This is a genomic window from Paenibacillus sp. J22P165, assembly GCF_059692015.1.
The window spans coordinates 57,672-115,342 of sequence record NZ_JCAUAP010000006.1; the positions used below are offsets into that span (position 1 = coordinate 57,672).

The 57,671-nt window shown below is 45.8% G+C and carries 48 protein-coding genes (2 of these 48 cut by a window edge); 38 read left to right on the forward strand and 10 right to left on the reverse strand.

Features of this window, described 5'->3' with window-relative positions; genetic code table 11:
* The 12 genes from AC58QM_RS15450 to AC58QM_RS15505 form a co-directional block, all read left to right on the forward strand.
* Positions 1-2,386: the 3' portion of a WIAG-tail domain gene (locus AC58QM_RS15450; RefSeq protein ID WP_497285400.1), read on the forward strand. The gene continues 977 nt to the left of window position 1, outside the view; the window shows 2,386 of its 3,363 coding nt (coding positions 978-3,363); its start codon lies beyond the left edge, outside the window; the stop codon is at positions 2,384-2,386.
* A gap of 214 nt (positions 2,387-2,600) precedes the next feature.
* On the forward strand, positions 2,601-3,320 hold the full coding sequence (locus tag AC58QM_RS15455; protein WP_497285402.1) for a sugar phosphate nucleotidyltransferase: 720 nt from the start codon (positions 2,601-2,603) through the stop codon (positions 3,318-3,320).
* The gene (gene rfbB, locus AC58QM_RS15460) at positions 3,320-4,321 is read left to right on the forward strand and encodes a dTDP-glucose 4,6-dehydratase (RefSeq protein ID WP_497285403.1); all 1,002 of its coding nucleotides are present in this window, start codon (positions 3,320-3,322) and stop codon (positions 4,319-4,321) included. The genes AC58QM_RS15455 and rfbB overlap by 1 nt, the downstream gene beginning before the upstream one ends.
* Entirely contained in the window at positions 4,318-5,205 is an 888-nt protein-coding gene (gene rfbD, locus AC58QM_RS15465) for a dTDP-4-dehydrorhamnose reductase (protein ID WP_497285405.1), read from the forward strand. The genes rfbB and rfbD overlap by 4 nt, the downstream gene beginning before the upstream one ends.
* Positions 5,199-6,290, forward strand: a complete 1,092-nt coding sequence (locus tag AC58QM_RS15470) for a CgeB family protein (protein WP_497285407.1) — start codon at positions 5,199-5,201, stop codon at positions 6,288-6,290. The genes rfbD and AC58QM_RS15470 overlap by 7 nt, the downstream gene beginning before the upstream one ends.
* 15 nt (positions 6,291-6,305) lie before the next feature.
* Positions 6,306-7,451 carry a CgeB family protein gene (locus AC58QM_RS15475; RefSeq protein ID WP_497285409.1) on the forward strand — a complete coding sequence of 382 codons (1,146 nt, stop codon included), beginning with the start codon at positions 6,306-6,308 and terminating at the stop codon, positions 7,449-7,451.
* 42 nt (positions 7,452-7,493) lie between these two features.
* Positions 7,494-7,874, forward strand: coding sequence for a hypothetical protein (locus AC58QM_RS15480; RefSeq protein ID WP_497285410.1), 381 nt, complete (start codon positions 7,494-7,496; stop codon positions 7,872-7,874).
* A 32-nt stretch (positions 7,875-7,906) separates the two neighbouring features.
* The gene (locus tag AC58QM_RS15485) at positions 7,907-8,425 is read left to right on the forward strand and encodes a glycosyltransferase (protein ID WP_497285412.1); all 519 of its coding nucleotides are present in this window, start codon (positions 7,907-7,909) and stop codon (positions 8,423-8,425) included.
* The gene (locus AC58QM_RS15490; protein WP_497285413.1) at positions 8,385-9,119 is read left to right on the forward strand and encodes a glycosyltransferase family 2 protein; all 735 of its coding nucleotides are present in this window, start codon (positions 8,385-8,387) and stop codon (positions 9,117-9,119) included. The genes AC58QM_RS15485 and AC58QM_RS15490 overlap by 41 nt, the downstream gene beginning before the upstream one ends.
* Before the next feature lie 60 nt (positions 9,120-9,179).
* The gene (locus AC58QM_RS15495) at positions 9,180-9,467 is read left to right on the forward strand and encodes a nucleoside-diphosphate sugar epimerase (RefSeq protein WP_497285415.1); all 288 of its coding nucleotides are present in this window, start codon (positions 9,180-9,182) and stop codon (positions 9,465-9,467) included.
* Between the two features lie 5 nt (positions 9,468-9,472).
* On the forward strand, positions 9,473-9,841 hold the full coding sequence (locus AC58QM_RS15500) for an alpha-helical endospore appendage domain-containing protein (protein WP_497285416.1): 369 nt from the start codon (positions 9,473-9,475) through the stop codon (positions 9,839-9,841).
* Entirely contained in the window at positions 9,838-10,095 is a 258-nt protein-coding gene (locus tag AC58QM_RS15505; RefSeq protein ID WP_497285418.1) for a hypothetical protein, read from the forward strand. Before AC58QM_RS15500 ends, AC58QM_RS15505 begins: the two co-directional genes overlap by 4 nt.
* 2 nt (positions 10,096-10,097) lie before the next feature.
* On the opposite strand, the gene AC58QM_RS15510 is transcribed toward AC58QM_RS15505, so the two are convergent.
* The gene (locus tag AC58QM_RS15510; protein WP_497285419.1) at positions 10,098-11,087 is read right to left on the reverse strand and encodes a ketoacyl-ACP synthase III; all 990 of its coding nucleotides are present in this window, start codon (positions 11,085-11,087) and stop codon (positions 10,098-10,100) included.
* A 304-nt stretch (positions 11,088-11,391) separates the two neighbouring features.
* Between AC58QM_RS15510 and AC58QM_RS15515 the strand changes: the two genes are divergently transcribed.
* The 9 genes from AC58QM_RS15515 (at position 11,392) to AC58QM_RS15555 (ending at position 21,239) form a co-directional block, all read left to right on the forward strand.
* Entirely contained in the window at positions 11,392-12,714 is a 1,323-nt protein-coding gene (locus tag AC58QM_RS15515; RefSeq protein ID WP_497285421.1) for a spore germination protein, read from the forward strand.
* On the forward strand, positions 12,660-13,790 hold the full coding sequence (locus AC58QM_RS15520; protein WP_497285423.1) for a GerAB/ArcD/ProY family transporter: 1,131 nt from the start codon (positions 12,660-12,662) through the stop codon (positions 13,788-13,790). The genes AC58QM_RS15515 and AC58QM_RS15520 overlap by 55 nt, the downstream gene beginning before the upstream one ends.
* Positions 13,777-14,832, forward strand: a complete 1,056-nt coding sequence (locus tag AC58QM_RS15525; RefSeq protein ID WP_497285424.1) for a Ger(x)C family spore germination protein — start codon at positions 13,777-13,779, stop codon at positions 14,830-14,832. The genes AC58QM_RS15520 and AC58QM_RS15525 overlap by 14 nt, the downstream gene beginning before the upstream one ends.
* 111 nt (positions 14,833-14,943) lie before the next feature.
* Positions 14,944-15,531 (forward strand): glycerol-3-phosphate responsive antiterminator, encoded by a 588-nt coding sequence (locus tag AC58QM_RS15530; protein WP_497285426.1) that lies wholly within the window; start codon positions 14,944-14,946, stop codon positions 15,529-15,531.
* A gap of 207 nt (positions 15,532-15,738) precedes the next feature.
* Positions 15,739-17,061: a sugar ABC transporter substrate-binding protein gene (locus tag AC58QM_RS15535; RefSeq protein ID WP_497285428.1), complete on the forward strand. Its 1,323-nt coding sequence runs from the start codon at positions 15,739-15,741 to the stop codon at positions 17,059-17,061.
* A 28-nt stretch (positions 17,062-17,089) separates the two neighbouring features.
* Positions 17,090-18,019, forward strand: coding sequence for a carbohydrate ABC transporter permease (locus AC58QM_RS15540; RefSeq protein ID WP_497285430.1), 930 nt, complete (start codon positions 17,090-17,092; stop codon positions 18,017-18,019).
* Positions 18,016-18,987, forward strand: a complete 972-nt coding sequence (locus AC58QM_RS15545; protein ID WP_497285432.1) for a carbohydrate ABC transporter permease — start codon at positions 18,016-18,018, stop codon at positions 18,985-18,987. Before AC58QM_RS15540 ends, AC58QM_RS15545 begins: the two co-directional genes overlap by 4 nt.
* Before the next feature lie 19 nt (positions 18,988-19,006).
* A complete protein-coding gene (locus AC58QM_RS15550) occupies positions 19,007-20,380 on the forward strand; it encodes an alkaline phosphatase family protein (RefSeq protein WP_497285434.1) in 1,374 nt (457 codons plus the stop codon).
* Positions 20,358-21,239: an HAD-IIA family hydrolase gene (locus tag AC58QM_RS15555; RefSeq protein ID WP_497285436.1), complete on the forward strand. Its 882-nt coding sequence runs from the start codon at positions 20,358-20,360 to the stop codon at positions 21,237-21,239. Before AC58QM_RS15550 ends, AC58QM_RS15555 begins: the two co-directional genes overlap by 23 nt.
* 62 nt (positions 21,240-21,301) lie before the next feature.
* On the opposite strand, the gene AC58QM_RS15560 is transcribed toward AC58QM_RS15555, so the two are convergent.
* Positions 21,302-22,198, reverse strand: coding sequence for a LysR substrate-binding domain-containing protein (locus AC58QM_RS15560; RefSeq protein ID WP_497285438.1), 897 nt, complete (start codon positions 22,196-22,198; stop codon positions 21,302-21,304).
* Positions 22,199-22,326: 128 nt separating this feature from the next.
* Here AC58QM_RS15560 and AC58QM_RS15565 point away from each other — a divergent pair, with 128 nt between their 5' ends.
* Positions 22,327-22,998 carry an O-methyltransferase gene (locus AC58QM_RS15565; protein ID WP_497285440.1) on the forward strand — a complete coding sequence of 224 codons (672 nt, stop codon included), beginning with the start codon at positions 22,327-22,329 and terminating at the stop codon, positions 22,996-22,998.
* 411 nt (positions 22,999-23,409) lie between these two features.
* Here the strand turns inward: AC58QM_RS15565 and AC58QM_RS15570 are convergent, their stop codons facing one another.
* A complete protein-coding gene (locus AC58QM_RS15570) occupies positions 23,410-25,044 on the reverse strand; it encodes a hypothetical protein (protein WP_497285442.1) in 1,635 nt (544 codons plus the stop codon).
* Positions 25,045-25,240: 196 nt separating this feature from the next.
* Between AC58QM_RS15570 and AC58QM_RS15575 the strand changes: the two genes are divergently transcribed.
* Together AC58QM_RS15575 and AC58QM_RS15580 are read left to right on the forward strand one after the other, a co-directional pair.
* The gene (locus AC58QM_RS15575; protein ID WP_497285443.1) at positions 25,241-27,010 is read left to right on the forward strand and encodes a sensor histidine kinase; all 1,770 of its coding nucleotides are present in this window, start codon (positions 25,241-25,243) and stop codon (positions 27,008-27,010) included.
* A complete protein-coding gene (locus AC58QM_RS15580) occupies positions 26,988-28,592 on the forward strand; it encodes a response regulator transcription factor (RefSeq protein ID WP_497285445.1) in 1,605 nt (534 codons plus the stop codon). Before AC58QM_RS15575 ends, AC58QM_RS15580 begins: the two co-directional genes overlap by 23 nt.
* A 62-nt stretch (positions 28,593-28,654) precedes the next feature.
* On the opposite strand, the gene AC58QM_RS15585 is transcribed toward AC58QM_RS15580, so the two are convergent.
* Positions 28,655-31,651, reverse strand: coding sequence for an efflux RND transporter permease subunit (locus AC58QM_RS15585; RefSeq protein ID WP_497285447.1), 2,997 nt, complete (start codon positions 31,649-31,651; stop codon positions 28,655-28,657).
* A 190-nt stretch (positions 31,652-31,841) separates the two neighbouring features.
* On the opposite strand from AC58QM_RS15585, the gene AC58QM_RS15590 reads away from it, so the two are divergent.
* From AC58QM_RS15590 to AC58QM_RS15620, 7 genes are all read left to right on the forward strand, one after another.
* Entirely contained in the window at positions 31,842-32,618 is a 777-nt protein-coding gene (locus AC58QM_RS15590; RefSeq protein WP_497285449.1) for a peptidoglycan-binding protein, read from the forward strand.
* 311 nt (positions 32,619-32,929) lie between these two features.
* Positions 32,930-35,245 (forward strand): helix-turn-helix domain-containing protein, encoded by a 2,316-nt coding sequence (locus tag AC58QM_RS15595; RefSeq protein WP_497285451.1) that lies wholly within the window; start codon positions 32,930-32,932, stop codon positions 35,243-35,245.
* A gap of 200 nt (positions 35,246-35,445) precedes the next feature.
* Positions 35,446-36,411: an ABC transporter permease gene (locus AC58QM_RS15600; RefSeq protein WP_497286027.1), complete on the forward strand. Its 966-nt coding sequence runs from the start codon at positions 35,446-35,448 to the stop codon at positions 36,409-36,411.
* A 15-nt stretch (positions 36,412-36,426) separates the two neighbouring features.
* Entirely contained in the window at positions 36,427-37,305 is an 879-nt protein-coding gene (locus tag AC58QM_RS15605; protein ID WP_497285453.1) for a carbohydrate ABC transporter permease, read from the forward strand.
* 71 nt (positions 37,306-37,376) lie between these two features.
* Positions 37,377-39,407: a hypothetical protein gene (locus AC58QM_RS15610; protein ID WP_497285455.1), complete on the forward strand. Its 2,031-nt coding sequence runs from the start codon at positions 37,377-37,379 to the stop codon at positions 39,405-39,407.
* Between the two features lie 78 nt (positions 39,408-39,485).
* Positions 39,486-41,015, forward strand: a complete 1,530-nt coding sequence (locus AC58QM_RS15615) for a type 2 periplasmic-binding domain-containing protein (protein ID WP_497285457.1) — start codon at positions 39,486-39,488, stop codon at positions 41,013-41,015.
* A 71-nt stretch (positions 41,016-41,086) separates the two neighbouring features.
* Positions 41,087-43,096 carry a family 10 glycosylhydrolase gene (locus AC58QM_RS15620; protein WP_497285459.1) on the forward strand — a complete coding sequence of 670 codons (2,010 nt, stop codon included), beginning with the start codon at positions 41,087-41,089 and terminating at the stop codon, positions 43,094-43,096.
* A gap of 122 nt (positions 43,097-43,218) precedes the next feature.
* Here AC58QM_RS15620 and AC58QM_RS15625 read toward each other — a convergent pair whose 3' ends face one another.
* Genes AC58QM_RS15625 through AC58QM_RS15635 form a run of 3 tightly spaced genes read right to left on the reverse strand, consistent with a single transcriptional unit; the run spans position 43,219 to position 45,512 of the window.
* Positions 43,219-43,488 carry a YciI family protein gene (locus AC58QM_RS15625; protein WP_497285461.1) on the reverse strand — a complete coding sequence of 90 codons (270 nt, stop codon included), beginning with the start codon at positions 43,486-43,488 and terminating at the stop codon, positions 43,219-43,221.
* Positions 43,485-44,375 carry an NAD(P)-dependent oxidoreductase gene (locus AC58QM_RS15630; RefSeq protein WP_497285463.1) on the reverse strand — a complete coding sequence of 297 codons (891 nt, stop codon included), beginning with the start codon at positions 44,373-44,375 and terminating at the stop codon, positions 43,485-43,487. The genes AC58QM_RS15625 and AC58QM_RS15630 overlap by 4 nt, the downstream gene beginning before the upstream one ends.
* Before the next feature lie 18 nt (positions 44,376-44,393).
* Entirely contained in the window at positions 44,394-45,512 is a 1,119-nt protein-coding gene (locus tag AC58QM_RS15635) for a glycerate kinase family protein (RefSeq protein WP_497285464.1), read from the reverse strand.
* Between the two features lie 143 nt (positions 45,513-45,655).
* On the opposite strand from AC58QM_RS15635, the gene AC58QM_RS15640 reads away from it, so the two are divergent.
* Entirely contained in the window at positions 45,656-46,741 is a 1,086-nt protein-coding gene (locus AC58QM_RS15640) for a CdaR family transcriptional regulator (protein ID WP_497285466.1), read from the forward strand.
* Between the two features lie 81 nt (positions 46,742-46,822).
* Here the strand turns inward: AC58QM_RS15640 and AC58QM_RS15645 are convergent, their stop codons facing one another.
* Both AC58QM_RS15645 and AC58QM_RS15650 read right to left on the reverse strand, forming a co-directional pair.
* Positions 46,823-47,854: an anthranilate phosphoribosyltransferase gene (locus tag AC58QM_RS15645; RefSeq protein WP_497285468.1), complete on the reverse strand. Its 1,032-nt coding sequence runs from the start codon at positions 47,852-47,854 to the stop codon at positions 46,823-46,825.
* The gene (locus tag AC58QM_RS15650; RefSeq protein ID WP_497285470.1) at positions 47,851-48,501 is read right to left on the reverse strand and encodes an ANTAR domain-containing response regulator; all 651 of its coding nucleotides are present in this window, start codon (positions 48,499-48,501) and stop codon (positions 47,851-47,853) included. Before AC58QM_RS15650 ends, AC58QM_RS15645 begins: the two co-directional genes overlap by 4 nt.
* Positions 48,502-48,971: 470 nt before the next feature.
* Between AC58QM_RS15650 and AC58QM_RS15655 the strand changes: the two genes are divergently transcribed.
* The 4 genes from AC58QM_RS15655 to AC58QM_RS15670 all read left to right on the forward strand — a co-directional run bounded on the left by AC58QM_RS15655 (position 48,972) and on the right by AC58QM_RS15670 (position 55,431).
* Positions 48,972-50,213: a nitrate/nitrite transporter gene (locus AC58QM_RS15655; RefSeq protein ID WP_497285472.1), complete on the forward strand. Its 1,242-nt coding sequence runs from the start codon at positions 48,972-48,974 to the stop codon at positions 50,211-50,213.
* Between the two features lie 245 nt (positions 50,214-50,458).
* The gene (nirB, locus tag AC58QM_RS15660; RefSeq protein ID WP_497285474.1) at positions 50,459-52,885 is read left to right on the forward strand and encodes a nitrite reductase large subunit NirB; all 2,427 of its coding nucleotides are present in this window, start codon (positions 50,459-50,461) and stop codon (positions 52,883-52,885) included.
* Between the two features lie 33 nt (positions 52,886-52,918).
* Positions 52,919-53,269, forward strand: a complete 351-nt coding sequence (nirD, locus tag AC58QM_RS15665) for a nitrite reductase small subunit NirD (RefSeq protein WP_497285476.1) — start codon at positions 52,919-52,921, stop codon at positions 53,267-53,269.
* Between the two features lie 53 nt (positions 53,270-53,322).
* Positions 53,323-55,431: a molybdopterin oxidoreductase family protein gene (locus AC58QM_RS15670; RefSeq protein ID WP_497285478.1), complete on the forward strand. Its 2,109-nt coding sequence runs from the start codon at positions 53,323-53,325 to the stop codon at positions 55,429-55,431.
* Between the two features lie 586 nt (positions 55,432-56,017).
* On the opposite strand, the gene AC58QM_RS15675 is transcribed toward AC58QM_RS15670, so the two are convergent.
* Positions 56,018-56,239 carry a helix-turn-helix domain-containing protein gene (locus tag AC58QM_RS15675; RefSeq protein WP_028556998.1) on the reverse strand — a complete coding sequence of 74 codons (222 nt, stop codon included), beginning with the start codon at positions 56,237-56,239 and terminating at the stop codon, positions 56,018-56,020.
* Between the two features lie 195 nt (positions 56,240-56,434).
* Here AC58QM_RS15675 and AC58QM_RS15680 point away from each other — a divergent pair, with 195 nt between their 5' ends.
* Positions 56,435-57,109 (forward strand): DUF6483 family protein, encoded by a 675-nt coding sequence (locus tag AC58QM_RS15680; protein ID WP_497285480.1) that lies wholly within the window; start codon positions 56,435-56,437, stop codon positions 57,107-57,109.
* Between the two features lie 35 nt (positions 57,110-57,144).
* Positions 57,145-57,671, forward strand: the 5' portion of a protein-coding gene (locus AC58QM_RS15685) for a class I SAM-dependent methyltransferase (RefSeq protein ID WP_497285482.1). Its footprint extends 205 nt past the window's final position; 527 of the gene's 732 nt are visible here — the first part of the coding sequence; it begins with the start codon at positions 57,145-57,147; its stop codon lies off the right edge, out of view.

Sequence of the window (57,671 nt, forward strand, 5' to 3'; positions counted from 1 at the left end):
ATCCGCTGTGAGAGGTATTCATATTGAGGGTGCGGAGGTAACCAGTTACCACATCGCTGATCAAGCAATTCGGACTAAACATATTGGAGAAGGCGCTATAGACGCGAAGCTCATTCAAGATGGAGCGATTACCGTTGCCAAATTAGGTGAGAAGATTGTAGCGAGCAGACATATCATACCGCAAGCTATTGAGTCTGGCCACTTGAATGATCTGATTATTTCCAGCAGTAAATTGCAAGACGGGGCGGTTACTGCGGATAAACTTGCCCAAGGTGCCATCATCGCCAAACATATTGGTTCCCACATGATACGGACTGAGCATCTGGATGAAAATGTGGTATCCAGCTCCAAGATTGCTGCAGGATCCATCATTACAGATAAATTGGCAGAGGGAAGTGTAGTCAATTCCAAGCTAAAGGACGAGAGCATCACCTCTAACAAAATTGCTTACCGTACCATTCTCGCCGCTCATTTGCAGGAAGAGATCATATCTGCGGGTCACATTGCGAAAGGAGCAATTGGTGAGAAACAAATCGACTTGCACGCGATTCATCGCAATCATATTGCAGACGAAGCCATCACAACGAGACATATACAAGAAGAAAGCATTACGACAAGTAAGCTGGCTGAGGAAGCTGTAACAACGGCGAAAATCGCGCCGCTGTCCATTGAATCCCGCCATTTGCAAGATGAAATTATCGAAGGTACGCATATTAAGCCAGGGTCGATAACTTCCGATCACTTGGCACAAGGCTCCATCACCCTGGATGTATTCGAAGATCGAAGTCTTGTGGGGAGTAAACTGCAGGAAAACGCAATCACCACAGAAATCTTAGCCGACGCTGCAGTCACGGGAGAGAAGATTGCGCGAGGTGCAGTAGGCTCATCACAGCTACAGTCGGAATCGGTGACTACGAGGGTCATTGAAGATGGCGCGATAACGAACACAAAGCTAGAAGATGAAGTAGTGACTTCAGAGAAGCTGGCGGATGGCAGTGTAATTAGTACCAAGATTTCGAACAAAGCGGTCAATTCCGAGCACATTATTGATGGGTCAATCACGGCTTCGAAATTAGCCAATGAAAGTGTGCATGGCAGCAAGCTGGCTGTTGGGTCGGTTGTTGCACGGCATTTGGCTGATGGTTCAGTCATCAGTTCGAAGGTGGCATTCCGCGCGATCAATAGTGATCACTTGGCAGAAGGAGCAGTCGTTGGTACCAAGCTGGCGAATGGAAGTGTTGACGGCTCGAAAATCTTGCCTGGTACAATAACAGACGAACATCTGTCGCTAGGCGTGGTGAACGGAACGAAGCTAGCGCATGGTTCTGTGAGTAACCAGCATCTCCTGGCCGGCGTTATTGACAATGAAAAGTTAGCTGTAAACTCGGTAGACAGCAGCAAATTGATCTCCGGTTCTGTACACAACTATCATATTGCAGATCACGCCGTGTACGGTGCCAAATTGGCGCCAGGCAGCATTGATGGAACGAAGTTGGCAGAAGGAGCTGTAAACAGTGAACATTTAGCTGATCAAGCGATAGATACCTCTAAGCTGGCATCTGGCAGCGTTGATAGCTCTAAAATTATTTATGGTGCGATTCAACGAGAGCATTTATCAGACTTTATCATTGATGGATTAAAACTTTCCTTAGGTTCTGTGACAAACAGCCATCTTGCTCCGGGTTCGATTGATGGGTTGAAGCTGCAAAATAGCAGTGTAGACAGTTCCAAGATTACCGATAAAGCGATTGGAAGTGTGCACCTGCAAGACGAAGCTGTCACTGGTGATAAGCTAGCTTTGCAAAGTGTGGATGGAAGTAAACTCGTCTGGGGTACGGTGAGTATGGAGCACCTGACGGATGAGGCTGTGACAGGATCGAAGCTAGCCGCTAACAGTGTGGATAGCGACAAAATTAGTGATGGTGCAATCCTTACAGCTAAGCTGGCTGATGGCAGTGTAGACAGCTATAAGCTGGCACAAGGAGCGGTAACCGATTTTCATCTCGCAACGGGCAGCGTTGATGGAACTAAGCTGCAAGCGGGGGCAATCACGAATCAACATGTAGCAGATGCGTCTATTAGCGTGAAGAAGTTGGCAGATAGTGTTGTGCGGACCTCTTCTGGGCAAAGAAATGTGTTGCAACAATTTGGCCTAGAGCCCTTCGTTATGAAGATTCAGGATGAAACCATCGAGCTGGTTCTCCAATTTGATGAGGAATATGCGAATACGAATTATGTGTTAACAGCCATCACGAATCATCCAGCATGTTATGTCATCGTTAGTCAAAAGTCTACAGGCAGCGCGGTACTGTCCATTATCCGAGCCAAGTTTTCACCTGATCAACAAGGTACTGTGAATTGGATTGCCATCGGTAAGACCAATTAATCATCGATTAAGTATTGAAGAAAACGGAGTTTCGCACCCAATGCGAGACTACCGTTTTTTTTTTTTTTTCTTGGTACCTGATAGATAGATGACCAATTTTCGTTTTAGTGATGTTCGTCCAATTTCCGTCTATCACCATAGCATATGATAGTAGAAATGGATGTGACTATGCACCATATCTAACTGATGAACAGACCGTGAAGGGGGATGACTTGTGAAAGGCGTTGTACTTGCAGGAGGAACAGGAAGTCGGTTACGCCCTTTGACGCACTTTATTAATAAACATTTGCTTCCAGTTGGAGATCTGCCCATGATTCAGTATGCGATTGATAAGCTATGTCAGGCAGGTGTTCGAGATATTCTAATTATCACGGGGAAACAATCTGCCGGCTTATATGTAGATTATCTGGGCAGCGGAGACAGTTTCGGTGCTAATTTGACTTACAAGATTCAAGATCGAGCAGGTGGTATTGCGCAAGCCTTGGCTTTGGCAGAGGATTTTGTGGAGAAGGGTGAGAAGTTCGTGGTTATTCTAGGAGATAACTTATTCCAAGACCCGCTGCAACCCATCATTCATTCCTATAACCAACAACGTGAGGGAGCCATGGTGTTACTGAAAGAAGTTGAAGATCCTCGTAGATACGGTGTAGCGATGATGGAAAACGAGCATATAGCGTACATTGAGGAGAAGCCGAAGCAACCAAACTCTCCTTTCGCCGTGACGGGGATTTATTTATATGACTCTACTGTCTTTGACATTGTAAAATCACAGTCACCTTCAGCCAGAGGCGAGATGGAAATCACAGATGTTAACAATGTGTATGCAGCTTCAGGCGCACTTTCTCATATGTTTCTGAAGGGATGGTGGATTGACGCGGGGACACATGAATCGCTCTTTCAAGCCACTCTTTTAGTTAGGAAGGAGTTCAACTAATGCAATCGTTGCTAGTAACTGGTGGCATGGGATTTATAGGAAGTAATTTTATTCATTATTGGAAGAAGCATCATCCCGAGGATTATGTGATCAATGTCGATTTACTCACATATGCAGGAAATAGGGACAATACCAGGATGTTAGAAGGGCAAGGCGGCTATGAGTTTGTTCATGGTGATATTGGTGATGCGACGCTCATGAAGAAATGGATGCGTGGAGTCGATGTGGTTGTTCATTTTGCAGCGGAATCGCATGTAGATCGGAGTATTCATGACCCCGGTAGTTTTGTAAAGACAAATGTAGTTGGCACTCAAATTTTGCTTGAAGCCGCTCGTCAAGCTCAAGTTAAGAAGTTTATTCATATTTCCACAGACGAAGTGTATGGATCACTTGGAGCTGAAGGAGCCTTCAGTGAAGAAACACCAATTGCACCAAATTCTCCGTATTCAGCTAGTAAAGCGGGCTCTGATTTGCTAGTAAGAGCTTACTACGAAACGTATGGATTTCCAGCCGTGATAACACGCTGCTCCAACAATTATGGTCCCCGTCAATTTCCCGAAAAACTAATCCCACTCTTAATTACCCGTGCACTACGAAATGAAACTATTCCCCTCTATGGGGATGGCTTGAATGTTCGAGACTGGTTGTATGTAGACGATCATTGTTCTGCCATTGCATGTGTGATTGCAGCTGGCGTGCCTGGTGAGGTGTACAACGTTGGCGGTCAGAACGAGCGGACGAATTTGGAGGTCGTTCAGCGAATTTTGAAGTTGTTGGGCAAGCCAGAATCCTTGATTCACTATGTAACGGATCGGCTTGGACATGATCGGCGATACGCTATCAACAGCTCGAAGATACGTCGCGAATTAGGGTGGACGCCGGCTTATTCGTTTGAAAGCGGCCTTCAAAAGACGTTGAACTGGTATTTGGAAGAAAGCGAGTGGTACGCCCGAATTGCAGATGGTTCGTACCGTGAAGATAAAGAAGCTGATCCCACTTGAAAATCGTAATTACGGGTGCCGGCGGGCAGCTTGGGTATGACCTTAAACGTGTGCTGAGCCCTTTGCATGAGGTAATCGCATGGGATAAGGCGAAGTTGGATGTGAGTCAAGAACACGAAGTTATGCAGCAAATATTAATCGAACGGCCAGACGTTGTCGTGCATGCTGCTGCGTATACCAACGTAGATAAAGCTGAATTCGAGAAGGAAGCTGCCTATCAAGTGAATGCCTTAGGCGCCCTTCATTTAGCGAATGCTTGCTTAATCGTTGGAGCTAAGCTCGTCTATGTCAGCACGGATTATGTGTTCGATGGCACGAAGCAAAGTCCCTATGAAGAGACGGATATGCCTAATCCGCTCAATAGCTATGGGCAATCCAAGCTACTTGGAGAGAAATTCGTTGCTATGACATGCAGAAGGCACTTTATTGTACGAACCTCTTGGTTATATGGCCAGAAGGGAACGAACTTTGTAACTAAAGTGTTGGAAAAAGCACGCACAAATTCAACACTCTCCATTGTGGATGACCAGTTTGGTTCCCCTACCTATTGCTTGGATCTGGCCATTTTTATTCGATCACTGATTGAAACAGATCACTATGGACTTTATCATGCTTCGAATCAAGGCGTATGTTCCAGATACGAATTCGCCACGCATATCCTCCAAGCGGCTGGCATGGCACATATTTCTCTCCAAGCTGTGCCCACCCACGCTTTTCCGCCAGCGCCGGCTGAAAGACCGATGTATACGGCATTTGTGCACAAAGCCATGCAGTCCAGTGGGTTTGCGCCTATGCGAGATTGGAAATCCGCACTTGATTTCTTTCTACAAGTTGAGTACTACGAGACAGCTGTTAAGGCAAAGAAGGTGAAAGATACATGGTAATTCGTAATCGCATCGCGGAAGGACGCAGTCAAGGTTTTCAGGCTGGCCGAGAAAGTGGCTATCGTATGGGCAGATGCCAATTCGCCCTAGACACCTGCTATCCGGCGCCCATACCGCTGAGAGAAGCTAGCGTTTTATTTATTGTTCAAGGTATCTTCGATGCCATTGACAATGGCATTATTCATGGTTTGCAACAAACAGTCCGCGTTTTATACACAGCCACGGCTGCGGATATGCTCCGATTAGCGAATGAGCTTAAACCAAATCTGGTGCTTGTCATGAATGGGCTTCATGTTTTCCCTGGTGATCATGCTAATCATGTGGATCAAGTAAGACAGATGGGGATTCGAACCGCCATTTGGTTTGCGGATGATCCCTATTTTACTGATCAGACACCCGCAATAGCCCCTCACTATGATTATGTATTCACGCATGAAATGTCATGTGTACCGTTCTATCAGGGGATAGGCTGCAAGCAAGTTCACTACTTGCCTTTGGCGGCTAACCCAACTGTGTTTAAACCTCAGCATATTAGCCCTAACTACCGAAGCGATATCTGCTTTATAGGCACGGGCTTTCCTAACCGAATTGCCCTTTTCAACGAGTTAGCCCCTTTCTTAATAGGGAAAAAAGTGGTCATTGCCGGGGGACTATGGGATCGATTAGATCATTTCGCGCTGCTTCAACAAGGGATTAATCTGCGTGGGGTTCCGGTCGAAGAGTCAGTGAAGTATTATAATGGTGCCAAAATCGTCCTGAATATTCACCGACTTACGTACGATGAAATCTACAATAAAAATAGTAGAAATATACCGGGATATTCCATTAATCCGAGAACCTATGAGATCGCGGGATGTGGAACCTTGCAAATAACGGATTTTCGCCATGATCTGGAACAGCACTATCGACCCGGATCTGAAATCGAAACCTTCCATCATACGGGAGAGCTTGTTCATAAATTAAGTCATTATTTAATTCATGAGGAAGAGCGATTGCGTATTGCAATTAATGGGATGAGAAGAACGCGAATGGAGCATTCGTTCGCAAATCGTTTAGTTAAGTTGTTAGACATTGTATTTGCCTAGAAGGGAGTGAAGGTTGTGCGTTTTATCAATAGTGCGCATGCTCGGGAGCGCGGACTTGCTGATGGTAATCAATTTGGTCACGCTAATGGAGTCAGGTTGGGGCAATGTGAAGCGATCATGCAAAAAGCGGCTCGTGACCGTGCGCCAAGTCCTGTCTGGGACGTACGTGTGTTGTTTGTTACATCGGGCAAAGGATACCCCTATGAGCCATTGGATATCGCCGTTATTAACGGCCTTCGCCCTTTAGTTCGTGAGTTGATTATAGGAAACTGTGACAACGATCAGACTCGTATCGGGAATCCAAAAGCTAATGTCGAAACGATTGCAGCGAGACACCGACCTGATGTGATGATTGTTTTAGAGGGGATGAATCTCTCCCTGAATGTTGTTGATCGGGTTCGCCATATGGGTATTCGGACAGCCATATGGCTAACTGATGATCCCTATTACACGGATATTACCGCTTCCTATGCGAGGCACTATGATTATTTATTTACCTTAGAAGTGAATTGTGTACAGTTTTATCGGGAGATGGGATGTCAGCAGGTTCATTATTTACCACTAGCCTTTCAACCGGAAATGTTTCGACCAAGACCAGTGCCACTAGGTGTCCAGCGCGATATTTGTTTTATTGGATCGGCTTACTGGAACCGAGTTGGCGTGTTCAATCAGATTACACCGTTTTTAGCGAGCAAACGAATCATTATCTCAGGAATTTGGTGGGAACGGCTGAAGAAATATCGTCTACTTGCACCTCAAATTCAATTGAATACGTGGATGCCGCCAGATCAAACCGCCACGTTCTACAATGGGGCGAAAATTGTCATTAATATGCATAGAGCTTTCGATGACCAATCGTATAACCACAACTCTCGTCGAATTACCGGCGCTTCTCCTAATCCCCGAACATTTGAAATCTCTGGTTGCGGTGCCTTTCAATTGACGGACATTCGGGATGATTTAGTCAATTTCTATACGCCAGACTATGACATCGTGACGTATGCGTCACCAGAAGAAATGCTGCACAAAATGAATCATTATTTAATTCATGAAGAGGAACGTAAGCTCATTGCCATGCGCGGTCTCTATCGTACGATGCGTGATCACACCTATACGAATCGGCTGATTACGATGCTTTCCGTCATTTTCGGGCCTAGATAAGGACTGAATAAGTGGACCATTTAGAAAGATGAGGTGTAGCAGGTGATCACGAAAAAAAAGGTTAAAAAGCTGACCATAAGTAGAAAAATTCGGAAGAAGCGAGCGGGAACGACCCTAAAAACAGGTCTGAAAAAAAGGACGCTTGTTCGGAGAAAAGGGCGTGCCATTCGTCGGTTAAGACCACTAGCAAGGCGTAAGGGGAGACGCAGATTAGTCCGCCGTCTCATTCGATTTCCTAAACGCAAAGGGAGTCGGCTCATAGCTCGTCGCCGCAAGGCTCCGCGCCGTATCATCCTAAGCCCAAGAGCGAGAAGAGCTCAATTAGCCTATGATCGAGCATTCAATGAAGCGTATAATGCGGGCTACGGTGTCGGCTTCACAGAAGGATATACAAGGGAGCTTACAAATCCAACGATTGCTTAAAGTGATGTCATGAGTTATGAGGTGAAGCCCTGTTGGAAAAACGATATCGAAAGAAACGGATGAGTGGGCAGGTCATTTCCAGGAAGAGGCGCAAACGAACTCTTTCTAAGAAGGTGACCTCCCGATTTACTAAGCGTAAGCGCGCGCTAAGTCGAAGAATTAGGACAAGTGTCCACCCTGTCGGTGCAGTCATCATCACTTCCAATACAGAAGCATCGATTGTGAATGTGTTGGAGCCATTGAAACGTTTACCGCTTAGGGAGATTATCGTCATTGTTCACGGGTCAGCAGACGGTACATTAGAGATGGTTAAAAGGCATTCAAGAGCTATTCTTATTCATGTTCCCGTACGAATTGAACGAGATGCCGCAAGAGCTCTGGCTTCGAAGATATCGCGGTCGGACTTCTTGCTTTTCATAGAAGAGGACAAGATTGTTAATGCGGAAGAGCTGCTTCCGTCCATTCGAAATTTGGCAATGGGTATTGAAAATGGCACCTTAGTGAGGAGGCATGAACTTGCAATTAACGAGCATCATTATTCCTACGTTTAATGGTTTAGCTTTGTTGAAAGCCTGTGTCACTTCCATCCGTCAGCATACCTTTGCGCCGTATGAAATTATAGTTGTTGATAATGGCTCCCAAGACGGAACTATGAGATATTGTCGAAATGAAAATATTAAACTCGTTGCTCTGCCCGCTAATCTCGGTTTTCCAGCTGCCTGTAATTACGGCTTACGCTTGGCGGAAGGTGACACGTTAATGCTCTTGAATAACGATACGATAGTAACGCCGAATTGGCTGCCAAAGATGCTAAACTGCTTACACAGTCGAGAAGATATCGGAATGGTAGGTCCAGTCTCTAATTATGTCTTTGGTAAGCAAAAAATCCGTGTACCCTTCACGGGGATATCGAATATGGTGCACATTTACAGTCAGGTAAATCCTGAAAAATGGCGGGAAGCAAAGCGATTAGTAGGCTTCTGTTTGTTATTTAAGCGGAATCTATATGATCAGATTGGTGAACTGGATGAAAGATTTGCTCCCGGATATTACGAGGACGATGATTTCTCGTATCGTGCCCGACTAGCGGGCTATCGACTTCTCATCGCAGGCGATTGCTTCGTGTATCATCGCGGTAGTGTTAGTTTTCGAAAAAAAATGGGTCGATCCAAGCGCGAACTGCTGCGACGCAATCGCAAGAAGTTTATTCACAAATGGGGCGTTGATCCCCTTCGGTTTATTTAGGCACCGATTCCTAACAAGCTGCATAACGTAGTGTGAAAAAGGTTGTAGGAGTGAGATACCATGGAGGAGCGGGTCACGAAGATTATTTCTCAGATTGCAGCTTCACATAGCCAAATGGGGCGAATATTGGAAACACACCGGCATGTGTCTGCGCAAATGGCGGCAATTACAGGAGATCTGCCAGATTCTCATCCTGGTTTTGCTGGCTTAGGGATGCTTCAGAAGAAGGCTTTACAATTAACCAAAAATGTAACGGCCTATTTAAATAGCCTTGCTGAATTAGAAGAAGCGATGGCGATGCAAACGGAATTAGTCATGAAGGAATTACATGTACCTGATGAGGAATAGAGGGAATGACCTTGGAAAGAACAGAACTCTATATGCAGATGCTTGAAGCGACAGCCAAGCTGCAATATGAAATAAGTTTGATGCTGGAAGCGAGAGTTGTGGAAGCTTCGAAGTCGCAAAACTGGATTTGTCAGCATATTAATGCGGCGAATTTGGAGGGACATGACCATAAGATGAACGTCACTGGCGAAATTAATGAGAGTGTCATTGACCTTATTGACGGCATAACGAAGCTGGAGAATGCGTTAAATCGCCAGATGAAGGCGATGCTTGGGAAACATTCTTCAGGTTCAGCTTTAGGCTTAGGCTTGGGGTCCGATGACACCATGGGATTTGGTGGTTTACTTCCTTTTGGTGAGGATGAAAAGCTGTGAATCGCGAGAGTGTTGAGCTGCACATATTGATCTCGCTGGCGCGAAGCCAGCGAGCACTATGTCGAATCATAGAATCTGTCGCAGATCATATAGAGGGTTCAGAGCAGCTAGCAGGACATGTCGCGGATAATCTAAAGACGATTAGCGACTATCAACATGCTCTGATGTTAAAAGTTACGAATCAGTCCAAGCGTACACGTGGTATAGGTAAGTTTGGTAAACCGGCTAAGCCTTGGATCAATAAGCATTTGTAGACTTAACCCCAGCGTACAAGGAGTCCGGCGTGTGTTAAACCACCGCCAAATCCGTATAGTAACAAGGTGTTGCCGGTTTGTACTTTTCCTTCTTTAATTCCCAAATCTAATGCTAGCGGAATAGAAGCCGCGGAAGTGTTGCCGAAGTATTCAAGGCTGTACAGCGCTTTGTCAATCGGGATACCGCTCTTCTCACAGATCGAGTCAATCATACGCAGGTTCGCGCTATGAGGGATGAACCAATCGATCGCCTCGAGAGGCATGCCGCTCTTTTGCAGCAGCATCTCAATGCCCTGCGGTACGGTCGAAACAGCGAATCGGTACACTTCACGTCCGTTCTGGACAAGCTTTCCTTCTCCTAGCAGCGGCTCGCCATTCAGCTCTGTAGCCAGTCCTGTCCGGTACACATGCTTGGCACCTGTACCATCTGATCCCATATGATAAGCGAGGAATGCAGGCTTAGCTTCTTCGCGCTCTACGACCACTGCTCCAGCGCCATCACCAAAAAGGATGCAAGTGGATCGGTCCGTGTAATCTGTGATCTTGGACAACGCATCGCCGCCGATCACGAGTATTTTGTGATGGACTCCTGCAGATACTAAGGCACTAGCTGTATGAAGCGCATAGGCGAAGCCTGCGCACGTTGCATTGAGATCATAGGCTCCCGCGTTTTGGATGCCGAAGTGGGCCTGAACCTGACAGGCAACAGGCGTTGACGATAAGTCTGGTGTATGTGTGGACACGATGACGAGGTCTACCTCGTCAAGAGAATTGGGGTATCGATCAAGCAAATTTTGCACGGCTGCTATACATAAATGACTGGTGAACTCATGCGCTCCAGCTATTCTGCGCTCTCGAATGCCAGTGCGTTGGACAATCCATTCATCGTTCGTATCCACCTTTTGGGAGAGTTCCTCGTTGGTTAAAATATACTCAGGCACATAAGTGCCGATGGCTGAAATTCGCGCTTGTAAAGAAATAGAGGACGACATGAGTGACACTCCTTTTTAGTATCAAGTATTAGTATCTGGTACTAAATTTAGTTTAAGGCATGGAAGTGTTCGTTGTCAATAGGAGAAGTGTATCGGTACGAACAGGAATGGTTTTAGACGGAACGGACAACAACGTAAAAGCCGCTCGCGCGAGTAAAGAGGGTTAAGAATTGAGTAAGAATGTATACGTGAGCTTATATTTAAAACTCAGTCTAGCTGGCTCTTCAAACAAGCTTATACTTCTGTATAAAAATTCCATTCGTCGCTAAAACTAGTATCACGTCAAAATTTAGGGGTTTAATTTATGCTTGCATTAGTCCAGGAAATTAAATCCATATTTGCCGATCATGATGACTTTTTCATTCAGGAAGAACAATTGGATCAAACAGCAATTTATCTCATAGGTTTTAACACGTTGATAGATTTCGCTAATACAAATTCATATATTCGACAAATGGCCAAAATGTCTGCTTCCGTAAATGAACTATTTACTAACCTCAGTGATCAGCTTGACGTTAAATTAGAACAAATCATAAAAGCTGTTTTAGAAGGCAAATTAGTACTCATATCAGAAAGTAATCCAAGTAATCGTATTGCCGTATTGGAACCAATCTCACGAAAACTTAGTCGAAGCATTGATCAGCCCAAAAATGAAAGCATTATAAATGGTCCTTTAGACGCCTTTGGAGAGGATATTGATATTAACTTAGGTATCATTCGAAAGTGGCTTGTCACAGAACGTCTGTGCCATTGCTCTTATCAAGTTGGAGAGCTGGCTAAACGAAGGATTTCCATGCTGTATATTAAGGGGAAAGCTCCCAGTTCTCTTATTGAAAAAGTTGACTTGCATTTAAAACAAATTGAATCGGATATTGAAACGATTGATGACTTGAATAAATATTTTGGCCAACGCAAGATCAATCCTGTTAGTTATCTATTCTCAACTGAAATTCCGAATCAAGCTATCGATTCGTTAAAAAAGAATAGAGTCGTTCTATTTTTAGACAATTATCCCTTCGCGCTTGTTTTCCCTCATCTATTTATGGATATGTTGAGTACTGTTAACGACCGCAATTTCCCTTTTGGGTTGTCAATAATGATTCGAACTCTAAGGGGATTAGGGGTTTTGGCCACGCTTATACTCCCCGCTCTATATGTTGCCTTAACTTCCGTTAACCCTGATGTCCTGAAAATCGATCTCGCCTTGTTTATCTCAGAAAGCAGAGAAGGCATTCCGTTAACCCCCATAGTTGAAACCCTTGCAATGGTCGTGTTAGTTGATTTAATAATTGAAGCAATTGTAAGACTACCTAAAAGCGTAGGTCCTACGATTACAATGGTTGGAGGAATTATACTTGGACAAGCAATGGTTGAAGCGAAATTAGTCAGTAATTTATTAGTTATTGTGATCACTGCCATGCTGATTGCAAGTTCATCAGTAGTAGGCGTGCAAAATTCCTTGTACATTCGTGCTCTAAAATACCCCATTTTAATTTTGGCATCTGTTTTTGGCATTTTAGGTTTATTTACTGGTTTGACTTTTGTATGCATATACTTGGCGAGTTTAACGGCATGCGATATTCCGTATATGACATTTCGCATCGAACGAAAGGGCGACACAAAGTGACTCAAAGGTTACAGATCGGTTTAGTTTTTATTATCATGCATATGGGATTCGGTTATTTACAGTATCCTAGTCTCGTCTATAAGTTAACGAAAACAGGTCATTGGGGAGTGATTCTTGCTTACGGATTGGTGCAACTGTTCGTAATGATGATCTACAAGAAAGGGTTAAATTATTTCCCGAATAAAGATATTATTGATATTTTTTTGAAAATAGGAAGATGGGCTGCATACATTTTTCTAATCCCATATGTACTCAATCTGACTGTGATTGTTGCTATGAGTCTTCGTAAACATGCTGAAAGTATTGGTTCGATTTTTTTGATTCAGACACCTAGTTGGTCCATATTAATTCTTCTCCTCGTCATTTCAACGTATACGGCTATAAAAGGCTTAGGCACGATTTTACGTTCTTCCGTTTTCATTTTCATTATCGTTAACTTTTTGGTGGTTTTTGTTATTTTTACTTCGATTGTAAATTTTGACTCTAAGAACGCTTTACCGGTTTGGCCGTCATCTCTCGATTTCTTAACGGATATAAATTTTATTTATCTTATGGGATTCTCGTCTTTATTTTTGGGATTTGTACCACCCGAAACCAATTTGACGTTCGGCCAACTTTTTGGGGCATGGACTTGTGTGATTTTATTCTATCTAGCTGTTGTGTATATTCCACTTTTTATTTTTGGGCAAGAAACAGTCGCTACATTTCCTTTTCCTGCAAAAGAAGCGGCGGATTCCATTGACATGAATTGGTTTGTATTCAACCAGCAAACGATATTTTTCGGTATATCATTAGTGGGGTTCACAATTCTATTAAATGCGGTTTTATTATGGATGATCGGACAAATTATTAAGAAAATGTTCGATTGGAAAAGAAGAAATACCTCTTATTGGATTAGTGCCTTTTCGCTTACCTCATTTATTTTCGCTGTATCGGTTCCGAGTCAGGCGTGGCTTGAAAAATTGGCTTTATGGAGTGCAGTTGCTCATGCTTTCTCAATTGTTATTCTTCCAATTACCATTTTTATCTACGGTGCCTTAGCTAGTAGGGGGATGGCGGGCTATGAAAAAAAATAGACATCTAATAAATGTTGTTGTACTTATGTCTTTAACCCTTCTCTGCGGGTGCTGGGATATTAAAGAAATAGATAAGCGTGACATTCCTCTAATTATCGGGATATCCAAAGAGAACGATGACCAATTCAAAGTGACAATGTATACGCCAATAACGGAAAAAGGCAGCAAATTGTCAAGAACAGTAACTCATAAAGGTGCAAACGTTTCAAGTGTGCTGGGACAGCTGAAAACAAATGCTGAAGATGCCGTGTACTACAAACAAGTACGCTTAATTATCATCCATAACAATTTGGAGAATGACAAAGAAGATTTGAGTGAAGTGTTTAAGTTTTTAATGAAATCTCAGGAATTACCGTCAGTAGCTATGTTAGCCATTACAGATGAAAATATCGAAAAAATGTTTTCAACTATTAAGGATAAACTTGATGCACATGCAACCTCTATAATTAACTATTTTTATAAAGGACCCGATTGGGCGCCAGAGGTCTCGACTATCCGCGTATGGGAAGTTTATCGAAGCTTGTTTTCATATACAAAAGATATAGCCGTTCCGGTTGTTAATACCGGAAAAGATACTTTATTAAGCTTTGATGGTGCGACTGTATTAAGAAATGGAATAATAATGGAAAGAATTAGCCCGAGTGAAAATCACTTAGTTAATTTGTTTCAAAACAAGAATACAAAAGGAAAGATAGAGAATCTGGGCTATGCCAGCATCAAGGTAAGAAAAAGCTCATTGCAAAATAATACGTCGATGAAAAATAGTAGTGATCCACAGGTTTCAAGCGATTTATATATGATGATTGACATTTTAGAAAGAAAAGAAGGCGTTACGAATGACCGGATACAAAGTGAACTTGAAAAGCTGATCGAAAAGCGGTTTTACCATATGTTCGAACAAGCCCAAAGAAACAAAACGGATATTTTCGGATTTGGCCAACATTTCCGTAATCAAATTCCTTATCATGAACTAAAAAACTGGCGAGAAGACTATTATCCGAATTTAAAAGTGAAATTTCAGGTTCATGTAAAGATGGAATAATATGACTTCGAGCTTTTTACAAAACATTATTACTGCGTTAACACAACTATGCGAAATGCAATGTACAATGAAGTTGTTACGATCGTTCCAAGATAAAAAGGGGATTTGGCGATGACTCTGCTACATGTGATCGGCAAAAAGCCAGTAATTGCAGCGGTGCGGAAGATGGCTGATTTGAACAAGGCACTGGACTCGGAAGTCGACAATGTCTTCTTCATGGGGGGCAATGCTGCTGAGATTATCGATGCTGTTCGGGCTACGCATGCATCTGGGAAAAACGCGTTTGTGCATCTCGACCTGATTCGAGGACTGTCGAGCACGGACAAGGAAACGATAGACTTGGTTACGCAGTTTATCGGAGCCCGTGGTATCGTCACGCCAAAGAGTCACATGGTCAAGGCTGCTAAACAAGCTGGCCTGTTCGGAATACTTCACCTGTTCGTGATTGATACGCTTGCGGTGGAGAACGGCTTGAAATTGGTAGAATCAGTGGAACCTGACTGCATCGAATTAATGCCGGGAGTTATTCCGAAAGTGATTGAACGATTTGCGACGGCCAATGAACAGATTCCGGTAATCGCAAGCGGCTTGATTCAAACGTTGGAAGAGGCAAGAATGGCATTGAATGCAGGGGCTACATCGTTATCCGTCACCGAAGCTAGTTTATGGTCGAAAAGCTTCGAAGAAATTCTTCAATAATTACATATCAAACCAAATGAGTTTGTGAGATGAGAGAAAGCTCAAAGGGTTGCAGACTTCCGAATTATACGTCGGAGGCTGAACTCTTTGCGTCTTCTCTCATTTTTTCGTTGAAAGGACTGATGCAGCCAAGAATGGCAATAGCACTGAGCAAGTACCGTATTGTGATCGTCCAACTACAACTATACTTTGGAGGTTATCCCTATTATGACTATTCGTCGATTATCTCGACTTTTATGCTTTTCACTTGTTGTTATCGTGATTTTATCTGCTTGCGGCCGCACCGTACCTACTACTGGCAGTAGCTCGACACAAACTCCAGCTTGGACAGGGGAGATTACCGTATGGGATGGCCCTCGTTGGTCTGACGCTGCCAGCAACAACAAATATTTTTGGTTAGAACAAAAGAAGGCAGAGTTTGAATCCAAACACCCTGGCGTTACGATTAACATCGTACAAGTGCCATGGGCTGAGATGGAAGACAAGTTGAATGTAGCGATCGCGGGAAAAGCTTGGCCAGATCTCGGTTACAACATCAGCAACCGAATAGCAAGTGTTAAAAATATTCAACAAGGTGTCATTGAACCGGTCGATGGTGTCTATACAAAAGAAGAATGGAACGATTTTTATTCAAACACATTAGAGCAATTCCAATATGAAGGTCATACGTATGGAATTCCAATCAGTTCGCGGGTACACACGCTTATGCTTAACTTGGATATTTTCAAGGAAAAAGGGGTAGAACCTCCTAAAGATGGCAAGTGGACATACGAGCAGTTTGTGGAAAAAATGCAGAAATTAACGGGAGATAACAAATTCGGTGTGTCGACTTACATTATGCCTAGCTACTATGAAGCTTGGCCGTTCATCATGATGGATGGCGGCAAACCACTTAGCAATGATATGAACCAATACACATTTGATTCTCCTGAAGCGATTAGTGGACTACAGAAATTCCTGGATCTAAAGTTCAAATACAAAGTGGCTCCGTCTGACATGGGTACTGTCAATGTAGGGGATGCCTGGAAGCAGTTCGCGGCTACGGACAAGCGATTAATGGCTGTTATGCCTTGGAACTCTTGGGCAATTGCCTCTGCACAAAAGGATCCTTATAAAATGAATTTCACGGTCGCGGAATATCCTACCGGTTCGTCAGGCAAGTCCATGACGGTAGGAGACGTGTTGGGATGGGTCATGTTCAAACAGAAAGATGACGCGAAACGTAAAGTAGTCGCTGAGTTCATGAGGTCACTTTCAACAACGGAAGAGATCTATACGACGGCTAAGTATTACGGAGTGTTTGCCTCCCGTAAATCATCTGCTGAGAAACGTCCATTCCAGGATAATCCTCAAATGGAGATAGCTCAGAAAATCGCGGAAACTGCGGTAATCATGCCTCGCCATCCACAATGGGCGAAGATTGATGAAGCGATTCAGAAGGAAATGCAGCTTGCCGTGAACGGCACGAAATCCGCCGAGCAAGCGCTGAAGGACGCACGTAAGGTTATCGATCCATTGTTGAAAAAGTAAGTATTTAGATACGGAAGGAGGGATCGGCTTGAATCCTATTATTCATGCTGCCAAGAGCAAGCCGACTCTCGGGCAGCGTCTGTTCCGTGGGTTCAGACATGCAGCACCGGCTTATGCGTTTCTTGTACCCAAATTGCTCTTATTTGCTCTATTTACCGTCATTCCAGTTCTATGGTCGCTTGTGCTTTCTTTTCAGGAGTTTGGTGTTTTCACGACGAAATGGGTTGGTTTCGCCAATTATATCGATGCATTCCGCAATGAAATGTTCCAGACTTCGATTTGGAATACGGCGCTATACACGGTTGCTACAGTACCTCTTTCTGTAGCGACCGCATTAATAATTGCCTCCTTGATATATCCTCTTCGCCCCAAGGCAAGGACTTTCTTCCGTGCGGCATTTTACATCCCATCTGTGACTTCAATGGTAGTTATTGCGATGGTTTGGCGCTGGATGTTCAATTATAGGTTTGGTTTGTTTAATGACTTTTTGGCTGTATTTGGACTAGAGCCAATCGATTGGCTGGGGCAGACATCGATGGCACTTTGGTCACTTGTTATTATGAATCTGCTTATCCCGCCTGGTGCGGGGATTATCATTTACTTGGCTGCCATGGGAGCCCTTAATCCGAATTTGTATGAAGCGGCTCGCATCGACGGAGCGTCGACTTTCCAGATTTGGCGGAGCATCACTGTACCGTTGTTGAAGCCGACAACGTTCTACTTAATGATACTGTCAATGATTGGCTCATTCCAAGTGTTCACTCAAATTGTGATGATGACAGATGGAGGACCGGGCAATGCAACGGAGACAGTCGTTCATGTCATTTATAAAACGGCCTTCCGTGACTTTGAATATGGGCTTGCCTCTGCGCAATCTGTGATTCTGTTCCTGATCATTCTCATGTTCTCCGTCATTCAGTACCGCCTAATGGGTGATGAAGGGGGAGGAAACTCTTGAGTTATCGTGCTCGCAACCGACTGAGCGCAGCAGTCGTGTATGGCATGCTGACGATCGCCGCCTTAATCACGCTGTTGCCGCTGTATTGGATATTCACGACATCGCTTCAGCTTCCAACTTATCAGAATGAAGTGATGAAAGTGCCTGTTTCCTTTGTTGAGGCTGATCCGCCTAAGATGTATCCATACGGAGTGGTGGAATATGTGTCTCAGTGGAACAAGAAGCGTACGGCAGAGCAACAGGGTGATGTAACTCAGGCGCAGTATCATGCTGCAAAAATGAAGGAAGTGGTCAATTCCACTTTCACAACATATGTGTACTTATTCAAAAGCACACAGGTCGTTCGTTGGTTGTGGAACACATTATTCATTGCTGTGATTGGGGCAATTGGAAATATTCTTTTCGATACGATGGCAGGGTACGTACTGGCTAAGAAGCAATTTCCAGGTCGCATGGCAGTATTCTGGATCATACTCGCAACGATGATGATTCCTGAGCAGGTTACGTTAGTGCCTACGTTTATGCTTGTGCAGAAGCTGCATCTGTTTGATACGCAGTGGGCGATCGTACTGCCCGGCTTGGCCGGTGCGTTCGGTGTGTTCCTCATGCGCCAATTTCTGCTCGGCACGCCAACTGAGTTGATAGAAGCAAGTAAGATGGACGGAGCATCGGAGTGGCGGGTGTTTGTCAACATTGTCGTGCCAATGGCACTTCCTGCTATGGCTTCGTTAGGAATCTTTACTTTCGTTGCTCAGTGGAACTCCTTTCTGTGGCCGATTATCGTGCTGAACGACGTAAAGTTGTTCACGCTGACTGCAGGTCTAAAGACGTTGCAAGACGCCAATTTAGCTAACTTTAAGCTACTTATGACAGGTGCTGCTGTAGGGGCGCTTCCGGTTATCGTTATGTTTCTTATGCTTCAGAAATATTTCATCCAAGGCCTGACATTGGGCGGGGTTAAAGAATAGGGAAGGAGTCTAATAATTCATGGAAGAAAAAATGCACATACAGGAATTGACGGTACTTCCTTCCGTATTAGTCGTAAGCATTGATGGTTTTGGCTATTCGAATTGGGAGCGGCCAGACGTGCCGATGCCTAATCTCAAGCGACTTGCTGGGCTTGGTGCGAGCGGGAAGTTACGAAGTATCACTCCAACTGCTACTTGGGCCATTCATACCAGCCTGGTCTGTGGGACGCATCCTCGTAAGCACGGCGTATTGGGGAATTGGGTAGTGGATCGCGAGACGAATCAGGTGGGGGAACATTTTGGAGAACGCATGTACCCGAAGGAAGAATCAGTAAAAGGGTTAACGATCTATGATGCGGTACATGAGCTCGGTGGAAAGACGGCAGCTTTATGCTGGCCGAAAACGTATGGAGCCAAGGGGCTCGATGACGTAATTCCGGAGTGCTATGAGCAAGATCTAATGGAAGCGGGAAGTAGTGAATCGCTATGGCAGGAGTTGGTTCAGCTTGGACTTCCGATGGAGCATTACGCCGCTTGGAGTAAAGACCACGCGCGTGGTTCCATGCAGGATTGGCTGACGACCGAAGCTGCTAAACATCTCATCCGGACGAGGATGCCGAACCTATTGCTCGTGCACTATTTATTGCCCGACAGCTACCAGCATGACTACGGAACACATTCGGCAGAACTAGATTGGGCACTTCGTTATACGGATGAGCGAATCGGCCAACTACTGGAGGAGCTGGACAACGCGGGGTTAAGCGAAAAGACATATGTAATTGTTCTTTCCGATCATGGTTTTAGCGATGCAACTAAAACGTTTTACCCGAATGTACTGTTTAAGAAGTTAGGTTGGTTTGATGCTGAGGCGCCTGAGCGCAGTCAAGTCATGGCAGTATCGAACGGTGGATGTGGCTATGCCTATGTGCTGGAGCGGGAACCGGCTAAACGCAAAGTTTTGTTAGCTGAAGTGCGAGATCAGTTGGCAAATGCTGAAGGTGTATATCGACTGTTGGAGACGGATGTTGACTTTTCTGAATGGGGACTGCCAATTGGAGAAGAGCAAGCACGCTTCAAACCAGATTTCGTGTTCGAGATGGAGTTGGATTGGTTCGTTAACTTTGGCCACGCGGGTGATGAGGTGATGGCGGAGCGGGCAAAATTCGTCGGTATGCACGGATATTTGCCAGATCACGAAGCGATGAAGGCGATGTTCGTCATAGCTGGGCCAGGAATAGCAGGCGGTCAAGAGCTGCTAGAGATCCAGGCTGTCGATGTGGCGCCAACGATCGCGAGTTGGTTCGGAATGCAACTACCAGACGCAGATGGTCAAGAAGTGCAGCTAAGAGGGAAGGACAGAGGAGAGGTCTATGAGCGAGCTGAAACCAAGTGAAACAAAAAAGGCAAAAGCTGCAATGGCCATGCTGGAGCAGGCTGAAGCCGTGTTTTTTGATCTGGACGGATGCATATATTTTGGAGATCGGTTAGCTCCAGGCGCTAAAGCAGTATTGGAGCGGCTGCGATGGATCAAGGGCAAACATGTACGGTTTGTGACTAACAATTCGACAGATACGGGCTCTCAGGTAGCGTTACGACTGTCTGCAATGGGGCTAGAGGTTGACCCGGAGCACGTATTGACTGCAACCGAATTGGTTGGGCAATATATATTGGAAAAGCATGGCGCCTTATCGTTGAAAGCCATCGGAAGCGAATCTCTCCAGTCGTCCCTGAAAAAATATGGACATAAGCTCGTTTCACTGGATATCGAAGGTGGTGCAGATGCTGTGGTTATTGGTCGAGATCCAAAATTCGATTATGCAAAGCTGCAAGCAATCGTAGAAGAAATGGACCATGGGACGCCAGTTATTGCTACCAATCCTGATCTGTTCCACCCAGGCAGCCGTGGTCAGAAGATTCCTGAGACCGGGGCATTGTACAAACCTGCGGAGGCGATTACCGGAGGGATCGTCGAGTACTTTGGCAAGCCTGCGCCTCATATGTTCCACTTGGCATTAAGACACTGCGGGGTTGCACGTCCGGAATCTTGTGTCATGGTCGGAGACAATCCGTATACCGACATCGCCGGTGGGCGTGCGGCGGGGCTCCGAACGTTGTGGTTACATGGTGCAGCACTAGGCTCATCTGTTACTGCGGAACCTGGCTTAGTCGGTGAGAGTGACGATGCTACCATGACTGTAGGCGATTTAGCAGACTTTGCAGTGGCGGATTTACTTGAACTTGTTAGTTACTAATACGTCAGTTCGAAAAAGCATAAAGGTTGCCGATAATTAAACGGCCGCCTATTGTGCTTTTTCTAATTTCTAACAGGATTTTGGCGAATCATCTTAATAAAGTTCATTGCGGAAGCTGATAAGGGTTCATTTTTGCGCGTGCAAATTGCAATTGTATTGGTTAAATGAATCCCTTCTACAAAGACTCGGCATAATTCACCACGTCTTACATATTCGCGCACAACCAACGAAGAAACAAAATTGGCACCATAGCCTGCAACAACAGCGGTGATAGCTTCATGCAACCCATTGAATTGCAAAGAGATTGTAGGGGGTGAAGTATTGTAGGTGCGACATAAAGATAGTAATCGCTCTCGAGTTGAACTCCCTTCCTCACGCATAACGAAGGGTTCCTTCATCATGTCAGTCAGTGAAATATGTTGATTCGCATACCGATGATTAGGTGCAACGACGAACCATAACTCGTCCTGAAATAATTCCTCTGTCTGAATCGTATCCGAATATTCCTCTGGTATCCCCCCATAAATGGCTATATCCACATCGACATTTAAGAGTTGTTTTAGAGCGTCATTGGAATTCGTAGTTGTAATGATCATTTCAACTTGTTCGAACTGTTGTTTGAATTGGGCTATCCAGGTAGGGATTAGGAAATGAGCAGGTAAATAGGTCGCGGCTAAACGAATGCATCCATAGTAGCCGTTACGGTAATCCTGAGCATACCGTTCAATTTGTTGTTCTACAGCAAAAAGTCGTTTTGCAAGTAAAGCAATTTCTTCACCTGCATCTGTTAATACAATACCTCTTCCTTGGGGCTTGAGTAGCGTTAGGAGCAGTTCTTTTTCAAATTTCTTAATCTGTGCAGTTATGGCTGGTTGGCTTATATGAAGTAGTTCGGAAGCACGAGTTACACTTCCGGTGCTAGCAATGACATGAAACAAGCGTAAGGCATGTAGATTCATTTCGATTCTCCTATTCAGACATTCATACAATATATATATGTATCTATTATAAACATATATTATATTTATGATTTTAACTCAGTTACACTGTTAATAGAAGTCAACAATGAAGAGGAGAAGTGATCTTAATGAGTCAGATCAACGTCTGGGATAAGGTCGATCAGTATATAACGGAGCGTCTCATTCAACATGATGCTATTCTCGAAAAAGTGTTGTCCAGAAATCAAGAGGCAGGATTACCGGCTTATGATGTTTCACCTACACAAGGGAAATTGTTAAACTTGCTTGTACACATGCAGGGATCAAAACGTATCTTGGAGATCGGTACATTGGGAGGATACAGTACAATCTGGATGGCAAGAGCCCTGCCTGCCGAGGGGGAAATAGTCACGCTGGAGCTTGATCCACATCATGCACAGGTGGCAGCAGCTAATCTCTGCCTGGCGGAAGTGCAAGATAAGGTAAAACTTCGAGTAGGGGATGCTTTAGAGCAACTGGCAGAGATGAGTAACGAGGGTGTGGCACCTTTTGATTTTATATTTATTGATGCTGACAAGCCGAATAATCCCAATTATTTAAAATGGGCTCTTTACTTTTCCCATCCTGGAACTGTGATTATTGGAGATAATGTCATTCGAGAAGGCGAGGTTATTAATGAAAACAGTGAAGATCCACGTGTACAGGGTGTTAGGGCATTTTATGATCTTATCGCAGATGAGGATAGAATAACAGCCACTGCGATTCAAACTGTTGGAAGTAAAGGATATGATGGGTTCGTTTTTGGTATGGTTACTAGCTAAGTACGATAACATCAATAAAAAGGGGCTGTCTCAAAAGTCGATCTAGACTTTTTGAGAACAGCCTCTTTTTACGTTCATGACCTTTGAGTCATGAACCTGATTCCTTTGCTTCCCGTAATCTAACTGGATATTCTCCATCTATTTGAAGAGGATTTCTAGAATTCGAAAGGTTAACTGTATTTTCTGTAGTTAATTCCCTTCAATTTGCTCATATCTTCAAATTTCAAGCAAATTAGCTGTAGTTTTTCCATCTAATCCTGCAAACAGGTCAGATTCGGACTAATTAGATGTAGTTTATACATCTAAACACGTAGTGGCAGCTAGAAAGAATACCCAAGAGTTTAAAGTTTTCTGCTTCGCGTCTTCCAAAGGTTACTTATGGGACAGCCTCTTTTATTGTATATGTATTCATTAACTGATGTTGTGTTGATTTAAATGCTCATAAATCGTTCCATTCACTTCCTCGTCTCTTAACAAGGGGACGGATATACCTTCAAACGTATTCCCAATGATGAAAACGTTGTGGGCATCAATGGCATGCACACCGATTTCGGAGTTTTTCATCGTATTGTTCAAAATCATAATGTTGGTATTGAATTTACCGCTGAATCCAGCGGATTTCACACCAATACAACCGGCTGCTCCATATCTGGGGAAGAAACCGCAATTGTCAAACTCACAATCTTTAATTAAGATATCCGTTGCATGCCCACCTTCGGCGTGAACGGGTAATTCTGCGCCGAGTAAGATCCCAGGATTCATCGTATTTTTGTAGGTGCAATTTAAAATAACCACATGGTCGTATCGCACTAGATGACCGGCCCCAGCAATGTTCGTAAACTCCGAATTTTTACAAATGTACCTGTCAGGCTCCCAACAAGCGGCGCTTCCTAGCATGCCTTCTTGTGTGATGATAGGTAGCCTCTCGTTCAATCGAACCCGGTAATAATTCCCTCGATCGCCTTTCCCTTCGTGATGCCAATCTGCAATGGTTAGCCGATAGATGTCTTCTTCGTGATTTAATTCAATAACACTGCCTATGTCCAGCTTTGCAAAGGTATGATGGCAAAAGAACAATGCCTCATCATCGCTCAGCACTTCTTTTAAAATGAGCCAATTGCTGTGCATGTTCTGACCATCCATTCGAACCCCTTCGATGATCAACTGGTCAATGTTGAGATCACCACTGCATTTGAAGATTTTCCAAGCATCCCTTGGGGCTGTAAATAAGCGATTGCCATCCGGTTTAAAAATTACGCGTTCGGCGGTTATGTGCTTACATGCCTCCGTTAACATGCAGAAGCCATTGGAATTATAGGTCCTTAAATTGAAAAGGTTTAAATGGTCACATCTGGCAAAGTAAGTTTGAAAGTCGGTCTGAGCCCCTTGATGCCAAGAGACGTATTCTCCGACTTGTACCTTAGCAGCTACCTCTGTATTCGTTAAGGACAATTGATTCGGGGCGATTAGTTCCCATAGTACGCCGGCTCCAAAACCATAAGTAACACTTTCACCAGTCAGTGCTCCTGTCTCTGGATTAAAACGATTCATACAATAACAGCCCATTCCGTCGTAGCAAGGATTACCTTCAAAAACGTCGACGACGATATGAGAATCACTTTTTGCAATAACAACACCTGCCGATGCGTAAAACGGCTCACGGGAAAAAGCGATATTTTTGAGTGCAAGCCTGTCGTTGTCTTCACACCACAGGATCGCGGGCAGGTAGCCGTGAATCTGAAGATCGTTGATGCCAACGAATACGGTCGCAGGATCGCCTTGTTCGTCCACTGCACCTAATAATGTTAGCTTTTGAGAGCCTTGAATGACGATATGGCATTCTTTGCTGATCTGCGCGGTGCTTCCGGCATCATGTTCAAACCCTGCTGTAGAGAAAGTTATTGCACTTTGCAGCATATAGCGTCGTGGTTCAAAAATCACGAACTCCGCTTTTGTTTCTATCGCATGTTGAATCGCCGCGCGAATCATTACTGCATCGTCGGAACCTTTGAAATGGTTGACATGGACCACAGGAATAGAATTCATTCTGATGACTCCTTTGGGTTATTATGCAAACAGAATAAAGTATTTAGGTTTATAAAGATATAAATAATCATGTGAAAACTTTAGTTATTTGGCGATTTCGTAGAAAAATGATAATTTTAACGTAATAATGACTGTTTATTCAAATATCACCTTCTATAATTGTATGTAGACGTTTCCATGAAGGGGTTAGGCACGCATGAATCGCATATCCGCTATGTTCGGGAAATTACGAATAACGCCAAAAGTGTTCCTTCTGACATTCCTTTGTTTTGAGTTACTGACGTTAGTGACGGCGTACTCATTTAATCAACACTCGTCAGAGATACTGATCAAATCTCAAATGGATTATGCAAGACAAGCCGTTCAGAAATCCAATCGGTACTTAGACAGTAATTTGCAAAATATACGGACTGCGCTTAGCTCGATCGTGAATGATAGCAGGTTGAAAACGGGCGACTATAAGCAGTTGGAAACCTGGATGTCAGTGAATCTGCTCTATCTAGCGCCGAATTTGAGTAATGTCCATCTGATTTCCAATCAAGACGTTCTAGCCAGTTCTTCTTCGCACAGTTGGGATTTGTTTGACGATCCTGTGATTCAACAATTATTAGCGAGTCCACTTGTAGACTCAAAATGGGTTGGGCCTTATCATTCCACAGTTTCAGGATACACATTGACTTATGTAACGCCAGTAGATTTGATGAATGGCTCTCGAGGTATCTTGCTGGCTGATGTGAATTTGGAAAGGTTGTACTACACATTATTTCCTGATGAAGTGCAGGATGTATCTGAGAATCTTATTATTTTGGATAAAGAATTACGTCCAGTTATTGGGAAAGAGCCTTATATCCACTATGATTATGTTCAAAAAGTCTATAATTTGACTGGGTTTGACCCGTTCATTCTTCGCTCCAGCTGGGGGCAAAAAGAGTTCATGAATCCTCAAGCCGACGACAGTATCATTATGACGAGGGGATATAATACGATTCTTGAATGGCAGTTAGTGGTTATCATGAACAAAAGTGAACTTCTGGCACCTCTTAAGCAATCGATAAGCGACTCGATCCAGCTTGCGCTGATCTCTTTTTTACTCGCGTTAGGGTTATCCTTATTAATAACCGTATTAATTTCTTCGCCCATTAAAAGAATGACTAAATTTGTTCAAAAAGTAGGAGAGGGAGATTTAGATTCCCATCTTGCAGTGAAAACGGAAGATGAGATCGGCTACCTAGCTATGCATTTCAATTTAATGACGAAAAAAATTGGGCAGTTGCTGTCTGATTTAAAATATAGCGAGGAGCAGAAAAAGCTTTCTGATTTTCGTGCTTTGCACGCCCAAATTAAGCCTCATTTTTTATATAATACGTTAAATACGATCAGCATGCTCGGACGGCGAGGCGATATGGAGAAGATGGATACGCTGATCTCTGCCTTATCGAATCAGTTACACTATGCACTCGATAACTCGCCAGATCCAGTAAAAATGAGGGAAGAGTTGATCGCGATTGAGAATTACGTAGAACTTATGAAAATCCGTTATCCGAATAAATGCGAGTTTGAATTCGACATTGATCCTCTTTCCTTGGAATATAAGCTTCCTAAGTTTATTTTGCAGCCAATTGTTGAAAATGCCATTTTCCACGGGATCGTTCCTAAGGACGCAGGTGGAACCGTGTATATCGGAACTATGGTCAATCAGGAGGATTGGGAAATATTGATTGAAGATAATGGCATTGGCATGGAGAAGGAAACGTTACAAGAATTGTTAGAGAAGCTGGAACAACGTGAGAAAGTATTCAATAGAGTGAAGCATATTGGCATTGTGAACGTGCACGAACGATTCCAGCTCATGTTCGGATCCGATTATCAATTAACCATTGATAGTCATCCCCAAATCGGAACGAAAATATGGATTAAACTTCCTAAAGAAAGGGGGGAACCCGTTGAAACGTCTTCTTTTGATTGATGATGAAGAGATTGCCAGACAGCATATCAAAGAAGCTTTTCCGTGGGAGGAATGGGGGTATACCATTGTCGGTGAAGCAACGAACGGTGTAGAAGCATTAACGGCTATAGAGGCACTCAACCCAGATGTTGCTTTGATCGATATTACGATGCCGGTGATGGACGGATTGACGCTCCTGAAACATATTAATGACCGTTTTCCACAAACAAAATGCGTTATCCTAACCGCTCACAGAGAGTTCAGTTTTATTAATCAAGCGATGCAGCATGGTGCGCTCGGTTATATACTCAAATCACCTATCAACCTAATTGAAACCAAGGAAGCCTTAGACAAGGCGTCAAGAGAATCTGAGAAAGATATAACAATTATGTCTGCCTCCATGAACCATAAGACCATTCAAAGGAACAGTTATCCATTAAGAATGCATTATTTTCAACAGATCTTAATGGGGCTTTATTCCACAGATAGTGAGATTAATCAGAAAGGGAAAGAAATCGGTGCGAAATTGGCGTTTGCAACATTCGTACTAGTGGTTATTGAAGTTGATCAGCTAGTAAGTTTAAAGGAACGCTATTCAAGCAATGACAGAATGCTTATCGAATTCAGCATGTTAGAAATTATTCGAGAATTGCTTCAAGAATCTTTTCCTATCCATAGTGAGTTATTTCCATTGGAGTTCGGAAAAATGGTTGTACTACTTGCCTCAGATGACAAGGAATTGGATAAAGAAGGAAGCCTGGTTGCCTGTTTGCGACTTGAGCAGACGATTCAAGGTCCTTTGGAGAAATACTTAGATGTCGCTATGAAGTTGGCAGCTAGCGAACCATTCAGCAGGCTCTACCAACTTCGTTCTATATACAAACAAATCAATGGTTTGTTCGTACATCGCTTTTATCAGGAGAAGCCTAAAACGATTTTTACATATGGGCTCCGTCCATTTGGGCCTCTCGGCCTTCTACAGCTATCTGAGTTAAATGCATTAGCTGACAATCTGCAAGTAGATAGATCCTATGCTGCTTATTTCAAAATACTAGACAAGATAAAAGCGTATCTCCTGGAGTGGTATCCATCACCTATAGAAGTTCGGAATTGGTTTCAATCTCTGGCGTCGCGCATGACTGACGCGGCCTATTTACCAGAATGGCCGCAATTTGAAGCTGTCAATAACTTGAGTGAGGCTATACAGTTACTATTAGCTTGGCTGCAGAAGTGTGATCGAATCGAGGCAGAAGCAATCGTGGTCCGCCCTGAAATTGGACGCGCTATCTTGTACATTCGTCAGCATTTGGGAGAAGAGTTGACCGTAGATGCAATTGCAGGGGAGTCTGGGCTTAGCGCCTCTCATTTTAGCCATATTTTCAAGAAAGAGACGGGAATGTCTGTCATCGATTATGTACTGGAGCAAAGAATCGAACTAGCTAAGCAGTATTTAGCAGAAGGTAAATTTCGAAATTACGAATTGTCGGAGAAGGTTGGTTTTCAACACTATTCGTACTTCTCCAATATATTTAAGAAGATGACAGGCATGAGCCCCAACGAATATAAACGCACAGTGAAAAACGTCATTACGATACCAAATTAGTTCAATAAACAAAAAAAGAGCTGACCCCAAGCAGATAATTCTACTGGGTCAGCTTTTTTTACTTAACGTGCACTTTCAAATCGTCTTCTTTGACGTTTTGCTTTTCGAGCATGGAGAAGCTCATATACCGTTGGCACCATGATCAGCGTGAAGAGCGTTGCTGAAGTCAGACCGCCGATAACAACGACTGCTAAGCCTCTGGAAACGATGCTGCCTTCTTCAGCTTTGGCAAGAACAAGCGGCACCATCGCACAAATAGTAGCAACGGCTGTCATTAAGATTGGTCGCATCCGTGTAGCCGCGGCTTCAAGCAAGGACTCGCGAATAGTCATATGCTCTTCATTTTGTTTCACACGATCAATCAAGACGATGGCATTCGTGACGACGATACCGATCAGCATCAAGAATCCGAAGATTGATGTAACGTCGAAGGATGTTTTTGTTATCATCATGCCAACAATCGCTCCAACGGCCGCGAAAGGAAGGGATACCATACTCGCGATCGGTGCGCGGAACGATTTGAATGTGATAACCATGATCAACAGTACGATACCAATGGAAACACCCATGGTCATGAACAAGTCAGCAAAATCGCTGGATTGCTCAGCCGATGCTCCGCCAACGGTCAAAGCAACGCCTGTTGGAAGCTTCAGATCTTTCGTGTTTTTCGTAATGTCAGTATTGATTTTGGACAGTTTAGTTGAGTCTACGAGTGCCGTCACACGCAAGAATTGTTGATTATTCTTATGAAGTATCGTGTTGGACTCATTTGTTTTTTCGATTTTCGCAACAGAGGTTAAAGCCGCTGGACCCGTTGCGGTCATGATTTGAATATTGGATAGGTCTGAAACCGTCGACGGATTAATCAAAGCATCTAGCACAACAGGAATTTCTTTGTTTTCCAGCTTCATGGAACCAATCGGTGTTGGATTCATGAGGGAGCGGATCGTACCTGCAATTTCTTCAGGTTTAGCTCGTGTAGGATCAACAGTAATCGAGTAGCCTGGTTTCGTTACATTTTGATTACTTGTCACTTTCTCGACGCCTTCAATACCTTTGATTGCGGCAATGACATCTGCAGCAGCTTGATCTAAGCTCTTGGCGGAATCGCCTGTTAGATCAACTGTAATGGCGGAACCGCTGCTTCCATCAAATCCGCCACCGCCTGCTTGCAAATCAGCGTCCGGATATTTAGATTTTTGGGTGAGAACCTGATCGATAAAATGCTGAGTATCCACATCTTTCTTCATGAAGACTTGGAAGGTTGCAATCGTTGGAGGCGCTACGCTACCCCATTTGGCATTATCTTCGGTATTCCCTTGTTGCAGAATCAGATGATCAAGCTCACTTTGTTCGAGCATGAATTTCTCCAATTCCATGGCTTTGTCGCGCACAGTTGAAATCGGAGTTTCAGGTGTATAGGAAAGTGTGACACTCAATTGGCTTGCGGTGGAGCCGCCTACTGCCCCTTTTGGCATGACGAAGTAAAGCGCAATTGAACCGCCAAACAGGATAAGTGAAACAAGAATGGAGATGAATTTATGATTCAAGCTCCAGGATAAGATGCTTCTTAGACCTTTCGACTCTTTATGCTCTTTTAATTTCGTTTTGCGCAGTAACCAAGCGCTCATCAGAGGAACGACGGTTAATGCAACGAGCAAGGAGGAAAGCAGGGAATACGTTACGGTTAGGGCAAAAGGGAGCAGGAACGCTTGCAATGAGCCTTTCAAAAGTCCAAGCGGAAGGAATACGGCAACGGTAGTTAAGGTGGAAGCGGTAATCGCTCTGGCAACCTCGCGCGTTGCATCAAGGATTAATTCCTTGGAAAACTCGGCCTTCTGGGTTCTTCGGAAAATATTTTCGATAACAACGATACTATCATCTACGAGCCGTCCTACGGCGACGGCGACCCCGCCTAGCGTTAAGATATTCAACGTCACACCGGATTGAGAAAGCAGGAACAAGGTTAATCCAAGTGAAAGAGGGATAGAAACAATTGTAATGAATGTGGAGCGTACATTTCTAAGGAAGATCAGAATGACAATTGTCGCAAATAACGCGCCAAGCAACACTTCTCTCATCATACTGTTCACGGAAGTGACGACAGATTCAGCTGTGGAGTAAATCACTTCTGCCGTCGCACCTGGGTATTTCGTCGCGATTTCTTCTGAGATTTTATCTACTTCTTTACTGATATCAACAGCATTGGAGCTCGTATCCTTCGTCACGACCAACGTTAGAGAATCCTTACCGTTAATGCGTGTTAAGGTGTCTTTATTTGCGGCGACTTCAACCGTAGCAACATCCTTCAATTTGACGCCAGGGGCAACGGATAAATTACCCAGCGTATCTAGATCGCTTAGGCTTCCAATAACCTTGATGGCGCTCGTTTTGCCGTCGATGGGTCTTTCTCCAACGTTGACGGTCACATTTTGTCCTTGTAGGACACCCATAAGAACTTGTGCTGGCAATTGCGCTTGGGCTAATTTATCTTTGTCAGGATGAATGATCACTTGAGAGACCGAAGTTCCGCCAAGAACCACACTCGCGAGACCTCTGATTTGTTGAAATTCTGGTAAAATTTTCTCTTGCGCAAGCTCGATATTTTGTTTGGTTAAGCCATCTTTGAAATTGAGGGCAACCCAGGAGAGTGGAATCATCGAAGTGTTCAAACGGATGACGAAAGGCTTGGACATACCTGCTGGCAAAACAACCGAGTTTAGCGCTTCTTGAACGCTCGCTTGGGCATCCTTCATTTTAATATCCGAATCAAATGTCATATCAATTTTCATAAAGCCATCTGAGGATGTAGAGAATACTTCTTTCTTACCTGGCACACTGGAGACAGCTTTCTCTATAGGTGTAGTAGCACTATCCAGCATGGATTTGGCATCATATCCTTGACCGACGACCGTCACACTAATTTGTGGGAAGTCTGCACTTGGCAGAAATTCCATCGGCAATCTAAAGTAGCTGCCAATGCCTGTTCCTAAAATTAATATCACCAAAAAAATTACGGCTGCTTTGTTACTAAAAGCCCACTTCGTAAACCATGTCACACGTCTCGCGCCCTTTCAGTTCGATCTTTATTTTAGATATAGAATTCCATGTTTAGGAGGTTCTATGTAAATAAGGGGCGTATAGTTCTTATTTCATCATTTGGATAAAAGGATGTGCGAAAGGAAATGCTACCCTTATCGTCCATAGTGTGGCGAAGATACTGAAGATGACAGGAAGTGAACGTAACGCATGTTACAAGGCAAAAAGAGGTTGATCTGGATAGCCCTCATCTGTGTGGTCTTGTTCAGTGCTTCTACAACGACTGTATTTGCATATGGCAAAGGAGCGAAAGGCCCTGATGTCTACGCGGTTCAAGGGATGTTGAAGTCTCTTGGTTACTATTCAGGACCCATTACAGGCTATTATGGCAATCAAACACAAGCTGGGGTTAAAGCTTTTCAAAGCAGATATGGTTTGCCGGTAACGGGAAATGTTGACGATCAGACCTTACAATCCATTCTCTGGGCATATGGGAATCTGAAGATTCCGAAGAAGGTGACGCCAACACCGACACCAACGCCAGCACCGTCGCCGATTACACCGAGTCCAACGCCAGAGGAGAAGGTTCCTTCGACATCAGGCTTAACGGTGGAAGAGCAGCAAATGCTGGATCTTGTGAATAAAGAGCGTGCGACAGCTGGACTCTCAGCGCTTACAGCGGACCTAGAGCTCACCAAAACAGCTCGTCTCAAAAGCCAAGATATGGTGGATAACAAATATTTCTCCCATGATTCGCCAACGTATGGTTCACCATTCGATATGATGGAGAAATTCGGAATTACGTATAATGCAGCAGGGGAGAACATTGCTTGCAACCAAGGGGTTCAAGCGGCGCATGAAGCGCTAATGAACTCTCCAGGACATAAGGCTAATATTCTGAGTAAAGATTATACGCACATTGGCATCGGTATTGTGGACGGCGGACCGTGCGGTAAAATGTTTACCCAACAGTTTATTGGTAAATAGAATTGTTAAATGAAAAAGTCTTGGCCTGTGAGTCTGCCTGTTCCGTAATGGAACTGCAGGTCACCGGCTAAGACTTTTTTGCTAAGTTATGCTGATTCCAATCAGGCCGACAGGGATGGATTTTTTGTACTGGACACTTTTTGTCATCTCCAACATCTGACTAGACATTTCTTGCACTACGCCTAAAGCGTGTCGCCTTCTCGCAGTCCCATGTCCGAAAGCAAGAAATGTCGGTTTTGCATTCTTGCATTTTCTTTTACAATGAAGATAGGCTGGAGTGTACAAGATGCAGCAGACAGAGGAGGGAACCAATGGCGAGTTGGTTGAACAGCTGGAGACGATGGTTTTATCCGAAGGGGAACGACCGCAGCGGCACTTATCTGAATAGGCTGATTTGGGTCGGGTGCTTATCGGTATGTCTGCCGATTATGATTGCGGGTCTGGTATATTACCAAATTTCTATGGAGCGGACAAAAGAGCAGATTATTGACGAGAGCAATTCCACACTCGTACTGACCAAGGACAGGGCGGAACGGATGCTCCAAGGAATCGAGAAGGACTCTCTGCAGCTGGCGGCTGACCCGATCATGACAGATTTGTTCGCCGGGCGGATTACGGATATGCCTCTGATCTGGCATCTGGATTTGGTCAATAAGATTACACTGGTCAAGAATGCGAATGAATTTATAAAAGAGATTTTTTTTTATAGCACACTAGAAAGCGTCGTTCTAACGAACAATTATGGCTCCATGGAGCTTGAGAATTATAAATACAAGACAGATATTCAGCAGCTCCTGAACGATACAAGCCTAGCGAAGTGGATCTACTTGCCAACGAGTTCGCAGGAGGGCTTGATTACTTTCGTCCGAAAGGTTCCTGTAGGCGGGAGCAACAATGTACAGGGCATCTTGGGATTGCAAGTGGACATTGGGGAGATAGTTCGGTTCCTTCCTGAAAAAGCTGAAGTGTTTCCCATGGGTAAGGAACTGGTATTTCTTAGCACTTTGGGGCAGTCGAAACACAGGGAGAAGCCCATCAATATGGAAGCATGGTCCGGTTACGAAACCATTGCCGCAGCGGAAGACAGCATCGGCAGCTTCTATGAGACCCGGCAGGATGGGAGTGAAGCGCATGTCTCCTACATGAAAAGCACCTTTGGGCGCACGTACGTATCCGTAATTCCAGAGGACATCATTGCCGACAAATTGGCGTGGATCCGGGTGCTGACGATTGCGGTTCTGTTTTTTATCATCACACTTGCTGCGATGTTTACATATTTAAGCACGAAGTCGGTGTATAGCCCGATCGATCAACTGATCAAGCATAGCAGGTTTCTTGGAGCTGGTCGGATTCAAGGAAGCGAGAATGAACTGGAATATATTCGGGCCTGTCTCGATTATTTGAATAAGGAATCCCAGAGGCTCGGCAAGTATATGGAGAAGGTACAGCCGACCTTGCGGGAACGATGCCTTCAGCAGCTGGTAAATGGCGATTATATTCTCAGTGACTCTCTGCTTCACGATTGCGATATGTACGGACTGACGGTGAAGGCGACGTACGGGGTCATGGTGGTGGAGGTTGAGAATGCCATTAGAGAGACTCGATTCCTGCCGAGTGACAAACCGATTATTGCGTTTGCGCTGACGAATGTCATTCAGGAAATGATGGGGGCAAATCCGGATCTACAGGGTTATGTATTCCCATATGAAGGAAGAGGCGTAGGACTGATTCGCTGGGACGATATGGAAGAGCAGGGCAATCTGCCGCAGCGGATGATTGCCTTCGCTCAAGCGGTGAGTGATTCGCTCCAGAGTTACTTGTCCTTTGAGGTATCCGTAGGAATCGGGCGCTGTTACTCACATATTGCTGATGTGCCAGTTTCGTACAAAGAAGCTGTCGTTGCGCTGCAATATCGGATCTATCAGGATACAGCTTCTATTCTCTACATCGAGGATTTGGAAAGCACGAAGACCCGTGCTGTATTCCGTTACCCGAGGGAGCTGGAAGGAACGATTATCGACGCACTGTCCAAAGGAGAAACGCAGCTGGCGGAGCAATCACTTGAGAAATTCACAAAGGCACTGCAGCAGTCGAAGTCGTATCATTTTATTCACCAGAGCTATTCTGTTCTGCTTTCCGCTATTATCACCTCTTTGGAAAAGCAGGGCGGCAGCATTCTAGATATTCTGGAGCACAATCTGTTCGGACAGCTGGAGAGCAAGCATACCTCAAGAGACATCAACGATTGGTTCACTGGCGTACTCTTCCCACTGAATAAGCGACTGACAGAGGAGACGCTGAACGATAATGGGCAGTCGGCTATCCGGCAGATCTGCCAGTATATTCGCGAGCATTGCAGAGAGGATCTCACGCTGGTGCAGTGTGCTGAGCTTGTCGGGATGAGTCCGTCGTACATCAGTCGGTTGTTCAAAAAGGAAATGGGGATCAATTTCCTTGATTACGTCGTTGAATCCAAGGTGGAGGAGGTCAAGTTCCTGCTGCTAGAGACAGATCAGAGCATAAGTGAGATCTCAGCACTCATCGGATATTCGGAGCGGAATCTTACCCGTATCTTCCAGCGTAAGGTACAAATGACACCGAGTATGTTCCGTTCCGCCTATAGGTAATGCTGTTTAACTTTCGAGGCCTGACATGAGTCGGGTCTCTATTTTTTTGACTGCCAAGCACAAGACAGAATTTGACCTTGCAAGTTTGGGCTTGTCCAAAGCAAGTATTGTCTCTATACCGCCATTTTCGACTATCCTACAATAGGCTCACAGGGGGATAATGTTCATCCCGAACTAACCGAAAGAGGTGCATTGAAATGATGGAGACATCCAGAGCCCGTCCCCGCCTGACAACGGCGACAGTCCCCAAGCAAGTCTATTGGTCGCGCCTTCGGCACCGTGTGCTGCAGCATAAATATATTTACATGCTGGCACTGCCGGGCATTCTTTATTTTATCCTATTCAAGTTTGTGCCCATGTGGGGACTGCTGCTTGCCTTTAAGGATTACAATCCGTACAGCGGCTTCTGGGGCAGCGAGTGGGTAGGTTTAAAGCATTTCACCGAGCTCTTCAGCGATAGTAATTTCTATATTATGTTGAGAAACACATTCGCGATCAATATTTTTGGGCTAGTCTTTATGTTTCCGTTTCCAATTCTTTTGGCCCTGATGCTCAATGAGGTACGTCACGAGACCTTTAAGCGGATTAACCAGTCTATCGTGTATCTGCCGCATTTCCTGTCTTGGGTCGTCGTGGCGAGTATGACGTTCTTTATCCTCTCAACGGATGTTGGAATCATAAATAAGCTGATTACGGAGTCCGGAAGCGAGAGCATTGCGTTCTTATCGAACCCTAACTACTTCTGGGGACTCATTACGGCGCAAAACATGTGGAAGGAAGCAGGTTGGGGGACAATTATTTTCCTGGCTGCAATGGCGGGAGTCGATCCGCAGCGGTATGAGGCGGCTGTCGTCGACGGAGCGAATCGGTGGAGACAGATTTGGCACATCACGCTGCCTGCTATCCGCCCGACCATCCTGATCCTGCTTATTCTGCGGCTCGGTCAGATGGCTGACGTAGGCTTCGAGCAGATCCTATTGATGATCAATCCGCTCGTCATCTCCATGGCGGAGGTATTCGATACGTATGCCTACACCCAGGGGATACTCAAGGGGCAGATCAGCGCTGGGGTTACGGTAGGTATGTTTAAAGGCGTGGTCGGTTTTGTACTGGTCATGACTTCCAACTATATCGTGAAAAAACTTGGACACGATGGGATCTATTAACAAGGAGGTGATGATATGAGCTTTGTTACGCGAAAGAAAAAGTTGGAAATGTTCGATTATGTTAACTACACGATTCTTGCCGTGATCTCACTGATATGCGTATTCCCGTTTCTCTATGTGTTCAGTGTTTCATTCACGGACCCAGAGTCTTATGTGCCGCTGGAATTTTATATTTTTCCGGAGAAATGGTCCTTATCGGCCTATAAGTATATTTTATCGACTGACAGTTTCTTGAATGCACTGAAGAGCACGGCGTTTATAACCATCGTAGGTACGGTATTGAACCTTGTAGTCTCGTTCTCTCTTGCCTATGCGTTGACGAAAAAACAGATGCCGGGACGCGGACTGATGCTCATGGGGGTCATCTTCACACTCGTGTTCAGTGCAGGAATCGTGCCGAGCTACTTGTTGATCAAACAGTTGGGCATGCTCAATTCCTATTCGGCTCTGATCTGGCCAGCGCTTACGAATGCGTGGAGCTTGCTCGTCATTAAGAGTTTCATGGAATCGCTTCCTGCCGAGCTGGAGGATGCAGCTAAGATCGATGGTTGCTCCGATGTCGGGGTATTCTTGCGTATTGTTATTCCGTTGTCCCTGCCAGCAATTGCGGCTTTCACTTTATTCTTCGCCGTATCCCATTGGAATACGTACTTCAATGCACTTATTTATATTTCTGATTCCAAGAAGTGGACCTTGCAGGTGCTTATCAAAACGCTCGTCATTGATTCAGACACCATTGGCGTTGGTCAGTCTGGGGGGGATGACAGACTGGTGCCGCAAGAGACCATTCGCATGGCTTCAATTATGCTGGCGATGGGTCCAATTCTGATTGTGTATCCATTTCTGCAAAAGCATTTCGCTAAGGGAGTGATGCTGGGCTCGGTGAAGGGATAGTTTACGTTGAAATTATAATACAGCAGTGACTCAATCAGCCACGCTGACCGGGTCATATTTAGGAGGAAGCTATGAGTGTAGAAAGTAAAGCATGGTGGCAAAGGCCACTCCGAGTCATTCAACCGAATTTGCAAGTACGGGATACCGATTTAATCGACCCGGAGCAGCTCGCAGCGCAGATGAAAAGTATGGGAGCGAATACGATTGTCTTTAATGTTGGAGGCATTTATGCCTGGTATCCGACAAAAGTGCCGTACCATACGGTGAATGAGCATCTGCCCGCCTCGTTTGATTTGCTCCAAGCAGTGATCGAGGAGTGCCACAAGCAGGATATCCGTTTTATAGCCCGGCTCGATTTCAGCAAGACAGAGGATTCGGCTTACCTGAGCCGTCCCGAATGGTTCGCTCGTCAGGTGAACGGCGAACCACTGATTATCGGAGCTAACAGGCCGGGAAATTGGTCGCTGCTGATGTCGACTTGCATTAACAGCGCTTACCGCAATGAAGCGGTAGCCATCCCTGTGCTTGAAGAGATATTGAGAGGCTATGACGTGGACGGCATTTTCTTTAATGCCCCAGGGTATGTTGCCTGTCATTGCGAGGGCTGCCGGAGGAAGTACCGGTCCGTATACGGAAGAGAGTTGCCGCTGGACGTCAAGGAGTTTGCAGCGGATTGGGCATCGACGTGTATGAGAGACAACATGGATAATCTGTATACCTTCATTAAGCAGACTCGTCCTGAAGTTCCAATGATCTTGTACTACAACCTGTACAAGGACAACTTATTTGATCGTGCACAAACGACGGATATGCTTTGTACGGAGCCGCAAGACATTTTGTCGCTCGGGCATCGACACATCCCTGAGTTCTGGAAGCCTGCACTGAGTATCAAGCTGGGCCGATCGCTGCCTGAGCGACCAGCACCTTTCGGTATCGTGCATTCCAGCCCAGGTATGGATTGGCGTCATACGGGACTGCCCCCAGCGGAATACCGCTTCTGGCTGTCGCAAATTCCGGCTCATGGCGGGAGTATCTGGCATTCGCTCACGGGTATTCCGGAAACCATTACAGATAAGCGCATTCTGGATATTGTGTCCGAGTTCAATCGGAACGCAGCCAAAGTAGAGAACTACATGGAGGATGCGCAAACCGTAGCGCAGGTGGCTCTTATGTGGACGGCAGATGCTACAGCAGAGGGCTGGGCTGACGGGCTTATTGCCCGGCAAATTTTGTTCGATGTGCTTCTGCTGGATCAGGCGAAGCTGGAGAGGTTGCAGCAGTATAAGGCTCTTGTGATTCCCGAGGGGATGAATTATACCGAAGAATTTCTCGCTGCGGTTACAGCTTACGTGCATGCAGGGGGCCAAATTCTTGTTGAGGGAGCGATTCCAGAGCGGATCGAGCTTCAGTCCCTACTTGGCATATCACAAGATCAATACAGCAGTGAATATTTGATGGCATCGTATTTGAGATTCGAGGGAGACCGTAATCCACTGCAAAAGGGCTTGGAACAAACGGAGCTCATCGCGCACCGTGGCAGGGTCGTCTATACCCGGCCGGCCAATGCGGAGACTCAGATATTGGCAACACTGGTACCGCCGTTCTCACCGATGGAAAGCGTAGGAGCACCGCCTGAGCGGGCGTCATTGGCTGTCAGCCATACCGACATTCCGCTTGCGCTGCGTGCTGCCTCCGGCGAAGGCCATGCATTGTACTTCCCATTCTCACTGAGCCATCATATTAATGAGTTTAAGTTAGATGAGCATTACCAACTGCTCGCTAATGCGATCGATCTGGCGCTAGGAGAAGAGAAGTTGCTAGAGACGACTCACTATCAAGGGCTGCAGGTGACAGCTTTCGAGAAGGGGGACGAGATGCTTGTCCATTTGGTTAATGGGGCGGGAAGAAGACCGCTCTCGACCGAGCTGCCTCTTTATGGCATCCAAGTGAAGCTGCGTTTGAACGGAAGAAGCGTAAAGTCAGTCCGGCAGTTGATCGGCGGGGAGCCGTTGGCGTATTCCGTCCGTCAGGAGATGCTTCATGTGGAAGTGCCAGAGCTGCAGATTTGGGAGTGCTTACTCATCGAAACAGGCGAATCGTGATATGATCAGGGATAACGAAAGTTTTTGCATTGTATTAGGCAGGATAGGCAGAACCAACCTTAAGGGGGATGTATCAATATGAAAGCACTAAAGAAATATACGGCAATCATGTCTTGTTTCGTGGCTATATCGCTATTGGCTGCTTGCTCGGGATCGAATGAACCCGTTAAATCTGGAGCAACGAGCGGGACTAAGACCGATAACGCACCACTTACGATTAAAATTTTCGCGGGCTTATATAATGAAGTGCCGGATATGAACAATGCGTACTGGACGGAGTGGCAGAAGCGCACAAACACCAAGCTCGACATCGAATGGGTGCCAGACGGAGACTTGAAGACAAAGGCGGATCTTTTGTTCGCCTCCGCAGACCTTCCCGAAGTGGTTGCCTCTCCAGACTCTACGTGGCCGACACTACGCAGTGCGATCAAGAATGGCGCCTTCTGGGATCTTACTCCTTTCCTCGGAGATCTAAGCGAATATCCGAACCTGAAGAAAAATATGGCTCCGGATTGGCAGAAATACTTGTCGGTTGACGGCAAGATCTACGCGGTTCCACGCTCCCGTTCCCGAATCGATAACGGTATCAAGATCCGTAAAGATTGGCTCGATAAGCTGAATATCCCTGTACCAACCACACTTGATGAGTACGCAGCCGCTTTGAAGAAGATCATCGATAGCGATCCGGACGGCAACGGCAAAAAAGATACGCTGGGACTGATCGGACATGGTGTTATTATTAGCGACGGAGATGATGCGTTCGCTGCTGGTTTCGGAGCTCTGGATCCGACCTACAATAGTGAGGGCGGGATGATGGATAAGCGGCTGACCCCGCAATACACGGAGATGGTCAAATGGTTCCGCGGATTGTACACCGATGGTGTGCTGCCTAAGGAGTTCGCGGTTATGAAAAAAACGCAGGCGGAGGAGTTGTATAAGACTGGCCGTGCGGCTTCCTATGCACGAAGCGTATGGTGGGATAAGGAGTGGGAGGATTCAATCAGCAAGACGCAGCCGAATCCGAAGATTATCAACCTGACTCTAAAGGGACCGAAGGATAATGCTATCGTCCTTTCAACAGGGGTATCTGGTGGGTATTACATCAGTAAGAAGGTGCCAGAGGCCAAGGTGAAGCAGCTGCTGAAATATTTTGACTACACGGCTTCAGATGAAATGACTGACTTTGGCTATTATGGTACAGAGGGCGTTCACCACAAAGTAGTCGGAGGACAGAAGGTATTGACGGATCAAGGCGTCAAGGAAGTCAACACGACAAGCAAAGGCGCAGGTGTGCTAGCTTATGCCAAATGGGGCAAAGTGGAGAGTGCTTCTGGTGACAAAACGTACAACGATGCGAAGAAGAAGGAAGTCGAGCAGTACGACACGATCGGCAAGGTTGATCCGTTCCGCTACGTGTATTCCGCAACCTTCAACAACACTTGGCCGAAGTATGAGAGCGAATTCAAATCAATGGTGACCAAGGCAATCGTTAGCCAAATTTCCATGGACGAGTATAAGGCTTATGTCGAGAAGCTGAACAATTTGCCTGAGATGAAGAAGGCTTTCGTGGAAAATGCTGAAGCGTACAAGGAATTTCACAAAAAATAAATAAAGCTGTGCCACAACGGTTATCAGGGGACTTCCTTGGTAACCGTCTGTCAATGAGAGGAGAGAGTGTCATGGCTTGGTGGACGACGAATAAACTGCGTTTGATTCAAAATAATTTGCGTGAATCCGATGCGAATTTAGATGTGGACTCCTTAGTGTCGAAGTTGAAGGAGTTATCAGCGAACGTGTTGATGATGAATGCCGGTGGGATCGTGGCCTTTTATCCGACAGAGCTTGAGTATCATTACCGTGCTGCTGGGCAAAGCAAGGATTTACTTCAAGAGGCCGTGGAAAAAACGCACGCGAACGGGATGAGGTTTATTGCGCGGTTCGATTTCAGCAAGGCACACGAATCGATTTTTCATAAGCGACCGGAATGGTTCTACCGGACCAAGGAGGGTAAGGAGGTTAATTATCACGGTATCGTACATACCTGTGTGAATAGCTTTTATCAACAGGAGTACTCTCTCCAGGTCATCGATGAGGTGCTTACTCGGTACGAGGTGGACGGCATCTTCTTCAATATGTTCGGGTATCAAACGAAGGACTACAGCGGCAAGCATTATGGCATCTGTTTCTGTGACAGCTGTCAGGCCGGATTCCGGGAGTTCAGCGGCGGTCAAGAGCTTCCGGAGACGGAAAGTCTCGAAGATCCAGTGTACCGGCAGTATAAGACGTTTCAGGAAGTGACGACGAAACAAATTCTGGACCGTATTCATGAGCTTGTGAAAAGCAAGGGCAGAGAGATCGCCATCTCCACCTATAACGAGTACAAGGTTGATATTGTCCGCAAGGAGTCCAATACTGACATTCACCGGCCGCAGCCTGTCTGGCTGTACTCCGCTTCAGAGAACGTACAGTCGCTGGAGGATAGCTGGGATGATAAGCTCGTCAGCAACTGCAGCATCAACGCAATTGATCTAGTTCACCGATTTACTGGCGTCTCGAACCATGAAATTAACATTCGTCTGAAGGAAGGGCTGGCCAGTGGATCGGGATTAGACTTCTGCATCATCGGTGTGTTCGAAGATTACCCGGATAGGGAAAATCTCCCAACCGTAGCTGAGATTTTCAACTATCACAAAGAGAATGAGCGTTATTACGGACAGTTTCACTCGATGGCGGATGTAGCACTGATAAAGCCGGGAAGACCGGTTCAGAAACATATGCAGGAATATTACGGCTTGTACAAAATGCTAAAGGAGGATCACATCCTCTTTGATGTCATTCACCAAAGCACGCTTGCGGTCCATGCGGAGCGCCTTAAGGCCTACAAGGTAATCCTCATCCCAGATACGTCGGGTTTCACCGACGAGGAGCTGGAGGTGCTGGAGCGGGCTTATGAGATGGGCGTCAGCCTGCTTGCTACCGGAGGAGCTTTTACTGAGGGGGTGAAGGAGCAGGAGTTTCTGCGGCACGTATTCGATGCAAGTGTGGAGGGGGTTCATCATTACAGCCAGGAGGCGGCCTACCTATGGACGGAAGACAAGCAACTATTCTCGCGTTTCCCTCAGCGTGATTGGGTATTCCTAGATGGGCCGTTGTATCGTCTGCGGCCTGGTGCAAGAGCGCTACGTGAGCTTCCGCTAGTGGAGCCCTCGACCTACGGTCCGCCGGAGCGGGCGTTCGGACACCGCATCATCGAACAGACAGCAGGGGCGCTAGTTGCAGCGAATTCAAAGGGAAGGGCCATCGTCATTCCATGGCAAGCCGGCACACTGTATTATCAACATGGCTTTGCTGATCATAAGAACGTGGTGCTTGACCTTCTGGAGCATGCGGCGGATCAGTGTTGGAAGCTGGCTACGAATGTTCCTTCTTGTGTGGAGGTGTTTTTTCATCGGCTGGATCACGGCACGTACTTGCTTCATTTGCTTAATCTATCAGGCTTCAATGGCATAACTTATCACGAGCCGATTCCGGTGTACGGGATTGAGCTTTCACTTCGCGGATTAGGGGAATGTCAGAGTACTGAAGATTTGGTGACCAAATCCAAGGTTGACTATAGGAATACGGATCAGTCGGTTACCCTTCGGATAGCGGAGTTGAAGGATTTTGCATCGATTGTAATTCGAGTGTAAGCTGGATCAAAGGGAGGCCCTGCATAACCTTCGGCTAGGCCTCCTATTGCTTGATATCGACGTATCACTCATGTGGAAATAAGCCCTTGGCAGATCGCCAAAGGCTTGCTTTCACAACTTGCTTACTTCCCAGTAATCACAATATCCCACTCGTGGATTTCATAGCCTCTGGCGCCTTCGATGACAAACGGATCATTCTCGGCAAAAGATTTGGCTGCTTCTTCGGATTCGGCCATATAAATGACTAGACCTCCACTGCCGTCAACGAAGCGGCCGTTAGCAAAGATGTTGCCTTCACTACGCTTTTTCTCTAGGTAGTCGAGGTGCTGAGGGCGGAATGTCTGACTCTTTTGTGCATCCAGCATGGGTAGAAAGCATGCAAAGTATTTCATTGATGATTTCCTCCGTTCGTTTTGTTTTGTTGAAATAAATACATCGCGGACATGTCCTTTTCTGCGAGCTCGGTCTGTTTAGCTTCACTTAGCAGCTGCAGTGCTTTAGCTCCCATCGGGAGTTCCAAATTTAGCTCGTCTGCCACTTGCTGAACCAAGGCAACATCCTTATGCAGCAACTTCAGAGCAAAGCCTGCTTCAAATTGGTCCTTAGCGATGAAGCTGTTATAGTGTCGGTCGAGAATCCGGCTTTGGGCAAAGCTGTTGCTTAAGATTTGCACCAGGGTACTCAAGTTTGCACCTAACTGCTGTCCTAGGACTAGCGCTTCACTGGCAGCTTGGGTGTGGATGCCCACCATGAGCTGGTTAATCAGCTTCACAACCGTGCCGCTGCCTACCTCGCCGACATGGTAGATATTTTTGCCGAGAGCTTCAAGCAGGGGCTTTGTGGACTCGAACACTTCTGCTTTGCCACCGACCATGATGCTGAGCGTAGCTGATATCGCGCCTGCTGTTCCTCCGCTGACCGGGGCATCTAGAAACGCCATACCTTTGGCCTCAGCCGCAGCGGTAATTTTTTTGTTTAGTTCCGGGGAAACAGTACTAAAATCGAGAAGAATGAGTCCGGTATGTCCATTAGATAGGATGCCGTTCTCTCCAAGATACACATGTTCCACATCTTGTGGCAAGGGGAGACAGGTCATCAATACGTCCATTTCCTTACTGAGTGTTTGCAAAGAAAGACCTACCTGGCCTCCGGCTTCGGCAAAACGTTGCTCTGCTCCAGGACTTCGGTTCAAGCCGTATACCTCGAAGCCAGCCTTGGATAAATTGGTTGCCATTGGCAAGCCCATATTGCCGAGTCCGATAAAACCTACTTTAGTCATTGTCTCAGCCTCCTATCACTATTTTAATAATCTGGCAATATTGCGTACCCGTTCGTACAAATACGTCCCGGCGTTCTCCATACAAGCGTCGAGTGTCACAGGCTCAGGAACGATGGAAAAAGTGGCATGAAAATGGTCCAGCAGCTGTTCCGCTCCGGAGCCTAGACTGCCTGAGACGAGCAGCGCGGGGACCTTGGCGGCTTGGGCCAATGCGGCAACGTGAATCGGAAGCTTGCCGTAGAGTGTTTGAGAATCGCTTCTGCCCTCACCGGTGATGACCCAGTCCGCCGCCGCAATGTGCTCTGGCAGTTTGACAGCTGCTGCAAGCACCTCTGCGCCGGGCGTCAACTTTGCGCCTAGCACCAGCATAGCGAAGCCAAGTCCCCCAGCTGCCCCAGCTCCTGGCAGCTGGCTTAGCCCTGGTTGTCCCAGCTGTTCTTCAACTCTAGCTGCATAGGCTTGCATGGCAGCTTCAAGCGTTTGAAGCTGCTCGGGAGTCCCACCCTTCTGCGGACCGAACACATGGGTCGCTCCAGTATCGCCGCAAAGGGGATTCTTGACATCGCAGGCCACTTGGATGTCGCAGTCCTTCAAACGGACGTCTAGTCCCGATAAGTCGATCGATCGAATGTTTGTCAGTGAAGCTCCGAAGCCGTCGACCGGGTTCCCGTTGGCATCCAGGAAGAGGCCGCCAAGCGCTTGGAGCATACCAATTCCGCCATCGTTCGTTGCACTCCCTCCAAGTCCTAGGAGGAAGCTTCGGTGCCCTTGATCCATAGCTGCCCGAAGTACCTCGCCGATACCGCGCGAAGTGGTTCTCATTGGATTCCTCTGAATGGGTGTAATCATGACCAAGCCACATATGCTTGCTGCTTCCAGCACGGCCATACCCCCTGGCAGTTGGCCAAATTGGACTTCGACGCTTTCTCCCAGTGGCCCCGTTGCCATTAAGGGAAAAAGCGTACCGTTGGTGGCAGCCACCAACGTATCTACCGTGCCTTCGCCCCCGTCGGCGATTGGAATGACAGTTACGACGGCGTCTCGGACTTCCTGTAGAATGGCTTGCTTCATAATAGTTCCCGCCTCCAAAGAGGTGAGACTGCCTTTGAAGGAGTCCGGAGCAATCACAATGTTCATGTAGGTGACTCCTTTCATTTGATTTATAACTAAATTATAGCTCGCACTAGAAAGCAAAGTCTTTATAGATGGCATACAAAATGAGGGCAAGAAATCCTTTTGTTTTTGGTTATTGTGCAGAAAAATGAATGAGGTGACCACGTATGTTGACACGCGATTTGGCGCAAGAAATCGTAGAAGAGACGATGAGACGTTTAGACCGAAATATAAACATCATGGATGAAAACGGCAGCATTATAGCAAGCGGAGATGCGGTGCGGCTGGACACGTATCATGAAGCGGCAGCTGAGGTCATCCGAACAGGGCAGACACTGGTGATATCGCCTGATAACCAAGGGCGGTGGCGAGGTGTAAATGTCGGGGTGAATCTCCCCATTATGTTCCAGAACCGAACGGTTGGCGTAATCGGCGTCACAGGGGCTCCAGAGGAAATTTTGCCTTATGGGGAATTGGTGAAAATGACGACGGAAATGATGCTGAAGCAAAACTATTTGAAGCTTCAAACAGAATGGCAGCAAATTACGATGGATATCGTAGTGGAGGAACTCATTCGTGCGGAAAACCAAAATCTTCAAGGAGCACTTCATCGGCTTGATACGTTAAAAATGACCATGAAACCGCCGTATCAGCTGGCTGTCGTCTATTTGCCAAATCGAACCTCGTATTCGCAGTCTGTGCTGCGCTTGGCTGAATCCGTTATGGGGAATGCCAGATTGGTTAGCAGCTTTCTCAATGTCCATACGTGGGTTATTGTCTTTTATGACAGAACGGAGGCCCGTGTGCGGAGAGATTTGGAGCGACTGCAGGATCTGTTACGCAATCAGGGCATTGAAGCGCAGTCCGGCATGAGCTCCTCCGTGTGCTCATTCGAGGATATCGCCTATGCTTACCAAGAAGCGTGTGCGGCGCTTAAGCTTGGATTGAAGCAGGGGAGGGCGATTACTGGGTATCTTGAGGTGGAAACCCAAGCGCTCCTTAGTGAAGTGCCGACGGAGTCCAAGGAAAGGTTCATGGGCCGGCATCTGCCGAAGCTTCCAGAGAAGCTGCTTGTGACGCTGCGCGTATTCCTTGAATACAACTTGAACATCGCCAGAACGGCCGAGCGGCTGGAGATTCATCGCAATTCATTAGTTTACCGGCTGACGCAAGTAAAGGAATTGACGGGCTATGACCCGCAGCTATTCCAGGATGCCATTTCGTTGCAGTTTCTAGTATGGCTCAAGGAGTAAAGATGGCTCCAAGATAATAAAAAGAGGGTGCCCCGCCACAAATATGGCGTTGGAGCACCCTCACACGTTTAGGCATATAAATTATTTCGTTGATACAGGTTTGATGGCTTCTGTCCATTCGTTATACTTCTGAAGGGCTGCGCCTTGTTCAATCGCATGACGAGCCATATAGATGCCTTCCTCGATGGAGCCTGCTTTTTGTGAGATCCATAACCGGACAGCACTATTGAGCAACACCATATTTAAATAAGGGAGTGCCGCATCGCCGCGAAGAACAGATAATGTGGTCTCAGCTTGAAGTTCAGCTGTCCATTCCACAACCGGAACCTCAACCATCAACTCATAAATTTCAGGATCTACAATGAATAATTCACTTGTTCCCTCTTGAATGAGGTAAGTTCTTGTACGTTTATCAACGCCTAAGTCCTCTGACCCTTCCATTCCTTGCACAACAATACCACGAGACACACCCAATTCAATGAGCAAATTCGTGATCTTCTCAAAAACCGTACCATGAAACACGCCGACAGCCATGTAAGGAGCTTCTGTGAAGCGCAGCAATTTCTCAGCGGTATTGAACACAGTTCTCAAACCAAGTTCTTTGCGCAACTCGCGCAGTTCACCAAGCGGTTGACACCAGCTTTCGGTAGGTGTGAACAGGAATCCTGTCCGCGCTGCAGCTGAGATCAAAGCTTCTCGCGATGCTTCCAGCGCATTTACACCCAATGCAGTAAGCACATCAGATAAGGTGATGCCCCATTTTGGTGGCATGCTCGGGCTGCCGTGCAAAGTTGTTGGTAATCCGCAAGCTGCTAGCACGAAGGCGGTTGGCAATGTGGCGATGAATGTACGCGAGCGACCATCGTACGGACCAGCGCAGTCCATACTTCCTGGCATAGGGTAGGTGCTTACACGCTGACGCAGCGCGTTAATGAAGGCTTTGATCTCATCAGGGGATTCCATTTTAATTCGTTCTGCTACAAGAAAAGCGCCAATTTGGGCTTGTGTGGCTTCACCGGTCAAAATAAGTTCGGCTGCTTGTGCAGCTTCTTCGTAGGATAAGTCTCTTGCTCCGCGTTTACCGCGACCTACTTCTTTTAATAAGGATATCATCTTTTGCGGCCCCCTTTGTTCTGATCCTGTAGTATCTGATATACCTTGACGATGGAGGTTGCAACGTCGACCATACGCTTACGTTCATTCATAGCTTGTTTACGGAGAAAATCATAAGCTTCAGCCTCAGAGATGCCCTTGATTTCGCATAAAATTCGCTTCGCTTGATCAACCCACTTGCGCTCTTCGAGCTTGGAAAGTAGCTGTTCGCGTTCTTGCTGCCACTCGGTTCGTTGGAAATAATGGTTCACACCAAGTATCAAAGCACAATGAATTTCCAGTGGGCTCATTCTGGAGCCGATTAAGCCATCAATTCCTGCATCCATTTTGCATTCATTAGAAGGAAATGTATGTGTATCACACCACCAGAACAATGGAAGGCTCCGCTGTGCGAGCAACCGTATACGCCAATCCGTTACTTGTTCAGGTTCTACCGATAATAATACCGCATCGACCTTGGGGAGGATAAAGGAAATTTCTTTCATATTAGATGTAGAATAAATGCGAAATCCTAAATCTTTCATAATTTCAGCAGGCAAAAATTCATTTCCTTGAAAATCTTCCGTTCGAACAGTATGCGCGGGCTCAGAGGAGGTAGCTGAGCGAGTTGACATAAACTCGTCGACCAATATGAATGATTGTAACATGGGAATACCTCCATCTTGAATAACTTTTTCATGATAAGTTCATGTTAGGTTTAGATGCTGATTGGTATTATTATACGGCAATACTATAGCATATGCACCTAAAATTTGTCGATATACTCCCCGTGTTCTTATTTTCAATATTTTTGTGTTATGTTTATTGACATGTTGTCATGTGCATCGTATAATCAAGTTAAGAAATCGGCACAATGATGTGCCACCCACTTAACGAAGGCAATGGCGCCTATCCCCTTACAAGTACGTAAATGGATAGGCTTTTTATGTTCTCTTTTATGCAAGGAATCAAATAATCGATCATGCTGATCACGATGAAGTGGCGGCAGTGGCAATGAGGCCGATGAACATCCCACGATTGATGGGTATGTTTGTCGGCCTTTTCTGTTAATGTACAGTCACAACGTAGGGTAGGAAAAAAAGAAGGCGAAAAGCCTCGAAAAAAGGAGAGAGAATACATGGTTGATCGGAAAAGTTTTATGCAAGTGGGGCACAAAGGGTCATTGTTCAGTTCATTCTTGTATTTCGACATGAGCTTCATGGTATGGGTTTTATTAGGACCACTGGCTGTTATTCTCTCTAATGATTTCAATCTGAATGCTGCGGAGAAAGCCAACCTTGTTGCCTTACCGACATTAGGCGGCGCAGTACTTCGCCTTGTGCTAGGCGTGTTGACAGACAAAATCGGTCCAAAACGGACAGGACAGATTGGGCTTTCCTTAACCCTTATCCCTTTGCTGTGGGGATGGTTGTTCGCTAATACAATGGGAGAAATGTATTTCGTAGCATTGATGCTAGGTATCGCAGGCGCAAGCTTTGCCGCTGCATTGCCGCTCGCAAGCAGCTGGTACCCGCCGCAGTATCAGGGATTAGCCATGGGGATTGCAGGAGCAGGGAACAGCGGAACGATCTTTGCTACCTTGTTCGCGAATCGTCTCGCTCAGCATTACGGAGATTGGCATGTGGTGTTTGGGATTGCTTTGATTCCCATTCTATTAACTTTAATTATATTTAGTGTTTTGGCGAAGGACAGTCCGAATAAGCCAGCGCCTAAGACATTAAAGGAATATGGCAAAGTACTGAAGCAAAGAGATTCTTGGTTGTTCTGTATCTTCTATAGTGTCACTTTCGGTGGATTTGTAGGGATGGCTTCTTATCTGACTATTTTCTTCAATTCACAGTATGGGCTTTCACCTGTACGTGCAGCAGATTTTACAACACTATGCGTTATTGGGGGCAGCTTCTTCCGTCCTGTGGGTGGTTGGCTTGCAGATAAAATTGGTGGCATTCGTATGTTAATGGTGCTATACGGTGTAGTTGGCATCATGATGGCAGGTATCTCTACCCTTCCTTCACTCTCACTAACAACGGTTATGCTTTTCGTTGCTATGATGGCTTTCGGGATGGGGAATGGCTCGGTATTCCAGCTGGTGCCGCAACGTTTCCGGACGGAAATTGGGGTTATGACAGGAATTGTAGGAGCCGCAGGAGGATTTGGGGGTTACTTCTTACCTAAAATTCTTGGGAATCTGAAGCTATCGACGGGCTCATTCACACCAGGTTTTCTGATTCTAAGTGGAATTGCTCTTTCTTGTATCGTGATCATTGCGGTTGTTCAAGGGCAATGGAAGCGCACATGGATTGGTGAAGGCGGGAAAGTGAAAGTAACACCAGCAAGCATGGATACCATTCAGGCATAAAGTAGGCATGGCATGCCGCTGATTCCACTTGGTCAGCGGCACAACCTGTAAAGTTTTTGCTCATGCAGCCTGCTCATCAGGCTGTATGGGCAAAGACGTTACGACTAGCGTCTTTGCAGTTGATCAAACTGCTTAAGCTCCATATCCCATATTCGTCATTTGGGGGCTTAGCTCCTGAATGACACTTTTTTACAACTACTACAATTAAATAAATGCCCTAGTAAATGGATGGAAGGATGATCACAATGACAGTCAAAAAAGAGAAGTTAGTCCTGGTCGGAAACGGAATGGCGGGCGTAAACGCCGTTGAACATTTACTAAAGCTGACACCTGATAAATATGAGGTTACGATTTTCGGCAGTGAACCGCATCCCAATTACAATCGAATCTTGTTGTCCTATGTGCTTTCCGGTGATTCTAAAGTCGAAGATATCGTCATTCATCCCTACGAATGGTATACAAATAACAACATTACCTTATACACGAATCAGACTATTACGAGTGTTGATACGATTACACAAACCGTAACGAGCGATAAGGGACTGACAGTTTCCTACGATAAATTAATTTTGGCAACCGGATCTAATCCGTTCATGATTCCTATGCCTGGAGCAGATAAAGAAGGCGTCATGGCCTATAGGACGATTCGTGATTGTGAAATTATGATTGAGTCGGCTAAAAAGTACAAAAAAGCGATTGTCATCGGCGGTGGCTTGCTTGGACTGGAAGCGGCACGTGGATTCCTCAATCTTGGTATGAAAGTGGATGTCGTTCATATCGTCGACACGATCATGGAACGTCAACTGGATCGGACCGCATCCAAAATGCTGCAAGCTGCTCTTGAAGAGCAAGGCATCAACTTCCTGCTGGAGAAACAATCCGCAGAAATTATTGGCGACAAACGCGTGACTGGCCTCAAATTCAAGGACGGCACCGTTGCTGAAGCAGATCTTATTGTTATGGCCGTGGGGATCAGGCCTAACGTAGCGCTTGCGAAAGAATCCGGCATCGAATGTAATCCCGGCATTATCGTTAATGATTACTTGCAAGCGAGTGTTCCGAATGTGTATGCTGTCGGCGAATGTGCGATGCATAGAGGGATCGCTTATGGTTTGGTGGCACCGCTCTATGAGCAAGGTGCTGTACTTGCGAAGCATTTGGCCGGGGTCGAAACAGGCCCGTATGAAGGCTCTATTTTGTACACGAAGCTCAAAGTATCCGGTGTTGATGTGTTCTCAGGCGGTCAATTCGTTGAAGCCGAAGGAACCAAAGCGATTCGTATTCACGATGAATTCTCCGGTGTCTATAAGAAAGTCGTAATCAAAGACAACAAAATTATCGGTGCAGTACTCTTTGGAGATACGGCTGACGGCACGAGACTCATGCAAATGATTCGGGAAGAAACAGATATTAGCGGTATGGGGAAAACGGCGATTCTAACGGACGGTTCCAGTGGCGGTGGTGGTGCGGCTTCTGGGGTTGCAGAGATGAAGGATGACGCGATTATCTGCGGTTGTAACGGTGTAACGAAAGGGACGATTTGTTCGGCCATTAAGGATCAGGGCTTAACGACTGTAGATGAAGTGAAGAACTGCACAACAGCATCACGTTCCTGCGGTGGCTGTAAGCCGTTAGTTAGTGATTTGTTGGCCTTTACCCTAGGGGCTTCTTATGATAAAAATGCTGCAAAAGAAACCATCTGTAGCTGTACGACACATACACGTGATGAAGTCGTTACGGCGATCAGAGAAAAAGGTTTATCTCATGTGCGTGAAGTGATGAACGTTCTTGAATGGAAAAATGAAGAGGGCTGTTCGAAATGCCGTCCAGCATTGAATTACTATTTGGGCATGATTAGTCCTGAAACGTATAAAGATGACAGCACGTCTCGATTCGTCAACGAGCGTATGCATGCCAATATTCAAAAGGATGGTACGTACTCCGTTGTTCCACGGATCTATGGCGGTGTTACGAATCCAACCGAACTCAAACGGATTGCGGAAGTTGCTGAACAATTCAACGTGCCAACTGTAAAATTTACTGGAGGACAACGACTCGACTTGCTTGGTGTGAAAAAAGAAGATCTGACCGCGATGTGGGAAGCGCTGGATATGCCATCAGGGTACGCTTACGGGAAAGCCTTACGTACGGTTAAAACGTGTGTCGGCGAAACCTTCTGCCGCTTTGGTACGGGGGATGCGATGGGCGTCGGAATCGAGTTAGAGAAACGCTTCGAGCGTCTGAATACGCCAGCCAAAGTGAAGCTTGCTGTATCGGGATGCCCGCGAAATTGCGCAGAATCAGGGATTAAAGATTTAGGTGTCGTATCCGTTGATGGTGGCTGGGAGTTATATGCGGGAGGTAACGGGGGCGTCAAGGTACGCGTGGGTGATTTGATGAGCACCGTTAAGACCGAAGCTGAAATCATTGAATATACAGAAGCTTATCTGCAATATTACCGTGAAACAGGGAAATACGGCGAGCGTACGAGCGAATGGGTACACCGTCTTGGCATCGATCATATCCGTGATGTTGTTGAGAATGAAGCTGAACGTAAACAATTGTGTGACCGCATGGATCTGGCACTTTCCGTGACCAAAGATCCTTGGAAACAAGCGATTGATAGTAAGAAAATCCAACGTGATCTCTATGAGGTTGTTGAACTGAAGTAGAAATAGAGAGATATAACGGGAGGAGCAGAGAACATGATAACACAAAATGAGCAAATGATTTGGGTGCAAGCCGTTTCTTATGAGGATTTAGCTATTAATACGGGAAAAACGATTCGTTATCAAGGGGAAGAAGTTGCCCTGTTCAAATTGAAAAGCGGGAAGCTACAAGCGATTCAGAATCGTTGTCCGCACAAAGAAGGCGTTCTAGCTGAAGGTATTGTCTGTGATGACCATGTATTCTGCCCTATGCATGATCGCAAAATTCATTTGCCTTCGGGACTCGTGCAAGCGCCGGATACTGGCTGCGTGAAAACGTACCTCACCAAAGTGGATGATGGAACAGTTTATATTGGGTTTCCTAAAGCTAACGAAATGGCGAGTTAATTTATTCCTACTATATCTACTATAAAAGAGATTGTTCCACGGGGGTGGAGTGCGTGAAAGAATATCTGGTCACATTATCAGATGAACAACCCTCCTCCCATTGTTGCTTTTGCAGTATGCAGTGTGGATTGGAGATAGCACCTAGTGAGAAGACCGAAGGCCTCACCATTAAACCGAGTGCGAAGTTTCCAGTTGCAACAGGTCGTCTGTGTCAAAAAGGCTTGAATGCCTTGGAGCACGTCGTCCACTCGGAACGTATCCTAGAGCCGCTTCATAGGGAGACAGCTAGAGTAGGATCGTGGCAGCCGGTGTCTTGGGATCATGCGTATGCAGATATTGCGGAGAGAATTAACGTGCTGCAGGCTGAACATGGGCGAGACGCCGTTGGTGTGTATGGTGGAGGGTCTTTAACGAACGAAGTAAGTTACTTACTTGGGAAGTTTACGCGTGTGGCTTTGAGGTCCAAATATATCGATTATAACGGTCGCTATTGTATGTCATCGGCGGCTGCAGCGAGTAATCAAGCTTTCGGTATCGATCGCGGCATGACGATGCCATTATCGGAAATTCCTAATGCGAAATATATCATTTTGGCAGGTACGAATATTGCAGAGTGCCAACCAACGATGATGCCCTATCTATTAGAAGCAAAGAAAAAAGGCGCTTTGATCGTAACCATCGATCCCCGTAATACCATGACATCCAAAACAGCGGATATTCATGTGCGGCTTCAACCGGGTTTCGACTCTGTCTTCATTAATGGGCTCATTCATGTGATGATTGCAGAAAACCTCGTTGATCAGAAGTTCATCGATTCACGGACATCTGGCTTTGAACAAGTGAAAGAAGCGGTCAAGTCGTTCACGCCGGCTCGTGTGGAGTATTTAACAGGTGTACTTGAAGCTGTGACTCGTACCATTGCACGTGGCTTCGCCAAAGCGGAGACCGGGATCGTGCTTACAGCAAGAGGTTTGGAGCAGCAAGTGAATGGGGTTGAGAACACACTCAATTACATTAACTTAGCACTGCTTACGGGTAAAATAGGGCGTTCAGGCTGCGGCTATGGGGCTGTGACCGGTCAAGCGAATGGTCAAGGAGGGCGCGAGCACGGACAAAAAGCTGATCAACTGCCAGGCTACCGCTTGATCGAAGATCCTGCAGCTCGTGAACATGTCGCCAAAGTGTGGGGCATCGATCCAAGCGAGCTGCCGGGCAAAGGTGTTTCTGCTTATGAGCTGTTGCAGAAAATAGATGAAGGTGAAATTAAGGCATTAATCGTGCTGGGCTCTAATCCTTTGGTCTCAAGTCCGAATAATAAAATGGTAGAGCGTGCCCTGCAAAAGCTAGAGTTGCTTGTAGTCGCCGATATGTTCGAGACTGAAACCGCACGGTATGCACATTATATTCTTCCGGCGTCCTCCTTTGCGGAAGCGGAAGGCACCATGACCAACCTCGAGGGGCGCGTGTTCCATCGGAGGAAGGCTATGGAGCTGCCGGGGAATTGCAAGCTCGATTATCACATTATCAGTGAGCTAGCTGACGCATTAGGACGGGGTGCTTACTTTCAATATGCGGGTATTGAAGACGTGTTTCGTGAACTAGCCGCAGCTACAGCAGGCGGCAAAGCTGATTATAGCGGCATTACCTACGAGCGCTTGCAAAAGGAAAAAGGGATCTTCTGGCCCTGCGGATCGGCAGACCATCCAGGTACACCGCAATTATTCCAAGATCGTTTTCATCATGCGGATGGCAAAGCCAAATTATTCGGTATTCAACCCAAAATGCCAGCAGAGCCCATTGATTCCGACTTTCCTTTCGTGCTGACAACCGGCCGACTGGCAAATCACTACCTAAGTGGTGCTCAGACGCGCAGAACCGAAGCCCTCAATAAGAAGGCACCCGTGCCGGTTGCCGAAATTCATCCCTCATTGGCCAAACGAATCGGCCTGAGCTTAGAACAAAAAATCCGGATCACCAGCCGGCGTGGCTCACTTGTTTTTCAAGTCAAGGTCACCGAGGGCATTCAACCGCGTACCATTTTCGTCCCGTTCCATTGGGGCGACGAGCATTCGATTAACGTGTTGACGAATGATGCGTTGGATCCGACGAGTCGTATGCCTGAGTTTAAAATTTGCGCAGTGAAGGTTGAGCGAGTTGAGTAGATAGATCGCCCCAGTTGAAATTCGACTGGGGTGTTTGTTTGATTAGACTAGTACCCGAACCCGAACCCGAGCCCGAACCCCGAGCCCGAACCCCGAGCCCGAACCCCGAACCCCGAACCCCGAGCCCGAACCCCGAACCCCGAACCCCGAACCCCGAACCCCGAACCCCGAACCCCGAACCCCGAACCCCGAACCCCGAACCCCGAACCCCGAACCCCTAACCCCAGTACCTGCACTCAACCAATCAACCATTCCTCATCTTGCAACCCCTGACCCAGAACTCACCACCACAAACTTCCTTTTAAACTTTAACTGGATTTTATACAGTTATTTCGACGGAATTACGCCGAATATTCTACTTAGATGGAAAAAGTGCAGTTAATTTTTCCCGTTTACCTCGATACTTCTAAAATGAGCAAATATAACTACATAAAATCCATCTAAATTCAAAATCAGCTCGTTTTGAGCGAAATTTGATGTACAAAATCCAGTTAATTTGCGTGGTAGAAGCCTACAACAAACATAAAAGCCCCCATTCCCCTCAATAGAGGGTGGGTGGCTTGCATGGATCCCTTCGCTGACGGAATCAGATCTTTAATTCCCCAAGCTTAATCAGTTCTACAACCGCTTGTGAACGACCCTTTACGTTCAGCTTTTGCATGACGTTCGATATATGATTCCTCACAGTCTTTTCACTTATGAAAAGCTGCTGTGCGATATCCTTTGTCGTTTTGTCCTGCACTAAGAGTTCGAATACTTCGCGTTCGCGGTTCGTAAGTAAAAATTTGTTTTTGTGGTCGCTGCCCATGGATGTGTGTCACCCCTCCTTGCTCGGGTATTGGGAATTACAAGGTTAAGGGATACAGTCAAAATTAGTTTATGAAGGGCTGTTGTCAATGGTGCGGTATCTAGAGAAAAATAGGCGAATTGTATTTTTGAGTTTCCACGCTAGGCGTGGTAAGCTGAAATGAGATGAATTTGAAACCGAGAGGAGCTGCTTCAGATGTTCAGACGTGATTATTTGATGAAACAGATTGAACAATTGACGGTGGTGCTGCATCGGATTCTTTTTAACAAGGAACATATCCCGATTGAAGATGCGCAAAGACAGTTAGATGAAGCCAGTCGTCATTTATTGGGTTTGAATATTCGTTCTCTCCAATCTTTGTCCAGTAAGGATATTCTGGAGTTGCTATCCTACCAAGGGAGCATCGATACGGCGAAGGCGTTGGTGATTAGTGATATGTTTGTGGGGCAAGGTGATCTTCTTCACCAGCATGAAGAGGATAGCGAGGCTTACTGGGCATATCTGAAATCGTTGGATCTCCTTTTACATTTGTCGCTGTCAGATGAAATTGAGCCTGAGGATGAAGTCAATCAGGAAATTGCCACTCGGATGGTCGTTGGTTTGAATCATTTGAAAGGCTGGGAAATCCCTGAAGGAACGCAGAGACTGCAATTTTCCCATTATGAGAAGCAAGGCAATTACGCGAAGGTTGAAGATGTTTTGTTTCATTATATGGAGGACCATCCGGAGCAGAAAGAACTGCCGTCACAAGGTCTTATTTTTTATGAAAAGCTGTTGCAGGTAGAGGACGAGCAATTGAAGGCTGGAAATTTTAGCAAGGAAGAAGCAATTGAGGGTTTACGGATTATTAAATCGAGGCTGCTCTTATAACATTATCTAATTATAAAGTTGAAGGTGTTGAAAAGATGGCTTGGTATCAGGAAAGTTTTGGGAATGATTATTTGCTGGTCTATAAACATAGAGACATGCAAGGCGCATACCATGAAGTGAAAAAAATGATGAATTGGTTGGAATTGAAGCAAGGCGCACGGCTTTTGGATCTCTGTTGCGGGATGGGGCGGCATTCGATGGCGCTTTCGGGATGTGGTTTTACAGTGACGGGTGTGGATTTGTCGGAAGTGCTCCTCCAGGAAGCGGTCAAGCTAGGTGGAGATGGGCATGTGACATGGATTCACGGTGACATGCGGGATGTGCCGCTAAACGAGACGTTTGATGCAGTTGTGAATTTGTTTACGTCTTTTGGCTATTTTGATGAGGATGAGCAGAATGAAAAGGTCCTTCATGAAATGCATCGGCTACTAAAAAAGGATGGTCGCTTCATCATCGATTTTTTGAATCCAGTTTATGTGAAGGCGAATTTGGTTGCACAGTCGGAACGTAAAGAAGAAGATCTGACCATTCGCGAGACTAGAGCAATCGAAGATGGCTTTGT

Bases quoted from the DNA above. Each gene is read 5' to 3' on its own strand.
- rfbB (WP_497285403.1), top strand. From the start codon at position 3,320: ATGCAATCGTTGCTAGTAACTGGTGGCATGGGATTTATAGGAAGTAAT.
- AC58QM_RS15470 (WP_497285407.1), top strand. From the start codon at position 5,199: ATGGTAATTCGTAATCGCATCGCGGAAGGACGCAGTCAAGGTTTTCAG.
- AC58QM_RS15490 (WP_497285413.1), top strand. From the start codon at position 8,385: ATGAACTTGCAATTAACGAGCATCATTATTCCTACGTTTAATGGTTTA.
- AC58QM_RS15495 (WP_497285415.1), top strand. From the start codon at position 9,180: ATGGAGGAGCGGGTCACGAAGATTATTTCTCAGATTGCAGCTTCACAT.
- AC58QM_RS15500 (WP_497285416.1), top strand. From the start codon at position 9,473: ATGACCTTGGAAAGAACAGAACTCTATATGCAGATGCTTGAAGCGACA.
- AC58QM_RS15510 (WP_497285419.1), bottom strand. From the start codon at position 11,087: ATGTCGTCCTCTATTTCTTTACAAGCGCGAATTTCAGCCATCGGCACT.
- AC58QM_RS15515 (WP_497285421.1), top strand. From the start codon at position 11,392: ATGCTTGCATTAGTCCAGGAAATTAAATCCATATTTGCCGATCATGAT.
- AC58QM_RS15520 (WP_497285423.1), top strand. From the start codon at position 12,660: ATGCGATATTCCGTATATGACATTTCGCATCGAACGAAAGGGCGACAC.
- AC58QM_RS15525 (WP_497285424.1), top strand. From the start codon at position 13,777: ATGAAAAAAAATAGACATCTAATAAATGTTGTTGTACTTATGTCTTTA.
- AC58QM_RS15530 (WP_497285426.1), top strand. From the start codon at position 14,944: ATGACTCTGCTACATGTGATCGGCAAAAAGCCAGTAATTGCAGCGGTG.
- AC58QM_RS15535 (WP_497285428.1), top strand. From the start codon at position 15,739: ATGACTATTCGTCGATTATCTCGACTTTTATGCTTTTCACTTGTTGTT.
- AC58QM_RS15550 (WP_497285434.1), top strand. From the start codon at position 19,007: ATGGAAGAAAAAATGCACATACAGGAATTGACGGTACTTCCTTCCGTA.
- AC58QM_RS15555 (WP_497285436.1), top strand. From the start codon at position 20,358: ATGAGCGAGCTGAAACCAAGTGAAACAAAAAAGGCAAAAGCTGCAATG.
- AC58QM_RS15560 (WP_497285438.1), bottom strand. From the start codon at position 22,198: ATGAATCTACATGCCTTACGCTTGTTTCATGTCATTGCTAGCACCGGA.
- AC58QM_RS15565 (WP_497285440.1), top strand. From the start codon at position 22,327: ATGAGTCAGATCAACGTCTGGGATAAGGTCGATCAGTATATAACGGAG.
- AC58QM_RS15570 (WP_497285442.1), bottom strand. From the start codon at position 25,044: ATGAATTCTATTCCTGTGGTCCATGTCAACCATTTCAAAGGTTCCGAC.
- AC58QM_RS15575 (WP_497285443.1), top strand. From the start codon at position 25,241: ATGAATCGCATATCCGCTATGTTCGGGAAATTACGAATAACGCCAAAA.
- AC58QM_RS15590 (WP_497285449.1), top strand. From the start codon at position 31,842: ATGTTACAAGGCAAAAAGAGGTTGATCTGGATAGCCCTCATCTGTGTG.
- AC58QM_RS15595 (WP_497285451.1), top strand. From the start codon at position 32,930: ATGGCGAGTTGGTTGAACAGCTGGAGACGATGGTTTTATCCGAAGGGG.
- AC58QM_RS15600 (WP_497286027.1), top strand. From the start codon at position 35,446: ATGGAGACATCCAGAGCCCGTCCCCGCCTGACAACGGCGACAGTCCCC.
- AC58QM_RS15605 (WP_497285453.1), top strand. From the start codon at position 36,427: ATGAGCTTTGTTACGCGAAAGAAAAAGTTGGAAATGTTCGATTATGTT.
- AC58QM_RS15610 (WP_497285455.1), top strand. From the start codon at position 37,377: ATGAGTGTAGAAAGTAAAGCATGGTGGCAAAGGCCACTCCGAGTCATT.
- AC58QM_RS15615 (WP_497285457.1), top strand. From the start codon at position 39,486: ATGAAAGCACTAAAGAAATATACGGCAATCATGTCTTGTTTCGTGGCT.
- AC58QM_RS15620 (WP_497285459.1), top strand. From the start codon at position 41,087: ATGGCTTGGTGGACGACGAATAAACTGCGTTTGATTCAAAATAATTTG.
- AC58QM_RS15625 (WP_497285461.1), bottom strand. From the start codon at position 43,488: ATGAAATACTTTGCATGCTTTCTACCCATGCTGGATGCACAAAAGAGT.
- AC58QM_RS15630 (WP_497285463.1), bottom strand. From the start codon at position 44,375: ATGACTAAAGTAGGTTTTATCGGACTCGGCAATATGGGCTTGCCAATG.
- AC58QM_RS15635 (WP_497285464.1), bottom strand. From the start codon at position 45,512: ATGAACATTGTGATTGCTCCGGACTCCTTCAAAGGCAGTCTCACCTCT.
- AC58QM_RS15640 (WP_497285466.1), top strand. From the start codon at position 45,656: ATGTTGACACGCGATTTGGCGCAAGAAATCGTAGAAGAGACGATGAGA.
- AC58QM_RS15645 (WP_497285468.1), bottom strand. From the start codon at position 47,854: ATGATATCCTTATTAAAAGAAGTAGGTCGCGGTAAACGCGGAGCAAGA.
- AC58QM_RS15650 (WP_497285470.1), bottom strand. From the start codon at position 48,501: ATGTTACAATCATTCATATTGGTCGACGAGTTTATGTCAACTCGCTCA.
- AC58QM_RS15655 (WP_497285472.1), top strand. From the start codon at position 48,972: ATGGTTGATCGGAAAAGTTTTATGCAAGTGGGGCACAAAGGGTCATTG.
- nirB (WP_497285474.1), top strand. From the start codon at position 50,459: ATGACAGTCAAAAAAGAGAAGTTAGTCCTGGTCGGAAACGGAATGGCG.
- nirD (WP_497285476.1), top strand. From the start codon at position 52,919: ATGATAACACAAAATGAGCAAATGATTTGGGTGCAAGCCGTTTCTTAT.
- AC58QM_RS15675 (WP_028556998.1), bottom strand. From the start codon at position 56,239: ATGGGCAGCGACCACAAAAACAAATTTTTACTTACGAACCGCGAACGC.
- AC58QM_RS15680 (WP_497285480.1), top strand. From the start codon at position 56,435: ATGTTCAGACGTGATTATTTGATGAAACAGATTGAACAATTGACGGTG.